Below are 49,809 nucleotides of genomic sequence, written 5' to 3' on the forward strand. Positions count from 1 at the left end.
GCCAAGAAACTGCAGGAAGGTACACTGCAAGGAAAAGATATTCCCGAGGAAGACCGCGACTACTACCTGGAACGCCGTTATCCGGCATTCGGTAACCTCGTTCCGCGTGACGTTGCCAGCCGCGCTGCCAAAGAACGCTGCGACAAGGGCTTCGGCGTGAACAACACCGGTCTTGCCGTATTCCTTGACTTCTCCGAAGCTATCAACCGTCTGGGTAAAGATGTCGTTGCACAACGTTACGGCAACCTCTTCGATATGTATGAAGAAATCACTGATGTCAGCCCATACGAAAACCCGATGATGATTTATCCGGCTATCCACTATACCATGGGTGGTATCTGGGTTGACTACGAACTGATGACCTCCATCAAGGGACTGTTCGCCATCGGTGAATGTAACTTCTCCGACCACGGTGCAAACCGCCTCGGTGCTTCCGCCCTGATGCAAGGTCTGGCCGATGGTTACTTCGTATTGCCTTACACTATCCAGAACTATCTGGCCGACCAGATTACAGTTCCCCGTTTCTCTACCGACCTGCCCGAATTTGCAGCTGCAGAAAAGGCCGTTCAGGAGAAGATTGACTGGATGATGAACATCAAGGGTAAGAAGTCTGTAGACTCTATCCACAAGGAACTGGGCCACATTATGTGGGAATATGTAGGTATGGGACGTACGGCCGAAGGCTTGAAGGAAGGTCTGAAGAAGCTGAAAGAAGTCCGCAAGGAGTTCGAGAAAGAACTGTTCATCCCGGGCGACAAGGAAGGTATGAATGTAGAACTCGACAAGGCTATCCGTCTGTACGACTTCATCACTATGGGCGAGCTGGTTGCTTACGATGCACTGAACCGTAACGAAAGCTGCGGCGGTCACTTCCGTGAAGAATATCAGACTGAAGAAGGCGAAGCCAAGCGTGACGATGAAAACTACTTCTACGTGGCTTGCTGGGAATATCAGGGTTCTGACGAAAAGGAACCGGTATTGCTGAAAGAGCCGCTGGTTTACGAAGCAATCAAGGTACAGACTCGTAACTACAAGAGCTAATCGGGAAGTTGAACATTTAAAGAATTAAAGAAAATGGATAAAAATATATCATTTACGCTCAAGGTATGGCGCCAGAAGGGTCCGAAAGCAAAAGGCGCTTTTGAAACATACCAAATGAAAGATATCCCGGGCGATACTTCATTCCTCGAAATGCTGGATATCTTGAACGAACAGCTGATTTCTGAAGGTAAAGAACCGGTTGTATTCGACCACGACTGCCGCGAAGGTATCTGCGGTATGTGTTCGCTCTACATCAACGGACATCCCCACGGTCCTGCAACCGGCGCTACGACTTGCCAGATTTATATGCGTCGTTTCAACGACGGCGATACCATCACTGTTGAACCGTGGCGCTCTGCCGGTTTCCCGGTTATCAAGGACTTGATGGTCGACCGTACGGCCTACGACAAGATTATGCAGGCAGGCGGCTACGTCAGCGTACGTACCGGTGCTCCCCAGGATGCCAACGCTATCCTGATTCCGAAGCCCATCGCTGACGAGGCTATGGATGCTGCCAGCTGTATCGGTTGTGGTGCTTGTGTGGCTGCTTGTAAGAACGGTTCTGCTATGCTGTTCGTTTCTGCCAAGGTGAGCCAGCTGAACCTGTTGCCCCAAGGCAAACCGGAAGCATTGCGCCGTGCCAAGGCTATGTTGAGCAAGATGGACGAACTCGGTTTCGGTAACTGTACAAACACTCGTGCGTGCGAAGCTGAATGCCCGAAGAATGTTTCCATCAGCAACATTGCTCGCCTGAACCGCGACTTTATCATTGCGAAACTGAAAGACTAATCCGGTCTTTCTGCAAATAATATAGGATGCGCTTCGGATAAACCTTTTGAGCAAGCTCAGATTTATCACTCAGCTTTCACTATATTTGATTAATATCACAAGAGACTCCTCTGCCGGGAAACCGCCGGAGGAGTTTTTTTATGACATGCCGTTTACTTCAGATAAATTGCCGGCACGCAAGCTACGGGGAGAAGCCCCGAAATTCTTTTTGCAGAAATTGGAAAAATGAGGCAGCGATTCAAAGCCATATTTATAGCAAATCTCTGATATAGAAGCATCCGTATAACGAAGTTCATAAACCACGCTTTCCTTCCTCCGTTCCATCATCCACTCGTACACCGGTTGATGAAAAACAGAATTGAATATACGCCGGAAAGTAGCTACTGTATATCCTCCCAACTGGGCAAGTTCCTCTACCGTCTTGACTTTGGCATGATTCTGCAAGACAAAGTAGTGGAAGGAATTAGTATACTGGGCAAGAGGATGTATCAGCATGGAAAGCTCATAGTCGGAGTAGTAATTTCCAAGAATGAAAGCAAGTTCTTTCCGTTTGAAACAAAGCATTTCCCGGCAAATCTTCTCCTCGGACAAATAGGCCTTGGAACTTTCCAGAAAGAGCTGCAACTCGGGAGTAATGGTCAAAGGATAGAATATCAATGGAGGGGTAACCTCTTTCATAATATGGTTATACCGGTCCTCACAGAAGAATTCAGGCTTACTGAACCGGTAACAAACGCATTCCACATCCGTCATGGCAAGTATTTCGTACTTGGAACCAATAGCTTGAAGGATGAACTCACCTGCATGCAACACAGTTCCCGCATACTCCTTACTGTTGACAAGCACTTCTCCTTTCAGCAGGAAAATTATAATATTTTCCTCACACTTTCGCGCCGGCAGATGGAATCCTCTGGGGTGGGAAGCATATATTATTGCATTGTCCACAGCCTTGGGACATTGAGCGCATTGTTTTTTACCTCTGCAAGCAGAAGAGTTGGGCATCGGCAAGTAGATTTGTTTGTTTGTTGCAGTGACAAAAATAGATAAATAATACTCATAAAAGAAACATTCCCCGAAAACTTTCATAAAGAAGTTTCGGGGAATGAATAAAATAGAAGTAATTCAGTTTTTTATTGCGGACAGTGCCGTTTTATTTTTCCACGTTCGTATCATCAGCCGTACTCCATGGACCAACTTCAGGTACAAAGGTTACTTTTGCCGCCTTATTGGCCAGCGTCAGCGTATAACGTATCTTTTTGCCTTCACCCCAGGCTTGTGTATCATTCAAGTCAATGGCGGAAGTTACAGTATCAAGAAGAACGTCTTTCTCATAGATGTCATAGACAACATTGATTTTGGCATTCGTATCCAACGTCTGGGGCATCAACATCCAGGCTGCATTCATTTCCACACCCGTTGTATTCACTTCCAATGCACTGCCGGCAATCGTATGCGCATAAGTGGCTGTTCCTTCTTGTGACTTCCATGTTGAATCATCAAAACCATAAGTTCCCTTATTGTGCACGCCGGATATTGTAAGTGTTTTCAGTTTATAAGTCAAAGCGTCGGCTGCCTTGACAGTGAAATTTATTTGGGTCAGTATATGGCCGAATTTCAAAGATACCCCACTGGCATTTGATGCCTTGGTTGCATCCGTCGCTTTCGCGGCTACCAAGTCCGTTTGGGCAGCTACATCTGCTACCGTATAAGTAATGGAAGGATATATAGCACCAGCAGCCGGTTGATTGTACGTCAAGGCTCCGGTACCCGGATTCCCGTAAGCAAAGAACTGCAAGTTATCCGTCATTGGCCAATAATATGTTCCCCCAGTCAAACTCCAGTTGGGAGCACTATAGGTTACTTTAACATCTGTCATGAATTCCTTCATCGCATCAAAAGTCGCAACGGAGGCCATTGCTGTCGCTCCCGTATTATAAGCATACACAGTGAACCCTACCTTCTGCAATTCCGGCAAATCAGTCACTGTGGCTCTCGTAGTGTTACCCACTACTGTTCCCAATTTAATCTCCGCCTTTTGTCCGGCATTCTCTATCTCCTCACTTTCCGAGCAACTCATTACTGCTGCTGCAGCCAAAGCCAAAAATAAAACCTTCTTCATAATTGTCTGTTATTAAAGTTAATATATTTATTTGTCTGTTTGCTATCAATTCACCGGTAGCTCCACATCCGTCTCATCATCCCAATCGTCCACATCGCCACCAATCCCTCCATCTCCTTCATCGGTTCCCGGTTCCAAATCATCCACCACAACCTTGTCCTCCGGTACGGGAACCTCGATATGGATTTCCGACCCAGGAACGCCCACATCAGGTTCTTCTTCGCCTCCTCCCGAGGGAGGAGCTGTTTCAATCACTTCCGTGATATCCACCTTCACCTCTTGAACCGTTTTATCTCGTTTCACAATCTTCAGTGTCAGCAACATAGGACTATCCGCACGGGTCTTGGTATCTTTCAGTAATACAAAACTGGAGAAATGCCCCCATAAAAGCCCGTTTTCACGCTTTGTATTCACACATATAGGTACCTCGCTCAAATGGCAAGCACGGTTGCCTATAAAGTAACTTCCGTTCAAGCCGTCCACATGGCAGATGATGCTCGATATTCTATCCCATCCTTCCACCTTTATATCAAAGGAATAATGGTCCACTACCGCTTCCGGCTTCCAGTCCAACGGAAGCGCCACATCACTCTGCCTTATTTCCACCTCGTCCAAAGCCACCACATACAAAGGGTCGGGCGACCAAACCATATCTTCGTGTACATCCAGCCCCGTACAGTGTCCCGTAAAAGCCTCAATCGTCTCATAACTCTCGTCGCCCCGTATCTGTATACTCTCCGTATTGAAGTTATAGGCCACCACCGCATACTTCCCCGGCGGTACCTTCACCTCACCCCCTCCGGCAGGCAGATAACTTTCAACCTTTCTCCCCTGAGTATCTTTCGGATAGAAGATAATCCGCATGGTCTGCGGCAGCTTATCCGTCACCCCTTTCCAATCCAGTTTAATCTGTACTCCGCTAACGGGATAATCATCCAGCATATCGCGGAAGTCACAGCTTCCCAGCATTGGCAACAGCCCGAAGAACAGCCAGAGAATCATATGCCGTGCATCTTTCATACCACTCATCTCCCCGACGTTAGAAGCCATACCAAAGAAATTTTTGCTTTTGTCGGCCCGATAAAGTGATACTTTCCACTGCTGACCCAAACCAAGTCATTTCCATAAGAAGTATATTTCCTGTACTCCGTATCCAAGTATCCAATGCCCACACTGAATTCAATCGCCAGATGCCGAGCCAGTGGACGCACGTATCCATAAGTTATTCCTGCAGCTGCGTAATACTTCCCCCGGTATCCCTTCTCCTTTTTCAACTGAAAATCATAGGTACCTCCTTCGGCATATGCTCCCAGGAAGTGTCCGGACAATCTTCCGCGCGTATGGCGGTTTCCCAACCAGTAACGCGCCTCTGTCCCTCCCGAAAGGAGCTGATAGCAGAAATTACATCCGCTGTCAGACCACCAAGGGCATTTGTACTCAACATTCAAAGACCACCTCTTTCCCAATGGCAGCTCCACTTCTATGTTCGGAGCCAAGGCCAGGTCGTAAAGCAAATTATTTTTTAACGCCAGCACCGTTTTACAAGTATGGCTATGGGATTCTACCGACTTATTCTGCCCTATTACCTGCCCCGACATCATGCAAAAAAGGAGTAGCCAAAAGACATATATAAAAATGCGTTTTCCCATAATTTCGCGTTGTATACAAACAAAAGTAGAAGATAATTACCGAATAAAAATCACTTTCCATCACTCTTTTCAAAGGCTGAAAGGTTCTGTGAAACGATTGAAACAGATTTGCAACTTCTGCCTTATCCGGGACGCTGTGAATAGATTCTTCTCTCTCAAAAAGTCAATCCGTGTGCGAAAACAGTAAAATTCAGTGAAAGAAATACAAAAGAAGTAGCAGGAACATTCTGAAATTTGGAAGATAACAACGGGAACCTTACATTTGTAATGTGATTTTTTTCATAGTATTAGATTTAAGGTTAACAAAGGTTGGAGTACAGCGGTACTCCTTTTTTTATGCCCATACGTTTCTCCGAATGACAAAAAATAGCTATCTTCGATGGCTTTTATAACTGTTAAAGAAGAAAACATCACCACTTGAGCCCATTATGAAAAAACCGGTACTCGCATTGCTTTCCATAATCCTACTTACCGCAGGATGTTCCCAACGGCCTGCCGCCACCACCAAGATACCCCTAACCAGCGCACACCGTGGTGCCGCCACCATCGCTCCCGAAAACACAATGGCATCCGTAGATTCGTGCATCAAATACGGTGTAGGCAATATAGAATGCGATGTCTGCATCAGTAAGGACAGTGTCTTCTACGTACTGCACGATTCCACCCTCGACCGTACCACCAACGGTACCGGCGCCATCTCCCAATGGCTGTCCGCCGACATCGACACACTGGATGCCGGCTCTTGGTTTGCGCCCCGATTTGCCGGACAACGGGTACTACGTCTTACCGACCTGCTACGCAAGGCCAAAGAGCACGGTTTAAGAATCACCATCGACTACCGCAACGGCGGTCTGCACCAATTACTGGATCTGATAAAGGACGAAGGCATGCTGGAAAACTGCAACTTCACCTTCAGCAAGGAGTATCATGCCAAATGCTTCAGAAAGATGGCACCCGAGGTAAGAACCCTGCAAGCCTACATCAAAAGTGAAAAGGACATAGAGCATGTCGTAAAGGAACTGCATCCCGACATCGCTGTCGTCTGGATTGACTCCCTTACCCCACAATTCGTAAAGAAATGCCGTGAGCACAACCTGCAGGTACTGGCACTCGTCCTGGGGCTGGACGACAAGACGGAAGAGAACCAGAAGGCAGTCGACCTGGGGGTAGACATCATAGCGACGGACCACCCGGAAAAGTTCATCATGAAATACGGGAAACCGTCCATATAAGGCAAGAGACCTGCCGCGCTCAAGTCAGCAAGTGATAGACACCACCCACCATTGCCTTGACCACTCCCTTCATCTCCAATTCAAAAAGCAAGGCACTCATCCGGTTGACGGGTATGTCCGCTTCCACCACCATCGCATTGATATGGAGGTCTCCCTGCCGCATAAGGATGCGCATAACAAGCTCCTCCTCTTCTGTCAGTTCCGGAAAGAGATTACGCTGAATACCTTCTGTCCGGGCAGGCTGCTCCGCTACGGCCCAGCCCATAATCTGCACAAACTCTTCCGCACTCTGGATAAGGGCGGCCTTGTTGTCGCGTATCAACCGGTTACAACCGATGGAAGATTCGTCCGTAACACGCCCCGGAACGGCAAAGCAGTCACGATGGTATCCCTCCGCCAACTCTGCAGTGATAAGGGAACCTCCCTTTGCGGCAGACTCCACCACAATGGTAGCATCACTCATACCCGCCACAATACGGTTGCGGCTGACGAAATTATGCTTGTCCGGATTCGTCCCGGTAAGGAATTCGGTCAGCAGTCCGCCTTGTGCCAGCATGTCGATGGCTGTTTTCCGGTGGACATACGGATAGATGCGGTCCAGTCCGTGAGCAAGGACAGCAACGGTAGGGAGATGATTTGCCAAAGCGGCCCGATGGGCATGGATATCTATCCCGTAAGCCAGTCCGCTTACTACCAGCACATCGGGACAAAGAACGGCCAAATCGCGCAGGAAGTCGGCACAGAATTGCTTGCCGTAATCGGTGGCACGGCGTGTACCTACCATATCGATGACATGCAGGCGGTTGAAATCGGTGTTTCCTTTAAAGAAAAGTACAATCGGCGCATCCTCACATTCGCGCAAGCGGGAAGGGTAAGCCTCATCCTTCAACGTCAGGCAGGAAAGACGATTCTTCTCTACAAACTCCATCTCCTGCTCGGCACGCAGAAAGGCAGCGGGACAATCAAGAGCCGTCACTACCCCCGGATTCACACCGGGCATGATTTCGGGGAGCTCCTTCCGCCGACTGAATACTTCGGCAGCACTGCCCATACCCTCTATTAAACGCTTTGCCCCGATATGTCCTATACCGGGGCAAAGTGTGAGAGCTATGCTGCAAATCCGTTCGTCACTGTTCATTCCACCACAGATTACACAGATTCACACGGATTGAGATAAGGGGCAAAGAGACGGTCGAACAGTTCGCTATCGCTTAACCGTCCGTTCACCACACATACGGTTTCAACTATGCCTTTGAGACAGACTTTGCCGTCGGAAGCACGGAAGATATCTTGGTAAAAGACGTACTTGATACCCTCCTTCTTCATGTAGAGTTTGGAGACAAACTCGTCACCACTCCTCAGGGGAGTCTTGAAAGCCATATTGATACGTGCCACTACCGGGTCTACCCCCTGCTCGTGCAGTCCGGCAAAGCTGACGCCGGCACTCAACAGAAACTCATGGCGCGTATGCTCCAGATAATGCTGATAATTGGCATTATTGACGATGCCTTGCAGGTCGCATTCATAGTCGCGCACCTTCATGGGAAGTTCATAGATATAATTCATATTTACTATTGGACTATTTGATACTTAGCCACGTTGTTTCTCCACATCCAAGCCTTTGAACTTCTTCAGTTCCTCTACGCTGACCAGCTTGTAGAGTTTGTCACTGGGACGTATTTTCACCGATTTCATCGAGAAATGCTGGCCTTTCTTTACAGTCTGCACGGGTTTCAAATCGACGCGTGCCTCGTCCAAAGTGACGAATTCGGCACCCGTTGTGGGACCCGTAATCAGCAACTTGTCGCCTACGCTCACTTCGGCTGCTTCTACCAGGAACTCTGCCACACCGATGTTTGAGAAGTAGCGGATGCCCTTACCCACATAGATTTTACGTTCCGTAGCGGCAGAGCCGTAGTTCTTGGTCCATTCGCCCAAGCGTTGTCCCAGGTAGTAGCCGTCCCAGAAACCACGATTGAAGACCGTCTTCAAACGTTCGTCCCACCGGGCAATCTTCTCATCGGTGAATGTATCGTCCAGATAGGAACGGATGGCTTCTTTGTAACACTCCACTACCGTGCGCACGTACTCGGGTCCGCGGGCACGTCCTTCTATTTTGAAAACACGAACACCTGCATCCAGCATCTTGTTCATGAAGTGGATAGTTTTTAAGTCTTTGGGGGACATGATGTATTGGTTGTCCACCTCCAATTCCACATTCGTCTCCTTGTCGCGCACCGTATAACTACGGCGGCATACCTGCATGCAGGCACCGCGGTTGGCGGAGTGGTTCATTTCATGCAATGAGAGATAACACTTTCCGCTGACTGCCATGCAAAGCGCACCGTGACAGAACATCTCTATACGTATCTGCTCTCCACTGGGACCGCAGATATTCTCCTCACGGATATGTCGGTAGATTTCTGCCACCTGCTCCAAATTCAGCTCACGCGCCAGCACCACCACATCGGCAAACTGTGCATAGAAGCGCAGGGCTTCCACGTTGCTGATGTTGAGCTGTGTGCTGAGGTGTACCTCCTGCCCTATCTGCCGGGCATAGCTCATCACTGCCACATCAGCGGCAATGACTGCCGAGATGCCTGCCGCCTTTGCCGCATCTACAATGGTACGCATCAGCGGAATGTCATGGTCGTATATAATGGTATTGACGGTGAGGTAGCTCTTCATGCCATGTTCGTCGCACGTCCGGGCTATTTCCCGCAAATCGTCGATAGTGAAGGTATTTGCCGAACGGGCACGCATGTTCAGGTTCTCGATACCGAAATAGATGGAGTCGGCACCTGCTTGTATGGCTGCTGCGAGAGATTCGCGCGAGCCTACCGGTGCCATGATTTCGAAGTCACTGATTGAGTGTTTCATCATTTCTTTTTGAATTAGAGTATGCAAAGGTAGGCTTTTTTCTGTACTTTTGCGGACAAATCCGCTTAGATTATGAAGATTAAAGATATAGACCTGGGCCCACGCCCCGTATTCCTCGCCCCGATGGAGGACGTCACCGACCCTGCTTTCCGCCTGATGTGCAAGCACTTCGGAGCAGACATGGTATATACCGAGTTCGTTTCTGCCGATGCCTTGATACGCTCCGTAGGCAAGACCCAGCAGAAACTGAACATCAGCGATGAAGAGCGGCCCGTAGCCATACAGATATACGGACGGGACACCGCCACCATGGTAGAAGCCGCCCGCATTGTGGAGCAGGCACATCCGGACACGCTGGACATCAACTTCGGCTGCCCCGTGAAGCGCGTTGCCGGCAAGGGTGCCGGTGCCGGTATGCTACAGAACATTCCGCTGATGCTGGAAATCACCCGTGCCGTGGTAGATACCGTGAAGATTCCCGTCACCGTGAAGACCCGCCTGGGCTGGGATGCCAACAGTAAAATCATCGTAGACCTTGCCGAGCAGTTGCAGGACTGCGGCATTGCCGCCCTCACCATCCACGGCCGTACCCGCGCCCAGATGTATACCGGCGAGGCGGACTGGACACTTATCGGCGAGGTGAAAAAGAACCCACGCATGCACATTCCCATCATCGGCAACGGTGATATCACCACTCCCCAACGGGCCAAAGAATGCTTCGACCTCTACGGTGTGGACGCCATCATGATAGGCCGTGCCAGCTTCGGCCGCCCGTGGTTCTTTAAGGAAGTGAAGCATTATTTGGAGACGGGCGAAGAACTCCCTCCGCTGAGTTCCGAATGGCGGCTGAACGTACTCCGCCAGGAAGTGGAAGACAGCGTCAACCTGCTGGATGAACGACGGGGCATACTGCACGTGCGCCGCCACCTGGCAGCAAGCCCGCTCTTCAAAGGGATTCCCAATTTCCGCGACACCCGGATAGCCATGCTGCGGGCAGAGACGAAGGAGGAACTGTACCGCATCTTCGAAGAGATAGAGCCGTTGCTGCCATAGGAGAAAACCGCATACGATTTTTACCATCGAGTCCGATACTTGAGCAATCATCCTCACGCCCCTTCTTGAATAGCTTCTGAGAGGGGGGCTATTCAGACGCAGATGACACGCTTTGTTGCCATCCGCATAACTCACTGTCTGTCAGCAAGAAATTTTGCCAACCACTTGCCTTGCCCTTGGCAAACTTTTGCCATGCCTATGGCAAAGTTTTGCCAACGCGGTGGCAAAGCCTTGCCAATGGGAAGGCAAAACCTTACCAACAAGGAGGCAAGAAAAAAAACATTGTTTCTTTGGCAGAAAGAAACAAGTCCCTATATTCGTCTTCCCAAGAAAGAAAGAATCCCATAAATATGTCTTTATGAAAAAGAAAAAACTGCTCAAACAGCTCATCGTAAACTTCCAGCATTCACTTCCGGCAGAAGTTTATCCGCGTACATTGGTATTGCCCACAGACAGTGGAAAGATAATCACCGTGCCCGACTAGCGGAACATCGGCTGCGCAAACCATCGCTTGAACATCCACGTGGCCAGGATATAAATGCCGAAAGCCGATACGAAACCCACGATAGAGTCTATCAGGTAATGTGCCTGGATATAGACCGTAGCCCCGCACAACAGCAGATAGAAAGGAAACAAGCAGGCAAACAGACGCTTGCTGCCACGCCATGCCATAATCATCAGTACCGTAGACATTCCGACGTGCGAACTGGGAAAAGCAGCCGTGGGGCGCTCACCCACCTGCTGGGAACTCTCCACCAGGTTGTAGAAGAAGCCGTGCTCATAGCCCGGACCGGGAAGAAGTTCCTGATGGTGATGGAAATAGTCACCGATGGACGGAAAGATACCTTGCGCCACATGGTCGCTTCCAATGGCGGGGAAGTAGAACTGCGGCCCGGCAACGGGGACGAAGATATAAATAAGGTAATAGATGAAGAAAGCGGTGACGATGACGAACGAAACCTTCTCGAAAAGGTCGAAACGATAAAGGAAATACCACACCACCACCAGCAGAATCATCGGATAATAGAAGAAGTACCCCATATTGAACGGCTCGCTCACCCACATCTGCGGAAACCTTTCACAGAACCACACAGCAGGCTGTCCGCCAAACATCCACTGCTCCACCGACGCGAACACGTGGTCGAGATTGGGGAATATCCGGTTGAACTCAAAGGTGTCGGGATACCAATAGGAAAGCAGTGACATCTGGATGGCTATGCGCACAAAGGCAGAGAACTTGCAGGGTGCCAGCCGGTAAAGATACATCAGCAGGAACGTCATACCCGCAATGACAACACGGTCTGCAAGCATCTGCACCGGATGATCCATTTCCTGAAAAAGAAACAGAATGAGAATGGAAGTCAGCAAATTGTATATCAGCGTAATCTTCTCTACCGCAAAAAGCCCCTTACGGGTTTCTACCCTTTTAAATAAATCTAAAGCCATCCCTTATCCTTATACCAGGCAATGGTTTCCTTTACACCCCGTTCCAGGTCGTACTCAGGACTGAAGCCCAGTTCCTCGACGGCCGGTGTGATGTCACACTGCCAGTTGCGTTGTTTCATTATTCTATACTTGTCCGAATTGAGCGTACTGGTCTTGTTCTGCCGCTTCGCCCAAAATTCAGCGAGCAAAGATACGACTTTCAATACAATTAACGGACATCTCAAGCGAATAACAAACGGATTGCCCAATTCTTTCCTTATCAAATCGGAAAAAGCACGGCTGCTATACACCTTCCCGTCAGCCAGGAAATAGGCGCGGCGGGACACCTGCTTCTCTATCCCGAGGAAGACGGCTTGCACGATATCCTTTACATATACAAACGTCAAGTCCTGGCGGCAGAAGCCTACAGAAAAGTCCGTATGCTGCCGGATGGACTTTGCCATAAGATAATAATCCTTCTCACGCGGCCCGTATACACCCGTCGGCCGGTAGATGACGTAGGGGAAACCCGGAATACTCTGCAAATAAAGTTCTGTTTTCAGTTTACTGAGTCCGTAGGCGGTATTGGGTGAAGGGGGGTCACTCTCCATAATCGGGTCGTAGGTCCTCTCGCGTACCGGGCCGAACACACTCAGCGTACTGATGAAGATAAACTGCTTGGGAATCATGTTCAGCTCCCTCAGCGTATCGATGAAGTATTTGGTCTGCAGATAATTCACCAAATCGAATTCGTTCTTGTCCACACACTTCGTCACACCGGCACAATGGACAATATAATCAAACTTATTGTAGGTCCCTTTATGTCCCGAGAGTTGTGCCCTCAGTTCATTGGGGTGCGCAAAGTCCAGTTCGAGGAAATGTATCTTGCGGTCACGCAGATACTCGCGGCTGCTGGACGAACGTACACCCGCCCACACACCGAACTTGCGCTTCAACGCCTCCTCCACGATGAAACTTCCGATAAATCCGCTTGCTCCTGTAATTAAAATCGATTCCACTTCTTCAGTTACAAATTACTAATTACTTTTCATCCGGTCCGTCACCTTGACGCTCCTTGTGTTACTCTGTCGCCTCGTTACTCTTCTTCACCGGCTCCACATGGATGCTGACCAGTGTTCCTTTGCCGAACTGCCTTTTCAACTTGTTCTCCACCGCCGTTGCCGTCTCGTGGGCTTCCTCCAGCGAGATGCTGCCATCCATACGCACATGCACCTCGATGGCACAATAACTGCCGATGCGACGCGTACGAAGGTGATGCGGCGAGCTGATACCGGGAAAAGAGAGAATTGTCTTTATTATCTCATCCTCTACCTCGGCAGGCAATGATTTCTCCAACAGTTCGTCCACACACGGTATCAACAATTGCACAGCCACCTTCATAATGAAGAAGCTGACAATAACCGCCGCCACCGGGTCCAGCACCCGCCAATGGTCACCCAAAAGAATGGCTCCACCTATCCCCACTGCCGTGCCTATGGATGAAAGCGCATCACTCCGGTGATGCCAGGCATTGGCAACAACCGCCTGCGAATTCAACTTCCTGCCCTTGAATACGGTATATTGATAAAGCACTTCCTTGAAAACGATGGATACCAATGCAGCCACCAGTGCCAGTATACCGGGTTCCTGCAGAGAGCCGCCTTGCAGGAAGCGGTAAATGGAGGAAGCCCCGTTCCAGAAAATGCCGAATCCCACAAACAACAGAAAAATACCGATAATGGCAGTTGCCAGCGTCTCGTACTTGCCATGACCGTAATCGTGTCCTTCATCTTCGGGCTTTGCCGAAATGCGCACAAAAACAATGACAATAATATCTGTAATGAAATCCGACAAAGAATGTACCGCATCCGCCAGCATGGCGGCACTGTGACCTACAATACCTGCAAAGAATTTGAAGACAAGCAAGAGAAAGTTTACCACACTTCCCACAACCGTCACCCGGTAAATGTCTTTTTCCCGTGTGGCATCTGCTTTTTTGTTCAGAGTTTGCATTTCCATCTGCTTTTCGTCTAAGGTACAGCCTATCTTCACTTTGTGTGCAAATATAGTACATAAATCCATTACAATCTGTCGTTCCTTCATTATTTTCAATAGAATGATAATATTTTGAAGTCTGAGTGAACGAAGGAACGTATTTATTTGTTTACTTTGCAAGAGGTAATCACCACAGATTACACAGATTGACACAGAATCTCTATTTATACATAAAATACATCATAACATTATGGCCAAAAAGAAAGAAAAGAAAGCCGGCAAACGCATGAAGAAGAAAGAGCTCGTCAAAGTACTGCTGGAATTCTTCCACACAAAGCAAGACGAAGTATTATCCCTGAAATACATCTTTGAACAACTCCACCTCACCACACATCCGCTGAAGATGCTGTGCATGGACATCTTGTCCGAACTGTCGATGGACGACTACATCACAGAAGTGGACAAGCACAAATACAAGCTGAACAACCACGGCGTGGAAATGACCGGAACCTTCCAGCGCAAGAGCAACGGCAAGAATTCCTTTATACCGGAAGGTGGAGGCGAACCGATATTCGTGGCCGAACGCAACTCGGCACACGCCATGAACAATGATAAAGTGCGTATCGCCTTCTATGCCAAGCGTCGCGGACGCGAAGCCGAAGGAGAAGTCATCGAGATACTGGAACGTGCCAACGACACCTTCGTGGGTACCCTGGAAGTTGCCAAGTCATACGCTTTCCTTGTAACGGAAAACCGTACGCTTGCCAACGACATCTTCATCCCCAAAGAAAAGTTGAAAGGCGGCAAGACGGGCGACAAAGCCATCGTAAAGGTGGTGGAATGGCCCGACAAAGCCAAGAACCCCATCGGCCAGGTAATCGATATCCTGGGGCGCGCAGGAGACAATACCACCGAGATGCACGCCATCCTGGCGGAATTCGGCCTGCCCTATGTCTACCCCGCTGCCGTAGAGAAAGCTGCCGACAAGATACCCGCCGAAATCTCCGCCGAGGAAATAGCCCGACGTGAGGACTTCCGGGGTGTGACCACCTTCACCATCGACCCCAAGGATGCCAAGGACTTCGACGACGCCCTCTCCATCCGCAAACTGAAAGGGGGACTTTGGGAAGTAGGCGTACACATTGCCGACGTGACCCACTACGTGAAAGAGGGCGGCATCATAGACAAGGAAGCCGAGAAGCGTGCCACATCCGTCTACCTCGTAGACCGCACCATCCCAATGCTCCCCGAACGGTTGTGTAATTTCATCTGTTCACTCCGCCCCGACGAAGAGAAGCTTGCCTACTCCGTCATCTTTGAAATGACGGAAAAAGGCGAAGTGAAGAACTCACGCGTGGTACATACCGTCATCAAGAGCGACCGCCGCTTCACCTACGAAGAAGCCCAGGAGATTATAGAAACCGGCAAAGGAGACTTCCAGGAAGAGGTGCTCCAACTGGATAAGCTTGCCAAAATACTGCGTGAGAACCGCTTTAAGGCAGGAGCCATCAACTTCGACCGCTACGAAGTGAAGTTCGAAATTGACGAGAAGGGCAAACCCGTCAGCGTCTACTTCAAGGAGTCGAAAGATGCCAACAAGCTGATAGAGGAGTTCATGCTGCTTGCCAACCGCACCGTAGCCGAAAAGATAGGCCGCGTGCCCAAAGGCAAGAAAGCCAAAGTGTTGCCATACCGTATTCACGACCTCCCCGACCCGGAGAAGCTGGACAACCTGGCACAGTTCATCGCCCGTTTCGGCTACAAGCTGCGTACCAGCGGTACAAAGACCGACATCTCCAAGTCCATCAACCACCTGCTGGACGACATCCAGGGCAAGAAGGAGGAGAACTTGATTGAAACCGTCTCCATCCGCGCCATGCAGAAGGCACGCTACTCCGTGCATAACGTGGGGCACTATGGTTTGGCTTTCGATTACTATACCCATTTCACCTCGCCCATCCGCCGCTATCCGGATATGATGGTACACCGTCTGCTCACCAAGTACTTGGACCAGGGAGGCCGCACCGTGTCCGAACAGAAATACGAAGCCCTCTGCGAACACAGCAGCAGCATGGAGCAGATAGCCTCCAACGCGGAACGCGCCTCCATCAAGTACAAGCAAGTAGAATTCATGACCGAACGCCTGGGACAGACCTTCGACGGTGTCATCTCCGGCGTAACGGAATGGGGACTCTACGTGGAGCTGAATGAGAACAAGTGCGAAGGCATGATTCCCATCCGCGACCTCGACGATGACTATTACGAATTCGATGAAAAGAACTACTGCCTGCGCGGACGCCGCAAAAATAAAATTTATAGTCTGGGAGATGCCATTACCATTAAGGTGGCACGCGCTAACTTGGAAAAGAAGCAGCTGGACTTTGCACTGGTGTAACCTCACCCCCGACCCCTCTCCGAAAGAGAGGGGAGAGGAGAGCAATGAATTGAAAACTTGCGAAACTTGAGTGAAGTGAAATAAAGAATAACCCTACAATATTAAATATCCCCACTTCCCCACTCCCCTCTCTTTCGGAGAGGGGCCGGGGGTGAGGCTTTGCACATGAAGACAATTACTATTACAGACCCTACACAGATTGAGGAAATTATCCGTAAATGCCCATACTGCATAGTGGGCATCACAGACCTTGAAGGAAACCCATATGCGGTTCCCATGGACTTTGCCTATCAAGACGGGGTAATATACTTGCATTCCGGCCCGGAAGGCAGTAAAGTGGAGATGGTAACAAAGCACCCGCAAGTTTGCATCACCTTCTGCGAAGGACACGAGCTGGTTTATATGCACCGGCAAGTGGCATGCAGCTACAGCATGAAGTCGCGCAGTGTTATCTGTCGTGGGAAAGTACACTTCGTGGAAGACATGGAAGAGAAGCGACGCGTACTCGACATGCTGATGAAGCAATATACGGAAAATGAATGCAAATATGCCGAACCCGCCGTACGCAATGTCAAGATATGGGAAGTGAAAGTAGAGAAAATAAGCTGCCGGTCATTCGGGTTAAGACCAAGCGAACTATAAATACCATCTGCCGGTCACCTGCTCCACATTGATGGAGCGGATAACCGGCAGAAATATTTACTTTTACAACGGATATTCCTCAAATGCATACAACAGCGTCGAAAGATACCGTTCTCCCGTATCGGGCAGCAGCGCTACAATCGTCTTTCCTTCATTCTCGGGCAACCGTGCCAAGCGGGTAGCTGCAGCAACGGCAGCTCCCGAAGAGATGCCGACCAACAATCCCTCATACTTCGCCAGTTCGCGGCCCGTACGTATGGCGTCATCATTGGATACCTGCAGAACTTCGTCTATTACGGCACTGTTATAGTTCTTCGGCACAAATCCGGCACCGATACCTTGTATTTTATGGGGACCGGGCTTCCCACCGGAAAGTACGGGAGAATCTTCGGGCTCCACAGCCACAATCTTTACCTTCGGGTTATTGGCTTTCAAGGCTGCACCCACACCACTCACTGTGCCTCCCGTCCCTACACCGGCCACGAAAATATCCACCCGGCCGTCTGTATCACGCCAGATTTCTTGTCCGGTAGTACGCTCGTGCATTGCCGGATTGGCAGGATTGTCAAATTGCTGTAGAATCAGCGAGCCGGGGTTGGCGGCTTTCAGTTCTTCGGCACGGGCTATTGCGCCTTTCATACCGTCGGCACCCGAAGTCAGCACCAGTTCCGCACCAAGGGCTTTCAAGAGGTTGCGGCGTTCCAAACTCATCGTGTCGGGCATCGTCAGTATCAGCTTGTAACCTTTGGCGGCGGCCACAAAAGCCAGCCCTACGCCCGTATTCCCACTGGTAGGTTCGATGATGGTGGCACCAGGCTTCAACAGCCCTTTTGCCTCGGCATCTTCTATCATGGCAAGCGCCACGCGGTCCTTCACACTGCCGGCAGGGTTAAAATATTCCAATTTGGCAATAACACGGGCTTTCAGACCCTTATTCTTGTTATAATTATTCAACTCCAGCAAGGGAGTGTTGCCTACCAGGTCGGTAAGGCGTTCTGCTATCTTCTTCATAATCCAACTGTTTTTAAATTCCTCATTCCCCTAAGGGAAAAGACTAACAATCCGGAGTGGAACGAGGTATGTTATTTCTTACAAGACAAAAGTAGCGCAAAATTGGTTCGTAGAAAATACCACAAATATGGTAAATACGTACTATAAATGAGGGATATGTAGGATATTTGACGAGTATTTCCTATCTTTGTTGCCACTTTTAAACTTAAGGATATCATAATGAGTCCACTCAACTTTACCCACATTTTGACACAAGCAGTCGATGAGCTATCGGAAAGCGAATCATACAAAGGACTGTTTCACCAGCATACGGACGGCAACCCGCTGCCTTCGGCAAAAGTGCTGCGCGACATCATCGAACTGGCGCGAGCCATCATCTTCCCCGGATATTTCGGAAATTCTACGGTCAACAGCCGTACGGTGACTTACCATATCGGTGTCAATGTCGAACGCTTGTTCGACCTGCTGACCGAGCAAATCCTTGCCGGCCTCTGCTTTGCAGGCGACGGCGAATGCAACTGTTGTACCGAGCTCCAACGGGAAGAAGCCGCCTTATTGGCTGCCAAGTTCATCAGCAACCTGCCGGCAATGAGACGTACACTCGCCACAGATGTGGAAGCCGCCTACAACGGTGACCCCGCCGCACAGTCGTTCGGCGAAGTCATCAGCTGCTATCCGGCCATCCGCGCCATCAGCAACTACCGCATCGCACACGAGTTGCTCAAGTTGGGTGTTCCCCTCATTCCCCGCATCATCACCGAGATGGCGCACAGTGAAACGGGAATCGATATCCATCCAGGAGCGGAAATAGGTGGTTATTTTACCATCGACCACGGTACGGGTGTGGTAATCGGCGAGACCTGCATCATCGGCAACAACGTGAAGCTGTACCAGGGTGTGACCCTCGGTGCCAAGAGCTTCCCGCTAGACGAAGACGGCAAGCCCATCAAGGGTATTCCCCGCCATCCCATTCTGGAAGACAATGTGATAGTCTATTCCAACGCCACCATATTGGGACGCATCACCATCGGACAAGGAGCCACCGTAGGCGGCAATATCTGGGTGACAGAAGATGTTCCCGCAGGAGCAAGGATTGTACAGACAAAGGCCAAGAAGTAAGTCACAAACAACCAATAAACAATTAAAATCGTAAATAACTCAAATCAGCAGTTCAAGTAGTTAAATGGTTATCAGCCACTAATGAGAGAAACGAGTGACAACTACCCAGATTGCCGATTCACATAAAGTAAATGCATAGATGAGCGAACAATCTTTTGAAATGATTGCCAAAACCTTCCAAGGACTGGAAGAGGTACTGGCACAAGAGCTGACTGCACTGGGCGCCAACGAAATAGAAATAGGCCGCCGCATGGTATCTTTCAGTGGTGATAAGGAAATGATGTACAAGGCAAACTTCTGCCTGCGTACAGCCATCCGGATACTGAAACCCATCAAACACTTCACAGCCAAGGATGCCGACGAGGTTTACGAACAGATTAAAGCCATCCGATGGGAAGACTATCTGGATACGGACAAGACCTTTGCCGTGGACGCGGTTGTATTCAGTGAAGAGTTCCGTCATTCCAAGTTCGTTTCCTACAAGGTGAAGGATGCCATCGTGGACTATTTCCGCGAGAAGACCGGCGAACGTCCCGGCGTGCGTGTCAACAAACCGGACGTGCTGCTGAACATACACATTGCCGAAACCAAATGTACGCTGTCTCTCGACTCCAGCGGCGAATCGCTGCACCGCCGCGGTTATCGCCAGGAAGCAGTAGAGGCCCCGCTGAATGAGGTGCTGGCCGCCGGCATGATATTGATGACCGGCTGGCGTGGCGAATGTGACCTGATAGACCCGATGTGTGGTTCGGGACCCATTCCCATCGAAGCGGCGCTGATTGCACGCAACATCGCTCCGGGCGTATTCCGCAAGGAGTTCGCTTTCGAGAAGTGGGTGGATTTTGACCAGGAGCTGTTCGACACGATATACAATGACGACAGCCAGGAACGTGAATTTACGCATAAGATATACGGTTACGACAACAGCCCGAAGGCAAACGAAATTGCCACACACAATATAAAGGCTGCCGGCGTAAGCAAGGACGTGGTATTGAAGCTGCAACCTTTCCAGCAATTCGAGCAACCTGCGGAGAAATCCATCATCATCACCAATCCTCCCTACGGTGAGCGTATCTCTACCAACGACCTGCTGGGCCTTTACTCCATGATTGGCGAGCGTCTGAAACATGCCTTTACGGGCAACACCGCATGGATTCTTTCTTACCGGGAAGAGTGCTTCGACCAAATCGGGCTAAAAGCCACCTCCAAGATACCTTTATTCAATGGTGCGCTGGAATGCGAATTCCGCCAGTACGAAATCTTCGATGGAAAGTACAAGGAATTCCGTGCCGAAGGCGAGGAATTGAGCAAGGAGCGTAAAGAATTTCGTCCGGCTTCTGGGGAACGGAAAGAGTTCAAACCCGGAGAAAGACGCGAATTCCGTCCCCGATTCAGTGGAGAGAGACGTGAATTCGGTAGCGAAAGACGCGAGTTCAACGGCGAACGCAGACCAAGAGAATTCAAGGACGGCGAAAAGCGCGAATTCCGTCCGCGTGAAAGAAGAGAGTTCAAAGACGGGGAAAGACGGGAGTTCAGACCGAGGGAAAGACGTGAATTCGGTGGAGAACGCAGAACAAGGTCGGGTGAGTCTTACCCGGAAAGAAAAAGAAGAGAGGCGGGAAAGAAGGAAGAAGAATAACACGAACAATGACAAGGAGAATGAATGCAAAGAAAATAAGTAAGAGCATTCTTGCACTGCTGATAACAGTACCTGCTCTGCTTGCAACAAACGCTATGGCACAAGAACTGAAAAAGCCGACCCTGGAAGATCTGATTCCCGGAGGTGAGACCTACCACAAACCGGAAAACAAATCGTACCAGTGGTGGGGCGATGCCGCTTGTCTGGAACTTGGCATCGACAATATAGAAGGTACATGGGCTGTCAAAGGATTAGGTGCCAAGCCTGGAGAGAAATTCACTGCCATCACATTGGAAGAAGCCAACGCGCTGCTGGAAGAAAAAGGACTTGGAAAACTGCGTCACTTTCATGCTGCAAAGGCTGTCAACGTACCCCGAGGCGTCAATCTGGGTATTCAAGTCCAAATAGACCCACTCCTGCTGCTGAACACCGGCAAGTACCGTGCCCTCGTCGACTGGAAGAAGAAAAAAGTCATCTGGAGCCAGCCTTGCCCCACCCAAGCCGCAAATGAGGATTGGAACGAGGTAAGCCGCCATTTGGCTTATACTATCGGCAATAATCTCTATGTGATGACCGGTGACGGGCAAACCCTGAAAGTCACCAACGAACCGGAAGGTATCGTCTGCGGACAAAGTGTGCACCGCAATGAATTCGGCATTTCAAAAGGCACTTTCTGGAATCCTGCCGGGGACCTGCTGGCCTTTTATCGAATGAACGAAAGCATGGTCACCCCCTATCCATTGGTTGACATCACGACAAGAATAGCACTGGTGGATAAAATACGCTACCCCATGGCCGGCATGCTCAGCCATCAGGTAAAGGTAGGTATCTACAATCCGGCTACTCAAAAGACCATCTACCTGGACATGGGCGACCCAAAAGACCGCTACTTCACCAACATCACCTGGGCACCGGATGGCAAAAGCCTCTATCTGATAGAGCTAAACCGAGACCAAAACCACTCCAAACTGTGCCGGTACGATGCTGAAAGCGGAAAGCTGCAACAAGTGCTCATCGAAGAGAGACATCCCAAATATGTGGAGCCGCAATCTCCCATTCTATTCCTGCCATGGGACAGCCACAAGTTCATCTATCAAAGCCAGCGTGACGGCTTCAACCATCTGTACCTATACAATACGGAAGGGGAACTGCTGAAGCAACTCACCTCCGGCCCCTGGCTTGTACAAGACATCGTAGGTTTTAACCGGAACACGAAAGAGCTCATCATCAAGAGTACGGAAATCTCTCCTTTGCAGAGCAACCTTTACGCTGTCAACCTGAAGAATGGCAAACGCAGCTTGATAGGAGACCCAACCGGCATGCACTCGGCACAAATCTCCGGTTTCATGGGAACTTACCTCATCGACAATGCCTCTTCGCCCACTTGCCCCCGTATCATAAAACTGATGTCCACCAACCCGAAAAAACAACGGGAACACACACTGCTGACAGCCAAGAACCCCTACGAAGGCTTTGAAATGCCCAGCATAGAAGTAGGCACCATCAAAGCCGCCGACGGCAAGACAGACTTGTACTACCGCCTGATAAAGCCTGCCGACTTCGACCCGGCAAAGAAGTATCCCGCCATCGTCTACGTATACGGCGGCCCGCACGCCCAGATGATAACGAACGGCTGGATGAACGATGCCCGCGGCTGGGACATCTACATGGCAAACAAAGGCTACATCATGTTCAGCCTCGACAACCGTGGCAGCAGCAACCGTGGACTGGAGTTTGAAAACGCCACCTTCCGCCAGCTGGGCATCGAAGAGGGCAAAGACCAGGTGAAGGGCGTAGAATTCCTGAAAAGCCAGCCTTATGTGGACGGAGAGCGTATCGGCGTGCACGGCTGGAGCTTCGGAGGACACATGACTACGGCGCTGATGCTGCGCTATCCCGAAATTTTCAAGGTAGGCGTTGCCGGCGGACCGGTTATCGACTGGGGATACTACGAGATAATGTACGGTGAGCGCTATATGGACACTCCGCAAGCGAACCCGGAAGGCTATAAGCAGACAAATCTGAAAAACCTTGCCGGTAACTTGAAAGGACATCTGCTCATCATACACGACGACCACGACGACACCTGCGTGCCGCAGCACACCCTTTCATTCATGAAGGCGTGCGTGGATGCCCGTACCTATCCCGATTTGTTTATCTATCCCACGCACAAGCACAACGTCCTGGGACGCGACCGTGTGCATCTGCACGAGAAGATAACAAGATATTTTGAAGAATATCTTTAATGTACAATGTACCATATACAATGTACAATTTGCTATGCAGTGCGGGCGTGCAAATAGGGAGTAGATGGTAGAAGAAAGAAGAGAATAAAAGAGAGAATAAATCATTAAGTATAACAATCTGTACAACTTACCTGATGCCCCACAGCACAGACAAATTGTAAATTGTACATTGTAAATTGTAAATGAACCCATGAAAGTATTATTATTAGGCTCCGGTGGCCGTGAACACGCTCTGGCATGGAAGATTGCCCAAAGCCCGAAAGTAGAGAAACTATATATTGCTCCCGGCAATGCAGGTACAAGCGAAGCAGGCGAGAATGTGAACCTGAAGGCGACAGACTTTCCCGCACTCAAGGCCTTTGCCCTTGAGAAAGAAATCGACATGATTGTTGTGGGTCCCGAAGACCCGTTGGTACAAGGCATCTTCGACAGCTTCAAGGAAGACCCTGCCACCTGCCATATCGACATCATCGGCCCCACCGCCAAAGGTGCCACACTGGAAGGTAGCAAGGAATTTGCCAAAGGCTTCATGATGCGCCACAACATCCCCACTGCCCGCTACAAGAGCATCACCGCCGACAACTTGCAGGAGGGACTCGACTTCCTCGCTTCCCTCGAAGCGCCTTACGTACTGAAGGCCGACGGACTGTGTGCAGGCAAGGGCGTGCTGATTCTCCCCACACTGGAAGAAGCTCAGAAAGAGCTGAAGGAAATGCTGGACGGCATGTTCGGCGATGCCAGCGCCACGGTAGTCATTGAAGAGTTCCTCAGCGGCATCGAATGTTCCGTATTCGTGATGACAGACGGCCGCCACTATAAGGTATTGCCCGTAGCCAAAGATTACAAGCGTATCGGCGAAGGCGACAAAGGCCTCAACACCGGCGGTATGGGCAGCGTTACTCCCGTACCTTTTGCCGACGAAACATTTATGGAAAAAGTACGCACCCGCATCATCGAACCTACCGTAAACGGTCTGCAGGAAGAAGAAATCGGCTACCAAGGCTTCATCTTCCTGGGACTTATCAACGTGAAGGGCGAACCGATGGTGATTGAATACAACGTCCGCATGGGCGACCCCGAAACCGAAAGTGTGATGCTACGCATCAAGAGCGACCTGGTAGACCTGCTCGAAGGCGTTGCCCAGGGCGACCTCGACCAGCGTACACTGGAATTCGACCCACGCACAGCCGCTTGCGTCATGCTGGTGAGCGGAGGATATCCGGAAGCCTACGAAAAGGGCAAGGTGATGACCGGATTCGAGAAGGCTGCCGAAACAGACAGCATCCTCTTCCATGCCGGAACAGCCACCAAAGACGGACAGACCGTAACTGCCGGTGGCCGTGTCATCGCCGTCTGCTCCTATGGTGAAACAAAGGAAGAAGCCTTGCAGAAGAGCTACCGCGTGGCCGACATGATAAACTTCGAGAAGAAATATTTCCGTCGCGACATCGGATTTGACTTATAAATGAGAACGAAGAGATTCCAGAACCGGATAACGGCAGGGCGGTTCACACTACCCACCGCTATCCTGATTTCAGTATCCTGCTGGATACTGACCGCTGTTCTGTTGCCCGAGACGGAGACACAGCAAAGCGGATATTCCCTTTGGGAAACATTCTGCGACTTCTGCATCCCCACCTGGGCAAACCGTCTCTTCAGCTTTATTCTGTATGCCGTCATCGGGTACTTCCTAATACAGCTCAACAATACGTTCGCCATCATCCGGATGCGGGCATCGGTACAGACTTCTGTCTACTTCCTGCTGATATCCGTCTGCCCCAGCCTACACATGCTGTATGCGGGAGACTTGGCAGCTGCCTCCTTCCTGGTGGCACTGTTTTTCCTCTTCAAGAGCTACCAGCAGGCACGGCCCACAGGCAGTCTCTTCCACGCCTTTGTCTTCATCGGACTGGGCAGCCTGCTTTTTCCGCAGCTCATGCTGTTTGTCCCCATCTTCTGGATAGGTGCCTACAACTTCCAGTCTCTCCAACCCAAAAGTTTCTTCGCTTCCTTGGTAGGATGGAGCGTACCCTACTGGCTGTTGCTGGGACACGCCCTCTACTACGGGCAAATGGAACTCTTCTGCCAGCCCTTCCGCGAGCTGGTGACCTTCGCTCCCACCCGGTTCGACTATCAGCCGTGGGAACTCGCCACCCTCGGGTATCTCCTTGTTCTGTTCATCGTCAGCGCGGCACACTGTCTCATTGCCGGCTATGAAGACAAGATACGCACCCGGAGCTATCTGCACTTCCTCATCCTGCTGAATTTCTGCATCTTTGTCTATATCGGACTGCAACCGGTATTGAGTGTCCACCTGATGTCCTTCCTGCTCATCGGTGTCAGCATCCTGGCGGGACACTTGTTTGTACTGACAAATAGCCGCAGTTCCAATATATTCTTCATTTGTGCATTTATCGGATTATTCATTCTATTAGGATTCAACATATGGACGCTTTTGTAGATACACTCGTACAGCTGCTAATTGACTGGGGATATGTCGGTCTGTTCATCTCTGCCCTATTGGCAGGAAGCATCATTCCGTTCAGTTCCGAGATAGTGATGGTAGCACTGGTCAAGGTCGGTCTGAGCCCGGCACTGTGCGTACTCTCCGCCACCTTGGGAAATACGCTGGGAGGCATGACGTGCTACTACATGGGACGTCTGGGACGTATAGACTGGATTGAGAAATATTTCAAGGTAAAAAGGGAAAAGATAGAACGGATGCAGCATTTCCTCCAAGGGAAAGGGGCACTGATGGCTTTCTTCGCCTTTCTGCCTTTTGTGGGAGAGGCCATAGCCATTGCACTGGGCTTCATGCGCAGTAATCTGATGCTGACCACCACGTCCATGTTTGCAGGGAAACTGGTGCGCTACATAGCTATGCTGTGGGCACTGCAAGGAGCCATTTCGATGATGAATTATTGACATGTAGTGAGTTTGAGCAATAGATGTATAGATACAACGCGTTGGATGTATAGATGCAACGTGCTGGATGTATAGATGCAGCACGCTGGATATATAGGCGCAACAACACGCTGAATCACAGAGAATTAAACTAAATAAAAACATTCAACAAAAGCAGAAGTGATGCAACGAATCATAGAGAAGACGGAAGACGGAAGTGCGACACTGTTTGTACCGGAACTGAATGAACATTATCATTCGGTAAAGGGGGCACGTACAGAGTCACAGCACATCTTCATCGACATGGGACTGAAAGCATCCGCTACTGCCCGCCCGCATATCCTTGAAATCGGTTTCGGCACCGGGCTGAATGCCCTGCTTACACTGGAAACTGCCGAAAAGGAAAAGAGACCTGTGCACTATACCGGTATCGAACTCTATCCGCTTGCATGGCCGGAGGTGGATGCGCTAAAATATAGCGACAATCCTCTGTTCGAGGAACTGCATCGGGCTGCGTGGGAAGAAGAAGTTGCCATAACTCCTTATTTCACACTGAGAAAAGTGCGGGCAGATGTCGAAACAATAAGCATTGACAGTTTGTTAATGATTAATAAATCTCCGTTCGATGTTGTCTACTTCGATGCCTTTGCACCCGAAAAGCAACCGGGAATGTGGGAGGAAAAAGTCTTCCGGAATATCCATGCCGCCATGAGCACCGATGGCATGCTGACCACCTACTGCGCCAAAGGAGTAGTACGCCGCATGCTGCAAGCCGTAGGATTCAAGGTAGAGCGTCTCCCAGGTCCCCCCGGAGGGAAACGGGAGATACTGAGGGGAAGGAAAGAGGAAGTGATAAATGGATAAGGAATAGTTGATAATGAATAGTTGATGCCCCCTGCCACAGCGCAGCCAAATTGTAAATTGTAAATAGTAAATTGTAAATGAAAAAGTTTTGTTTTTTACTCCTCATAGCCACCTTGCTCTTCTCGTGCAAGCAAGGAGGCCAACAGAACAAGAAGAATGACGATAAACCCGTGATTACCGTCACCATCGAGCCGCTGCGGTATTTCACCGAAGCCATTGCCGGCGATGAATTCACCGTCGTCAGCATGGTGCCCAAAGGTTCAAGTCCGGAAACCTACGACCCCACGCCCCAGCAGCTTGTCGACCTTGCCCAAAGCAAGGCCTATTTCCGCATCGGCTACATCGGTTTCGAGCAGACATGGACGGAAAAACTGACGGACAATGCTCCCCACCTGCAATTCTTCGATATGTCCGAGAATGTGGAACTCATTCTGGACGATACCCATGCACATCATCATAAAGACGGGCATGTACACGAAGGCCATACGCACGCCGGTGGTGTGGAACCCCACATCTGGAATTCCACCATCAACGCCCAAATCATTGCCGGAAACATTCTGAATGCACTCTGCGCCATAGACAAAGCCAATGAAAGCGTCTACATGGAACGTTACAACGTACTCATCCGGCAGATAGAGCATACAGACAGCCTCATCTGCCAGATGCTTTCCAGCCCGAATGCCGACCGTGCCTTCATGATTTATCATCCGGCACTTTCCTACTTTGCCCGCGACTACAACCTGAACCAGATTCCTATCGAGGCAGGTGGAAAGGAGCCCTCCCCCGCCCATCTGAAGAGCCTGATAAACTCCTGCAAGAAGGAGAAGGTACGCATCATCTTTGTACAGCCGGAATTCGACCGCCGCAATGCCGACCTTATCGCCCAGCAGACCGGAACCCGGGTAGTGGCTATCAATCCCCTCTCATACGACTGGGAGGAGGAGATGATGAATACGGCCAGAGCGCTTGTAAAAGAGTAAACGATGATTCTGTCCATTTAACGAAGAAGAAGCTATGCCTGCATCCCCCATTATAGAGATAAAGAACCTCAGCGCCGGATACGATAACCGGACCGTACTGCATGATATAAACCTGACTATCTACGAACGTGATTTTCTGGGTATCATCGGTCCCAACGGTGGTGGAAAGACTACCCTTATCAAATGTATACTGGGACTGCTGAAACCCACTACCGGGGAGATTCTATATCACTCCTGCCCTCCATCCCCCTCCGAAATTGCCAATTGTCAATTATCAACTGTCAATTGTCAATTATCCATGGGTTACTTGCCCCAGTACAGCAGCATCGACCGGAAATTTCCCATCACCGTAGAGGAGGTCATCCTTTCAGGACTCAGCAGCAAGAAGCCGCTGGCTTCACGCTTCACCGCCCGACACCGCGAGAAAGCCTCTGCCGTGATAGCCCGCATGGGGCTGGAAGGCATGGAGCAGCGTGCCATCGGCGCTTTGAGCGGCGGACAGTTGCAACGTGCCCTCCTGGGCCGTGCCATCATCTCCGACCCGCAGGTGGTGATTCTCGACGAACCCAGCACATACATCGACAAGCGTTTCGAAGCCCGCCTCTACGAACTGCTGGCAGAGATAAACAAGGATTGCGCCATTATTCTCGTCAGCCACGACATCGGCACGGTGTTGCAGCAAGTCAAGTCCATTGCCTGCGTCAACGAAACCCTGGACTACCATCCCGATACCGGCGTTACGGAAGAATGGCTGGAACGCAACTTCAACTGCCCGATAGAGTTGCTGGGGCACGGGACACTGCCGCACAGGATATTGAAAGAACACAAGCATTCTCACGGATGACTGGAAGCAAAGGAGGCCGACCCATTGTAGAACCGACCTCCCGTTACCCTTCCGAATAACTATCCGACAATCTTCTTACCCGTCATTTATATTGGAAAGCCTTATACGAATGGGGTAGTAATGACAAACGGAAAGAGTTCTTTGGTGTCACCGGACGCCTGCTCTGTACGGGTTCGGCAGGAAGGGGAGCCAGAATATCTCCATTCTCCAGATTTTCCAACCTCGTCACCTCATCATCGGTAACAATACGCACTTCCACCGGTTCATCATTGAAGTTCTCCACCACCAGTGTTTTATTGTCATACACAAACAATCCGACTTTGGAGGGAGCCTCCAGATAGATATCCATATCCCTACTCATAATGCGGCGAATCTCATTCAAGGCTTTTGCCGGAAAATCATATAAATTTCCCATATCATCGGGAATGGTCAATACATATAGATTGCCGGCGGCATAGGGAGCTCTCAACAAAATAGGATACCCCGATACTCCTCCCGTCAACGGACGGCCCGCACTGACTACTTCCCAAGCATCATTCGTATAATACTGAACCTGCGGTATCAATAAATCGCGTCCGGCTTGTCCATATCGGCCAAAATCATTGACAAGAGCTTTCAAATCGGTACAACGCAACTCTACTATTTCGGCAATTTTTTCAGGAATGGCTTTCAGCAAGCCGCTTGTAATCACCACATCCCGTCCGCTTTGCAATTGCTTCCTAATGTCGGTCATGAGCTCCGGAGCTTGAGCCGCCTGGGCAGTCAGCAGCACCACTTGTTGGTCTTTCGGAAAAACGGGACGTATATCCATCGGCAAACCTATCATGCCCAGATAATTCTGCAAGAAATCATCACCCGCCACATGAAAAGGCTTGTAGGACTTGATGCCAATGGGGTTACCCAACTTACCTACCAGTTTATCAGTCTGTTTCAATACAACATCCGCAATGCGTGCCATGGTGGTAGGCTCTATGGAAGTTCCGTTCTTCTGCCGGATAGGGGCAGTCATCTCATCATAATTAAAGCTGGTGCCCATGCCCTGCCAAGGGGTACGGAACCTGGGAGACAACTTCACGCCCAGAAGCTGGTTATAGGCAAAGAGAATGATTTCGGGAGCCTTGGCAAGCATGGTCAGATGCAGCTGCTCAGCATAGCGGTCCATACCCAGATTCAGTCCACCGGAGTCCACCCATCCTCCACCATTGTAGCCCGGACGCAGATTATCAAAATAACGGATAATATTATAGCTTAGATAATTCTGCAGATGCTGGTTGCCGGCAGGGTCCCTTGTTTCGGTACCCGTCCAGACACCGTCAAAGAGTTGGGGACCTTCCTCCAGATTAAAGCCCAAACCTTGGAAATGGTCGTACCAGTTGGGATACTTGATGATTACCTTTACACGAGGATTCACCTTCTTGGCAGGTTTCAGCACAAGGTCGCGCCCGGCTTCAGTCATCAGCTTCAAACGGTATTCCGTCCAGCTCTGCGTACCTTTGGCTTTTATCTCTATGTCCGACTTGCAACTGGTGAAGAAAAAGTCATCCAGAATAAACTCGTCAAAGTGCTTTGCCGTATGTTCTGCAATCTTTCGCACCATCTCACGATGCTCGGGATTGGAATAGCAGAACGTCTCGAAACTGTTCGCCTCGTTGATGGTGTAGGTAATTCCTCCGGCAGTCTCTATTCCCCGGTCATGGAAAAATTTCTTAGCTTGCTCCAGGGTGGCGTCATCCACAATCAGTAAATCACGATGTGTTTCCAAATAAATCTTGTCCACTTCCAACTGTTGTGAAATCACATTCCAAGTCGAATCCAGCCAATGGATGTCCTTCATCTTGTCTACCTCGTAGGCACGTACATAGACCGATACCTTAAAATTGTCATAAGCTTTTGCCTGCATGGCCATAGTGCAGACCATGCAGAGCAGAAAAGCTACAATTACAAACTTATCTACCTTTATTTTACTGTTCATTACCATTCAATATTTTCTGAGATGCCAATACCATATACATAAACCACGTAGCATGTCCGCCCAAACAGTACTCACCTTCCTGCCATAAGAACGGGAAATGAAGTAATTCGGGCAAGTCGGGACGAATCAGATTTGTACCCGGAGACACTCCACCCGGAATATAAGACCAGTCGGCACGGTTGACACCATAGGCGGCTTTCATCGTTTCGGCACCGACTCCCGTTACAAACGCTGCCTGATTACGTCCCGGATGCATACCGAGCAGGTATTGGACAGCATTGAAAATATAGTCCGGTGCAAACAAGTCAGGATAGGCAGCATGCAGGTAACAGTAATTGTAGCCCAGATGCTGGGGTTCCCATGAACCGGAAGAACGGTTACCTCTGTCATGCGGCACTCCATACGGAGTTTTACTGCTATACTCCTGATACATAGCCTGCAACTCCGGCAGTGCTTTGCGAACAGCCTTGCTGAAACGTGCATTTCCCACAGCCTTGTCGAAACGTCCGATGAACCAACCCGTCTGACGGATATTCTTGCAGATGAAATCCTGCTGCTGCAAAACGAAATCACGGTACTCCACTTCCTTTGTCGCCAGATAAAGTTCTACGGCAGCATGTACCTTGGCTGTCAGCACCCGGTTGTTGTCGCAGCGGGTAATCCTGAACAATTCACGGGCTATCTCCAGACAATCCGCTCCCAATGCATCGTTATGTCCCTTCAAGACACGTGAAATACCTGCCAGCCAGGCAGCCACCTGAAGTTCCCTACCAGGGTTGTCCTCCGTAAACACCCAGCGGTCGTCGGCAGTCCCACTGACATGGTCTGTATGGGCCGACGCATCACCCAAGTGTGCATACTGGCGTACGGTAGGACACAGAATCCCTCTGTAGAGACGCCCCAGAGCCTTCCAACCCGCCACTATCGTCAAAGCACCGTTTTCCACCTGCTGCAACAAGTCATTCTTTCCATCCGGCTGGTGAATCTCGACTATCTTCTTTTCAAAATCTATGGAAGTCTCGTCCCAATAGGCACCAAAGTTCTCACAAGCCATGGCAAGTATATAGGCCTCGCCTGCCTGGGATTCCACACGCAGGTCATAGTCCCCCGCATCGTGCCATCCACCCACATTCAGCCCTGGAACCAAATCACCCGGCTGGTACTTACAAAGAGTAGAGGTTCCCTGAGTATATCCGTCTATATGGTTGATATCGGTTTTGGCCATACGTGCATCGTCATGATGACAGAAGTCATGCCATACACGGTATTTTTCGTTCACACGCATGTGGCACATCTGTACCGGCAAGAAGTATTCCACCTCTGCCTGCCAGATACCCTTGTCCCACACATCTTTGGCAATGCGGAACACCGGAGAAGCAGCATCGCCGTACATTACCTGATAGAGCCCTTCTTCCGTCACTTCCGTGAAATCGAACTGCAGATAGTGGTAGCGTTGGAAATCTCCCCAATCCTTGGCAGCCTGCTGCTTTACCAGTTTCCTGCCATCGGCAGCAATGCGATAAAGGGCAGGTTGCTTGAAGTCTGTATCCCGTTTATCCAACTCTATGACAGCCACTTTCTTCTGTCCAGGATGGTAACCTACTTGAGAGGCTTGCACCACCGGTGCATAACGCCAGTCTTTAGTGACTGTCGGACGGATTATCCATTTCACCGCACCTTCCTTTGTCCCTGCCGGGAACTCCGAACGGAGCACAAACCAACCGTTGTTATGATTTATCCTTCCATCATACAGCAACAAGTCTCCTTTCTCACTTTCAATCGTAATCTTTGCCAAATCATCCTGAGGATTGAGTACAAACTTTTTCCCTGCGGCCAAAGGAGCAGAGACGATATCATCGGCAATCATCGGGTTATAAGTCTTTCTATCCAACAGCAACTGGTCCAAATCAGCTTTCCCGTCAGGATTGAAATCTCCGATATGCTCCATATTGGAAGACTGTTTCATGGTGGGCCCCATCGCCTGGTGGGGAAAGACTCCCGTCCGGTTGTCCATAATCCACGGCTTGCCCAGCAAAGTGGAAGGTACCAATTCCAGATTAAAGCCCAACTTGCCGGCAAACCGCTCGGGCACTGGTTGGTCCAAATCAACGGTCAATACCAGATAATCCTTCTCGCCTTTGACCTTAATGGTATAGCCAAAAACAAAATCCGGATAAAGCATCGGATTAAAGCCTGCCATGTGTTTGGCCGAATCCGGATAACTCAATGTGACACGGATTTCATTGTCAGCCTCATCCACCACCCGGCTTCTCATCTTGGGCAATCCCTGCCACTGCCCTTGCGAGATTTCAAAGCGCACATCTCCATTGGCAGCCCTGCGGTCTCCATTCAAAACAAGGGTCAGTCCTCCCTGGTGTCCTTCAGGGTAGACGTCACTGAACACCATCACATTGGCCCCGCCATTCTCAAAATATCCCGATGGATTGATTCTGAAATCCTGGGCGTGCAGCCCCATACAAAGCATCAGTGATGCTGCACCTGCTATAAATTTCTTCATAAATACTATTTTAAACGATTATGTATTTCTACTCCCAAGCGTACCGTATGATATGGGCAACGCCACATACTCACTTTGGGAGTATCCTTCTTGGGTTCTCCATCAAAACAATCACTGTACCATTCACCGTATTCCCGGTCTATCATACAGTCCTTTACGAAAGTCCAAACCGTATCGGCCGATTGCAGATAAACGTCATTCCCGCTGATTTGCCAGGCATTGACACAAGCTATCATCGTTTCAATCTGGCCCCACCATGAGGCATGCCCGGTTGTTCTTCCGCCCTTCTTTTCATACATCATATACCCTTTGTCACTCAGTCCTTCCGCCAAGCAAGCATCCGTCACATCCAGCGCAAGCCGATTCGCCCTATCCATCAGTTGCCGGTCTTCTAACACACGGGCAGCCTCACAAAGCAGCCATCCCGCCTCTACATCATGTCCATAAGAGTCCATCTCAACCAGACTGTTCCATGCATTATCAAAGAACAAATTAAAATGTCTCTTTGAAGAGTCATAAATGCGGTCCATAAACAACTCGGTGCAGAATTCGAGTCTTTTCCTCAGTCCGTCGTCTTTCCAGCACTGATATAAAAGGGTATAAGCCTCCAGCACGTGCAAATGCGCATTCATAGTCTTGGGTGCATTGTTATCATAATTATCCAGTTGTTTCCAATCTTCAGTAAAAGATTCCACATAACCGTCATATTGCGGTTCGCGGCCTTTCTCCTCCAAGGTATGATATAAACCGACAGCCATATCCAGACTCTCGCTGTTACCTGTTGCCAGATAGTGTTCAGCCAGCCCATAGATGGCGTAGGTCATGGCATACGTATATTTGGAAGCATTCAGCACCTCACCGTCAGGATTGACCAGCCAATATACCCCACCATGTTCCTTGTCTATAAATGTATCAATGAAGTAGCGTTGCGATTTATCCGCAAGCTTCAGATAAGCCTCATCCTTAAACGTACGGTATGCGGCAGAAAAACTCCACAGAATCCGGGCATTCAGAACCCCTCCTCTCGGAGCATCCACTACCGGAGTACCATTCCGCAATACAGTTCCATAAAAACCGCCGTCGGGAGCCACTGCATAATCCATCCAAAACGGCAACACGCTGTCTCTGACATTCGTGACAATCTCTGTACGCATGCGTGTCTGCATATCTGTCTCCCCTGAATGCGACCGGCAGCCTGCCAGACAAGACGCAACCAGCAGTGCTATCCAATAAAACATCTTCCTTTCCATAATTATTCTCTAAAACCATCAAACTTTTCCTTGTATAATTCCCCGTTTATCAGAAACTGGTGTTCGTCGTCTCAAGTACTGGTGTTTGTCATGTCAGACACCGGCTTTCATCACGACAGACCCTGACGTCTATCACAACAACTACTGGTGCCTGACATTTCACTCACAAATATTTTATTATTAAGTGTTTATTTATAATTTATCAATATCCCGGATTCTGGTCAGCCTGATTGATGAGCGGGTTGGTCAGAATCTCATTCGTCGGAATCGGGAAGATTTCCTGATAAGCCTCGTGCTCAAAGAAACGGAATGAGTCACCAGTCTGCAGACAAGCCTCTTGTGAAGAGTTGGCTACTGTTTTCGGATATTCGGCGGCAAACCATTCTTTGCACATACCCATACGGCACAAATCATGGTAAAGCGAGAACTCGGCATTGAATTCATGGCGACGCTCTATAATCAGCGCCACCTTCCATACCGGAGAAGTATAGCCTTTGGCTGCTTTATAGCTTGTATAATAGGTCTCTGCATCCGGCACTTCCACCGTCTGGGTATTCAACATGTCGGCGGGTAGGTCAATCATCGTCGCTCCCATCTCCAAATTACCCCAAGCACGGTTACGTATCTGACGTATCATGTTCCATCCGGTAGCGTTGTCACCTGTCTCGAAACAACATTCTGCATAGTCGAGCATGATGCCTGCATAACGCTTCAAAGTCAACGAAATAGGATTGAATACTTTGTTGTTCTCACCTGGCTTGCATCTCCAGTATTTCAAGGAATAAACAGTAGGCATATTTTCGGAACCTTGGAAAAGACCGTCAAAACCACTTGTCACCCCTACAGTCTGCCCGGTAATGGGATGCGTATCCCCTTTGGCAACAGCAGAGTATTGGCGGCGTTTGTCACCCGGTTCAAAGGAACGTACAAACTCCCAAGAAAGACAGAGAGACCCCCAGCCTCCCCATTCGGGTGCCGCACACATATATCCGTACCACATCATGGCATCTGAAGACGAATCGGCTCCCCAGCCCATATATCCTTGTTCATGATACATCACCTCAAATACAGATTCTTTGGTCCAATGTGTATCCCAGGCATGCAGGTTACCGAAGCAGGGCTCCAATGAATAGGTTCCACTGTCCACTATATCCTTTAGTTCCGTCTTGGCTTTCGTAAAGTCTTTCTTCAACATATACAGCTCGGCCAAATAAGCTTTGCAGAACCCCTTGGTTATACGTCCGTATTCACCATTCATGGGTAACCAGTCCAGATGGTCGCGTCCAAAAGACAAATCTTCCTCGATAGCCGCATAAGTCTCATCCACGGATTCCGGACGTGCCTTTCCTACCGAAGTAGTATAGGTTTCACCGGTAAGCAACATCGGTACCCTTCCGAAAAGTTTCGTCAGGTAAAGGTAGTTATAACCGCGGATGGCACGTGCTTGCGCTTCATAAACGGTCTTGGAATTGCTGTCCGCAAATATAGAGGCATCCGCCGTCTCCAGGCCAGCCAGGAAACGGTTTGCACGGTCCACTGCACGATAACTCATCCGCCATGCAGTCTCCAGGGAACCCTTATCGGGTTTCCAGGCATGACGCTGCCATTCCGCATCCCAACCGGAAGCCTGACAGTCCATCGTAGAATGGTTGGCAGCAAATACCTGAGGCTTGAATCCCCATGTTTCGTCATCACCGGAACCGTGCTGGTCCGTATAAAAGGTATCATAAAGTCCGTTCAATCCGGAAAGGACATTCTCCTCCGTTTTAAACATGAAATCCGCCGGAAGAATATCGTAATGATCCACTTCCAAATAATCGTCACAAGACGTTACGGTGCTTAAGGCCAGCACACCGATCAACAGTTTATATAAGTTTTTCATAATCATATTTTTTATCCGTTAGTATTAGAACTGTACACTCAGACCGAAAGTAACCGACATCGGGAACGGATAACGTCCTCCGTCAAATCCCGAATACAATACATTGGAGTCACCAACTTCCGGATCGCCGAACTTATTGTACGAAGAGATGGTACATACATTGTCGACACTGGCAAATACGCGTGCATTTTCCATTTTCACCGGTTTCAGCACATTCTTCGGGAATGTATATCCTATCTGAATATTTGAAATCTTCAGATAATCCCCCTTCTGGATGTAGGCGTCGGACACACGCATGTTCTTATTATAGTCTGTCTTGGTGATACGCGGATATTTGGCGCCGGTATTCGAAGATGACCATGCATTATTGATATATTCCTTCAGTACATTCTGATAACCGCCGTCGGGTGCATAGACTGAGGTCAAGCGGGCCGAAGAATAAGAAAGGATATCCATCCGGCTACACCGTACAAGTTCATCGAGAAATCAAAGTTTTTCCAGGAAGCGGTAAGGTTCATTCCGTAAGTGAACTTGGGATATCCATTGCCTATAACAGTACGGTCGGCATCGGTAATCTGCCCGTCACCATTCAAATCAACAAACTTATAGTCGCCGGGCTGGGTAGTCTTGTCCTGATATACACCACTTTCAACTCCCTTTTCAACCGCCAGCCTATTCATTTCATCAATTTCGGCCTGGGTTCTGAAAATGCCTTCTACCTTCCAGCCATAGTAGGAACCTACAGGATAGCCGTTCTGTGTAATGGAGTGGTTGTCCCAGTTGTCGCCATCTTGTGCTGACCCTGACTTGCTGAATATCGGATCGCCGACTTCAATAGCCTCGTTCTTCAGGGTAGACCCATTCAGCCTTATGCCGATATTCCAATCGCTGAAGCTCTTGTTCCACGCAGCAGTAAACTCGAAACCTGAGTTACGGATATGTCCCGCGTTAGTATAGACATTGGAGAAACCGGTAGAAGGACGAATCTGGCGATACAGAAGCAGATCCTTTGCGTCACGGATAAAGTAATCGGCAGAGAAAGAAAGCTCATTGTTCATAAAGGCAAAATCAATACCGATATTTGTCTGCTCATTGGTTTCCCATTTCAGGTTGGTATCAATTTCTTTCTGCTGGGCAATACCGGCACCGTTAATCACACTCGAACCATTAAAGAACCAGTACATTGCATTTGCCGAAGACAACTGTGCTATGGACAAGTTGGTACCATTGCCCGCATTACCGGTCTGTCCCCATCCGGCACGCAACTTCAAGTTACTGAACAGTTCTAAATCCTTAATGAACTTTTCCTCGGAAAGACGCCAAGCTACAGAAGCGGAAGGGAATGTACCATAACGATTGCCGGCACCAAAGTTCGAAGAACCGTCGCGGCGTACCGTTGCAGTCACAATATAGCGGTCGTTCAAAGTATAAGTCAGACGGCCGAAGTAAGAAAGGAATCTTGTCTTCAAATCCAGCCCACCATCCGTTTGCTTAGACGATGGGTCATTGGTCAATGAAATTTTGCGGATGTTGTCTGCCGGGAAATCGTTGGCACTGGAATTCAGCCAGGCACCGTTCGTATCGCTGGTAGAGAAACCGGCCATTGCACTTACGCGGTGATGCTCATTGGACCAGTCATAGTTCAAGAACGCTTCCAGACCGAGTGAAGTGGACTGGCTCTGGTTCAGCGAGAACGAGTCCTTACGGTCTTGAGTTCCAAAGGTTCTATCATTATAGGCTGTATAGCCATTATAACCTTTTGTATAATAATTATAACTGGCAATAGTTTTGAAGGTCAACCCTTTGTACAAATCGAGTTGTAGGAAAGCACTGGCGAGCAGACGGTCCCATTTATTGATGCTGTCGGCAGTCTTGGCAGCAGCAACCAGATTGTCAGCTCCCTTGTTCACATCCCCATTACCTTCTTTCTTGTAATGTCCCCAAGTACCGTCGGGCAACACAATAGGCATGGAATAGAAAACACCGTCCTCTACATAATCCATGGTTGGAATGGCTTGTGCATAGTTTCTCAGGTTGCCTCCTCCCATCTTTTCCGAATGTGCATAGTTCAAGTTCAAGCCTACATGCAGAAAGTCTTTCACTTTGTGAGTGATATTAGCGCGTGCCGTCAAGCGTTTAAAATTCGACTCAATCACGATACCCTGGTTGTTCAAATAACCCAGAGATAAGTTGGCTTGGGTATTTTCGCTGCCTCCCGAAGCAGAAAGGTTATAGTTCTGCTGTAATGCCGTGCGTGACATTTCATCCTGCCAGTCAATGCTGTTCAGTCTGCCTATGTAATCCTCGCCATATGCCAGATTGGTCATGGCAATACCGTCATTCTTGACGGCGGAACGTACAGCACTTGCAAACAAGCCCGCATCAGCCACATCAATCTTATTCGAATTGAACTGGAGGGCATAGTTGGCCGAAAAGTTCACCTTTGCCTTCCCCTTACCACCGTTCTTGGTAGTAATCATAATGACGCCATTGGCACCGCGAGTACCATAGATTGCCGTAGCCGAAGCATCCTTCAGAATTTCGATGGACTCTACATCATTAGGATTCAAGAAATCGATGGAAGTTCCTACCTGCACACCGTCCACTACATAGAGTGGGTCGGCAGAACCATTCACGGTTGCCACACCGCGGATACGGATGGAGAAACCTCCTTCCGGGTCACCGGAAGAACGGATGACAGATACACCTGCCGCAGCTCCCTGCAAACCTTGTCCCAAGTTCACCGGATTCCGCTTCATCATTTCCTCCGCATTCACGGAAGCCACAGAACCGGTGAGGTCGGATTTCTTCATCGTACCGTAGCCCACAACAACTACCTCATCCAAGGTTTCGGTATCCTCCTTTAAAGTAATTTTCAGAGCATTCATATTCCCGGTTACTTTGACCGTTCGCGCCAGATAACCGATGTAACTGGTCTTCAGCGTAGAACCTACGGGACACTGCAAGGAGAAGTTACCGTCCAAATCGGTAATCATACCGTTTGTCGTACCTTCCACAATGACATTGGCACCGATGATGGGCTCGCCTTTCTCATCCACCACTTGGCCCTTCACAGTAACTACACTCTGCTGTACGACAGTGACACCTGCAAACGGCTGTACGCTTGTTGCAAAGAGAGGTCCGGCACATGCCAGCGATACTGACATGATACCCAAATACTTCATCACATTTCTCATAAATACTAAATACTTAGGTTTAACAAATACCCCGGTCATAAGCACATCGGGAAAAAGATATGCGACACAATTTTGTGCCACTATAGAGGCACTGCCGTGCCATTGGGAAGGCACATCTGTGCCACCATAGTGGCACAGATTTCGGTAACTATATCCCTTTCTCTTCCATACCGACAGGGGTGAATTCAATATAGATTTTCAAAGATTAAGTTCAGAAACTCAGGGAAGTGCCTTCAACCTGGTTCAACAGTTGCGGTTTGGCCTTTCCACAATCCACTTTCACAACCTGAATACGGTTGTCGGCAGGTAGACAAACCAATCCTTCTGCCTGCTTCTTGTCAGCACTGTATACCTTCAGGCTCATTTTACTCCAATCCATCTCAGCAGTGGACTGCGCCAACTTCAGATGAGGAAGTACCGAACCGTCACGTACCAGCATGATTATCGGCAGACTGCCTGCTTCAATCCGGTGCCATCCGCCTTCGTAGACTTTCTCTGTCTGGTAGTCTATCCATTTTCCTTCGGGAAGGTAAACTGTGCGGCCCGTCATACCGGATTCAAGCAAGGGGGCAACCAGAATCTGCGAACCGAAGAGATACTCGTCATCCACTTTCCATGCTCCCGGATCATCGGGGAATTCTACAAACAAGGCTCTTAGCATCGGTAAGCCCTTTTCTGTACATTCCTTAGCCTGAGCATACACATAAGGCATCAGACGGTACTTCATCTCCGCACTCTTGCGGAAGACATCCTGCACACGCTTGCTGTCGTACAACCACGGCTCTGTCGGAGGTGCCCCATGCGCGCGGGTATGGGAAGTAAGAAAACCGAACGGTATCCAGCGGCAATACAAGTCCTCCGGAGTGGATTTTACAAAGCCGCCCATATCATGGCTCCAGAAGGAGAAACCGGACAAGCCGAAGGACAAGCCTGCACGAAGCGTACCCAGCAGACCCGTGTTCGTAGTTGCAGCATCACCGCCCCAATGCAATGGATAACGCTGGGAACCAGCCCATGCGGCACGTGCCCACATTATATTCTCGTTGTGCAACTTCTTGGTTATCTCGGACACTGCCATATCATAACGCACCGGATAGAGGTTATGCTCATACCATCCGCTCTTGCCGGAAGCGTAAATACCATTCAGTGGAGCAGCCTCGCCAAAGTCTACTTTAATGGCACTGACACCGATATTCAGCAATCCCGCCAGTTTGTCCTGATACCACTTTACTGTTTCCGGATTGGAAAAATCAAGCACCACATCTTCGTAGGGAAGTTCACCATTTCCATTTTTCACATACATGTCTTTCTCTATCAGTTCAGAGAAATAACGGTTTTTAGGAGTGAAATAAGGCAACTGCCACAAACATACATGGAAACCTTGTGACCTCAAATCCTTCAACATCTGCTGTGGATTCTGGAAACGGTTCTCGGAGAATTTATAGTCACACTGCCAGTCCACATCAAACCAGCCGGTATCGAAATGGATAACATCGCACGGATACTTGTTCTTACGGATATTGGCCGCTACATCATAACCTTCCTTTTCACTGAAATAGGTAATACGGCTCATCCACGTACCGAAAGACCACAAGGGGGGCATGCCCGGCTTTCCTACCAAATCGGTGTACTCGTCCAGAATATCTTTCGGCTCGCCGAAGAAAACGAACAAATCCAGGTTCTCGTCACCCATGAACATTTTGTTCAGCCCAATATAGGTAGCACCAAAATCACAAGTCACGGGAGCGGATGTATGCATAAACATACCATATCCCCGGTTACTCATAAAGAAAGGAATCGGTTTGTACATTTGGTCCGTCTCAGGCCCTTGTGGGTCTGTAACGAACAAGTTCACCTTCTGTCCGGCCTTGTTCAGCCCAGTGGCAGACTCTCCGCAACCAAAAATCATTTCATCTGCAGTCAAGGTAAATACCGGATTGATGCGGCGAGCATTGTCGCTTCCCCGCTTCACAAAACAGAACGGCGTATATTTTACCTGCGTAGAGTCCGCGTCGCTCAAAGCGGCAGTCTGGCTCAAGATACGTCCGGCTTTATCCTTCAAGACGATTCTCCAAGGATTCTTGTTAATCTGAATGGTTCCATAGTCGCTGGAATAGATAATCTTGTCATTCGTCTCGATAACTTTCCAGCTTCCATCCCTGCCCGGTTCCTTTGCCAACATGATGGAAGCGGCAGGTTTGGGTTCCACCGGGGTCGTTAGCATACGGATACGTACCGTACGCGGAGTTACAAAGTCAATCTTGAATTTGAGGTTAGGGTCATTTTCATAGGCAGTGAAGGGGAAATCGAGCATTCTCATTTTACGGGGCTGTGCACCGTTGGTATTGAAGGCTTGGCGGGGCATCAGATGCCCGCGTTTCCAATTCACCAGCCCTTCACCCGACTTGGCATCGAATGACTCCAGGTGATCTGCAAAAAACAAGGTATTACTCAAGTCACGGAAATCGGTACTCATGTCCAGAGGTTGGTTCATCAAATACGAAGTACCGTCATTGACATGTGGCTGTGCCAACAGATTGCCACCGGCAAACAACAGCATCGCCACTGCTAAAAGTTCTTTCTTCATACTATTAGGATTTAAATGATCTCGCCTGCAAATGTATTTTTCTTAAAGGAAACACAGATGCCTTAAAAATGTCTTTTAATATCCGGTTTTGTTTCATAGAACCCATATAGGGCCATTGGAAACAAAATGCATACTATTTTTCACCAAACGGAGGATATCATCCCACACGAATACGCAAATCTTTCCTTGCTCGTTCGAAGGATTATATTTAAGTTTGCAGTTACAATATTGTTAATCCTTCTAATAAAGAAAATACATGAAACAACTGCTCCTATTCCTTATATGCAACCTGGCCTTCCTCCTTACTGTTCAAGGTAACTCAGCGGAAATCCCGCCGGCTGTCATGTTCAAGCAGCTCTCTACAACAGAAGGACTCTCCAACAACAGTGTCCGAAGCATCTACAGAGACAATAGGGGATTCCTCTGGGTGGGGACAGAATCAGGACTCAACAAATACGACGGCTACTCCTTCCAGCAGTATTACCAGAACAACTCCGACCTGCCGGACGATGCCATCAGCGAAATTTTCGAAGGACCGGACGACAATGTATGGATAAGGACTTCCAGCGGCTACAGTATCTATAATTATAAGACCGGTAAATTCGACAATGACTATAAACCCATACTCGATGGGCTGCAAATCCCCAGTAAAAACATTCTGAGGATGGGAAAAACATCCAAGAATGAGTTTTGGGCCTACGACTATTCCAAACTTTACATACGAAGCATGGACAACAGCTCCATCAAAGCCTATCCACTGGCAGTTGAAAAGATTTCAAACCTCTATATAGGTGTCCAGTTCATTTATATAATGTACTCCAACGGTACCCTATACAGTATCAGCAAGCAGACTTCCGAAGTCAAGGAAATAGCCATTCCCACCATCTATAGACCTTTGCTGGAGAATCATGAGCCACACATTTACATAGACCAAAACGAAAGCCTATGGGTATACACCTTCCAAAACAGCCTACTTTTGCACAAGAACAGTTTTACACAGCAATGGGAGGACATCAGCCTGAACAATAACACTCACATACAGTACAATCGCGTGCAACGCATCCTCGACCTGGGAGACGGCAACGTATGGATACTTACCAGCCATATGGGGCTGTTCGTTTACAACACCCTGACCAAATCGCTTACCAACTTGGTGCACAATCCATTGAAACCGCACACCATTGCCAGCAACAATCTGAATACCATTTACCGGGACAAAGACGGAACCATATACATAGGGAATTTCAAACACGGTATTTCCTATTATAGCCCCATGTCCCAAATCATACTATGCAACAAATCCCTGGAATATGATGATATCCTGACCTTCTGCGAAGACACCAGCCAGGAATACATTTACTACGGAACAGACGGTACGGGACTAATCCGACGTTCACTAGTGACCGATTCATACGAAAAGATAGCAACTCCCGCCAATATTGTAGTCGACTTATCCATCGACTCCAAAAACCGCCTATGGATAGGCACCTTCCAGAAAGGACTGCTATGCTACTCGAAAGGGCAAATCAAACAATACACAGTAAGTAACAGCCAGCTTCTCGAGAACAATGTGTATACAGTAAAGGTAGACAAACACGGATACATCTGGATAGGTACCATGAAAGGATACATACAGAGGTTAAATCCGGAAACCGGGCAGTTTGACACCATCTTGTACCGTCCGGGAGAATTCTTTGTCCGAGATATGTACTATGATAAAGACAGTACCCTTTACGTAGCGACCAAAGGAGGACTCATTATCATCGATACGGAAACCCAAGCCTATAATATCTACGCCGAAGCCGGCCGCTTCAAGGAGAACAATATGCTCACTGTCTATAAGGACAGCCGGGACCTTCTTTGGATAGGACATCCACACGGACTGAGTATATGGAACCAGAAGAACGACTCCATCTACTTCCTTGACCAGAAAAACGGACTTGCCGCCAACCTCGTCAGAGCCGTCACGGAAGACAACAACAACCAGATGTGGATTGGTACCGGCAACGGCATCTCACGAATCAAAATAACAAACGGTACATACGCCATCGTGAACTACTCCGTAAGCGACGGACTGATATGCAACGATACTAATGTCCACGCCATCCTCAAGCTACAGAACGGCAATATACTGATAGGCACGCCACAAGGTTACCAGACTATCATTCCACAAGACATCCTGACCACAAGTTATGATGCCAATATTTACCTTACCGGTATTGAGCTCAAATCCGGAATGACCCATCCGGACATCCTGAACGGCAGCTCACTTGAATGTGCACAACATCTTTCCTTCACTGAAAAGGAAAATTCATTCACTCTGTCCTTCTCTGCCCTCGACCTGGTGGAAACGGATAAGATAAAATATGCCTATAAGATTCATTCCAACTGGATTTATGCTGAAAACAACAAAGTAAACCTATCCATGCTGACTGCCGGAAACTATACTTTATCCGTCAAGGCATGCAACTCACAAGGCATATGGAGCCCCAACGTCAAGGAACTGAAAATAAAGATACTCCCTCCTTGGTGGCGCACTTGGTGGGCTTATACCATATATAGCGGTATCGTTTTGTGCATCCTTCTGTCCATTATCCGCAATCTGCGCTTACGCCAAAAGCAGAAACAAATCATGCAGGCCATCGAGGTGGAAAATGAAAGGCAGCAGAAAATCAACAATATGAAACTGCAGTTCTTTGCCAACATAAGTCACGAACTGCGGACCCCCTTGTCACTTATCATCAATCCGCTTGAAGAGTTTTTCGTAGACCATCCCGAATATCGTAAAGGCATTCTGGATATGGTCAAACAAAATGCCGACTATCTGCTGGAACTGATTAACCAACTGCTGGATTTCAGAAAGCTGGATGCCAAGGCTGAAACCCTGAAATGCAAACATGACAACATCCTTATCATTCTGAGTGAAATATTCCACTCTTTCGATCCGATAGCACAGAAACGGAACATCAGCTATAGCCTTACCGCTCCACAACATTCTGTATTCATGGATTTTGACTATGACAAGATACGCAAGATATGCACAAATATCCTGTCAAATGCATTCAAGTTCACTCCCAATAAAGGAAGCATCTCACTGGATATTGCCGTAAGAGGCACAAATCTGGAACTGACCTTTACCGACACCGGTTGCGGCATAGAGGATGAAGCCAAGGAGAAAATATTCCAAAGATTCTATCAGTCGGGCAAAAACCAGTCGAACAACGGAGGCAGCGGCATTGGACTGCACATTGTTTCCGAATACGTAAAGATGCATCAGGGTACTGTCTGTGTCAGGGATAACCAGCCTTGTGGTTCTGTATTCCTGATTGCCCTACCCCTACACCAGAACAGTAATGAAACCAAAAACGGAGAACCGGTCGAAGGACCGGAAATAAAAGAAGAATCCCATCCATTCACCATACTACTCGTAGATGACAACTACGACTTCTTGAAATTTCTCTCTGAAAGTCTTGCCAGGCAGTATCATGTATTAAAAGCCACAAACGGAAAACATGCACTGAATGTACTGGAAAAGGAAGATATTGATTTAGTGGTCAGTGACATCATGATGCCCGAGATGGATGGTCTGGAACTATGTTCAACCATCAAGAATGACATACGCTACTCCCATATCCCCATTATCCTCCTGACAGCTAAGGCAAGTGAAGAACACCAATTGGAAGGGCTTAGCGTTGGCGCAGACGACTATATCACCAAGCCTTTCAATATGGAAGTCCTCAAGCTGCGCATCAACAAGATTATCGAGATGAACGTCAAACGTCAGGAAATATTCAATCAGGACATTAAAATCGAGCCAAGCCGTATCACCATCACTCCCCTTGACCAGCAGCTGGTGGAAAAAGCTATCCAGATTGTAGAGGACAATATCAGCGAAACCGAGTTTTCCGTCGAGGAGCTTGCCAGCAGCCTGAATATATCACGCAGCTATTTCTACAAGAAAATGATTAAGATAACGGGAAAGAAACCCATCGAATTCATCAGGACCATCCGTATGAAACGTGCACAACAACTCTTGACAGAAAGCCAGATGCAAGTTTCGGAAATTGCATATACCTTGGGGTATAACTCCCCCAAGATATTCTCCAAACATTTTAAAGAAGAGTTCAACATCAGCCCATCCGAATTTATAAGGCAGCAGGCTGAATAGAAACATTATTTTGACATCAAAGCATCCAACGAAGACACCAACGCCACCAAAGCAGCACTCCAATTAATGGCTATTTCATTGGAAGCATACGAACCTTCCACATCTGCATAAGACTCATCCGGCAGATTGGAAGGATAGGGTACACCGTCTTGTTGGCCAGGATTGGGACCGCCAACAAGGAAACCGGGAAGAGGTGCCTCTATATCATCCGATGCAGAAAGACGATGGTGCGGATACAGAGGACTTTTCATCCCGAAACCGGTGACATAACAATATCCCGTGGCATTCTTTCCTAAAATGTAGTCCATATTGCGGTAGGCGTTCGTCAGGTACGACTTCTCACCCGTAAGCAAATAGGCGCAAACCAGTGAAGTGGCTTGGTTAGCACACCCTTCGGCAAGGCATCCCCAAAAGAAATCTTTGGCATCGTTGCCGTAAGGAGCGTGGAAAGGAGAGCGGTCAGCACCCCGCACAGCCTCGGCAGCATAGTCCAGTAGCAGGTCTTTCATGGCATTTGCCAACTCCACGTCTTCACCCTGATATTCCCTGCCCGGTTGCAGCCAGGCAAACACGCCCAACGCAGTGGTATTGCCCCAAGAAGGAGTCTTATATGCAGTGGGCAGATGCTTCTTCACTTGTTCCCGGTAAACGAGCTTTCCCGTAGCAAGATAGAGCTCGGAAGCCGCCCAGAAGAATTCGTCATCGGCACTACGATCACCGTAAGCTCCCGTAACCACGGCAGGTTGATATTGCTTGTTGAGGAGGTCCTGATGATAGAGCGCTTGCGGATGCGCTTCTGCCCAGGCGTAAGCACGTTCGGCAGCCTGCAAAGCCACTTCCGAAAAGCCAGGATAATCCTCTTCGTAAGGAGCAAACAACACGGAAGCTTGCGCTAAAGCCGCAGCATAGTCCAATGCCGCCGTTACTGATTTCTGAACTACATAACGGGGCTGCTTACACTCCGTAGGCTTGATAAATCCCTCGAACGAAGGGGTAGTCAGCTTGTGGTAGACTCCTCCGTCGGCAGGGTCTTGCATGGTCAGCATCCATTTCAGGTTATAGTACATCTCGTCCAGCAAATCGGGCGTGTGGTTTCCGCTTTCCGGGATGTTCACCCGTTGACGGATAAAATAGTCAGGAAAGCGGGCATAAATCGCCTGCATCAATCCGATGGAATAAGCGGAGTTCACAATGTACTTGTTATAATCTCCGGCATCATACCATCCTCCCGGAGAAGAAATCACCGCTCCCGCCTTACGTTCCGGCCCGGCAGCATTGGGATGTACCAGCACCTTGTCATCTGGATGGCCTGCCGGACGGCTCCACCGACCCGCATAAGTCGCTTCGATGGGCATACCCGTACGTTGGTAATAGAAAGATTTCAAAGCGGCATCGGCCAAAGGGGACAGCACCTTTTCCTTTACTTCGAATGCCACTGAATCGCCGTTAACCAACAGAAGATATCTTCCCGGTACCGTGATGTCACTGAAATCCAATATTGTCCTGCTCCTATCCGACCAAGCGGATGAAGCGGTATATCCGGGTTTGCCGGAAAGTAGCCGATTGCCCGTGGCTGCATCTACTATGGTAAATTCACGTACCTCACCGGCATTCACCACAGCTACTTTTTCCTGCTGGGGATAATACCCTAACTGATTCAAACGTACAGTTTCTGAAGGATGCCCTAAAGTGGCCATTCCTCCCAGAACTGTAAACAGACATGTAGTTATATTCATATCACTATTCTTTATATATTAATATTATTCCATTTCAAAATTATTTATCCGACAATAAGGTAATGAAACTGATAGCCGGCAAGTGTACCCGTACCAGTCCATTCTCCACCTTCACTGCAGTTTCCTTCATGCAGTCTTTTGTATTGGTCACATAGACTTTCAGTTCCTTCACTTCTGCAGGGATACCGGAGATGACAGCCTCGCAATCCGCCCCATTATTGACCATATGGACGGCATATTCCCCACGCACCATATTTCCGAAAGCCGCACAGTTTAGTTTTTTCTTGCTGCTACTGACCGGAATGGCCAAGGCATCGGCCGGAGTGGAGGCCAGCTGCTTAATGTTCCAGAAACGTTGTGTAGGACGCAAAGGACCTTTGGAGCCATAAATGCCGTCTCCCCACAACAACGAATAGTCTGAAGTGAGCTGCCACTGCAAGATGGACAGTGGTTGGCAAATAGCACAAATACGCGTATACAGATTGATTTCATAAAGTGCAAACGTCGACTCATTGAATATCTCGGCATAACCATGAGCAGCGGCATCCGTACTACCCTCACCAACCAAGAGTGGTACATTAATCGCTTTGGCAGCATCCGCCCACTTCCTTAACGTAACATCATCACAACCACGCCATGAATGGAAAGAAACTGCACCAATATACTTATGAGTCTCAGGATTGTTCAAAGCAGGAAGGATGAAATCAAAAGTCGTAGCATCCGAATTGTCGCCAAGCAGCATACGGGTAGGAAGATTCAACCCTGCCAGATAAGCACCGAATTCCTGAATGAAATCTGCATGCTCCTGCGGCGTGTGAAGGACATCAATACCCAAATCCGATTCGTTGAACGAGAACATGGAGAACTCAATACCATAATGCTGTTTAGCATACAACAGATAATCTGCCATGGATTTATAAATCTTCTCCTTTTTCCGGCTATCCAGACGATAAGCAATGACACCACCTTGACGGGCATAACTTGCAGGACCTCCGTCAATGGCCCATGCAGGCGGAAACCAACAGCTTAGTATTACCGGCATTCCCATCGCCTTCAAGCGCTTTGCCATGAGGAGACTTTCCTCCACCCGCTTGTTCAGTCCCCCATTCTGTGCCACGGCAATAGGATCGGATTCTTCTTCGGGTTGCCACAATCTCCACGGAAATTCCACACGGCCATAAGCTACGCGCAAATTTTCCAGACAGTAATCTATCACTTTAGGGTCGGCAGCAGGATTCTGCAGGCGGAAATTCCCTCCAAAGCCTGCAAACAAACTTCCCGGATTCTGCATATCCAATGTAATTTCCGCGTCACTGTGATCTATCACTCCGGAAGCATGCAGTTCCATAGACAATGCTGTTCTCCCAGCCTTTTTCAGAATCGACATCAGCGAGATATACACAACAGTACCGGTAGACTCTTTTTCAACCGTGGCCTTTACAGACTTATTGAACTTGAATTCCAACTTCCTATTGGCCGAAGTAACGGTCAGCTTCCTGCCACTTGTCCTTACTTTGGCATCAACGTAGTTTTCCGGACTTAAAGCAATACAGTAATAGGCTGTCTGGTTCAAAGTAGTGTCCGACAGCGCATCAATAGAAATCTCCACCAAGCCTTTTCCCTTATCAGTCACTTTCTGATGGAACTTTACACCTCGTAGAGTAGTCGTCAC

37 protein-coding genes and 1 pseudogene are annotated in these 49,809 nt (G+C 49.0%); 18 read left to right on the top strand and 20 right to left on the bottom strand.

Annotated features, from left to right (window positions below; translation table 11 throughout):
• Window positions 1–1,041, top strand: a 1,041-nt coding sequence (locus ABUA47_RS02180) for an FAD-binding protein (RefSeq protein ID WP_349831408.1), incomplete at its 5' end; no start/stop codon positions are given.
• Between the two features lie 33 nt (window positions 1,042–1,074).
• The gene (locus ABUA47_RS02185) at window positions 1,075–1,830 is read left to right on the top strand and encodes a succinate dehydrogenase/fumarate reductase iron-sulfur subunit (RefSeq protein ID WP_005830925.1); all 756 of its coding nucleotides are present in this window, start codon (window positions 1,075–1,077) and stop codon (window positions 1,828–1,830) included.
• 138 nt (window positions 1,831–1,968) lie between these two features.
• Here the strand turns inward: ABUA47_RS02185 and ABUA47_RS02190 are convergent, their stop codons facing one another.
• From ABUA47_RS02190 to ABUA47_RS02205, 4 genes and pseudogenes are all read right to left on the bottom strand, one after another.
• Window positions 1,969–2,832, bottom strand: coding sequence for a helix-turn-helix transcriptional regulator (locus ABUA47_RS02190; RefSeq protein ID WP_035447330.1), 864 nt, complete (start codon window positions 2,830–2,832; stop codon window positions 1,969–1,971).
• Window positions 2,833–2,980: 148 nt separating this feature from the next.
• On the bottom strand, window positions 2,981–3,949 hold the full coding sequence (locus ABUA47_RS02195) for a fimbrillin family protein (RefSeq protein WP_035447333.1): 969 nt from the start codon (window positions 3,947–3,949) through the stop codon (window positions 2,981–2,983).
• Between the two features lie 45 nt (window positions 3,950–3,994).
• Window positions 3,995–4,999 (bottom strand): DUF5119 domain-containing protein, encoded by a 1,005-nt coding sequence (locus tag ABUA47_RS02200; protein WP_349824386.1) that lies wholly within the window; start codon window positions 4,997–4,999, stop codon window positions 3,995–3,997.
• Window positions 4,975–5,490, bottom strand: a pseudogene (locus ABUA47_RS02205) (DUF3575 domain-containing protein); the annotation flags it as partial. The gene ABUA47_RS02200 and the pseudogene ABUA47_RS02205, both read right to left, overlap by 25 nt.
• A gap of 536 nt (window positions 5,491–6,026) precedes the next feature.
• Here ABUA47_RS02205 and ABUA47_RS02210 point away from each other — a divergent pair.
• Complete coding sequence (locus tag ABUA47_RS02210; protein ID WP_009037576.1) at window positions 6,027–6,830, top strand: glycerophosphodiester phosphodiesterase; 804 nt, start codon at window positions 6,027–6,029, stop codon at window positions 6,828–6,830.
• A 19-nt stretch (window positions 6,831–6,849) separates the two neighbouring features.
• Here ABUA47_RS02210 and dprA read toward each other — a convergent pair whose 3' ends face one another.
• The 3 genes from dprA to ABUA47_RS02225 are packed head-to-tail and all read right to left on the bottom strand — an operon-like array spanning window position 6,850 to window position 9,713.
• Complete coding sequence (gene dprA / locus ABUA47_RS02215; RefSeq protein WP_022400958.1) at window positions 6,850–7,968, bottom strand: DNA-processing protein DprA; 1,119 nt, start codon at window positions 7,966–7,968, stop codon at window positions 6,850–6,852.
• A gap of 11 nt (window positions 7,969–7,979) precedes the next feature.
• Entirely contained in the window at window positions 7,980–8,396 is a 417-nt protein-coding gene (locus ABUA47_RS02220; protein ID WP_005834284.1) for an acyl-CoA thioesterase, read from the bottom strand.
• Window positions 8,397–8,420: 24 nt separating this feature from the next.
• Window positions 8,421–9,713, bottom strand: a complete 1,293-nt coding sequence (locus ABUA47_RS02225) for a peptidase U32 family protein (protein WP_016272282.1) — start codon at window positions 9,711–9,713, stop codon at window positions 8,421–8,423.
• 69 nt (window positions 9,714–9,782) lie between these two features.
• Here ABUA47_RS02225 and dusB point away from each other — a divergent pair, with 69 nt between their 5' ends.
• The 3 genes from dusB (at window position 9,783) to ABUA47_RS02240 (ending at window position 11,247) form a co-directional block, all read left to right on the top strand.
• Window positions 9,783–10,763 carry a tRNA dihydrouridine synthase DusB gene (gene dusB, locus ABUA47_RS02230; RefSeq protein WP_035447337.1) on the top strand — a complete coding sequence of 327 codons (981 nt, stop codon included), beginning with the start codon at window positions 9,783–9,785 and terminating at the stop codon, window positions 10,761–10,763.
• Between the two features lie 102 nt (window positions 10,764–10,865).
• Window positions 10,866–11,111 (top strand): hypothetical protein, encoded by a 246-nt coding sequence (locus ABUA47_RS02235; protein ID WP_153880885.1) that lies wholly within the window; start codon window positions 10,866–10,868, stop codon window positions 11,109–11,111.
• Window positions 11,112–11,121: 10 nt separating this feature from the next.
• Window positions 11,122–11,247: a hypothetical protein gene (locus ABUA47_RS02240; RefSeq protein ID WP_005834280.1), complete on the top strand. Its 126-nt coding sequence runs from the start codon at window positions 11,122–11,124 to the stop codon at window positions 11,245–11,247.
• Here the strand turns inward: ABUA47_RS02240 and ABUA47_RS02245 are convergent.
• The 3 genes from ABUA47_RS02245 to ABUA47_RS02255 all read right to left on the bottom strand — a co-directional run bounded on the left by ABUA47_RS02245 (window position 11,244) and on the right by ABUA47_RS02255 (window position 14,207).
• A complete protein-coding gene (locus ABUA47_RS02245; protein WP_005830954.1) occupies window positions 11,244–12,209 on the bottom strand; it encodes a phosphatase PAP2 family protein in 966 nt (321 codons plus the stop codon). The genes ABUA47_RS02240 and ABUA47_RS02245 overlap by 4 nt on opposite strands.
• Window positions 12,200–13,207 (bottom strand): NAD-dependent epimerase/dehydratase family protein, encoded by a 1,008-nt coding sequence (locus tag ABUA47_RS02250; protein WP_005830955.1) that lies wholly within the window; start codon window positions 13,205–13,207, stop codon window positions 12,200–12,202. The genes ABUA47_RS02245 and ABUA47_RS02250 overlap by 10 nt, the downstream gene beginning before the upstream one ends.
• 61 nt (window positions 13,208–13,268) lie before the next feature.
• Window positions 13,269–14,207, bottom strand: a complete 939-nt coding sequence (locus tag ABUA47_RS02255) for a cation diffusion facilitator family transporter (protein WP_035447807.1) — start codon at window positions 14,205–14,207, stop codon at window positions 13,269–13,271.
• A gap of 226 nt (window positions 14,208–14,433) precedes the next feature.
• Between ABUA47_RS02255 and rnr the strand changes: the two genes are divergently transcribed.
• A complete protein-coding gene (rnr, locus tag ABUA47_RS02260; RefSeq protein WP_005830959.1) occupies window positions 14,434–16,578 on the top strand; it encodes a ribonuclease R in 2,145 nt (714 codons plus the stop codon).
• 165 nt (window positions 16,579–16,743) lie between these two features.
• Window positions 16,744–17,220, top strand: a complete 477-nt coding sequence (locus ABUA47_RS02265) for a pyridoxamine 5'-phosphate oxidase family protein (RefSeq protein WP_035447342.1) — start codon at window positions 16,744–16,746, stop codon at window positions 17,218–17,220.
• Between the two features lie 63 nt (window positions 17,221–17,283).
• On the opposite strand, the gene cysK is transcribed toward ABUA47_RS02265, so the two are convergent.
• Window positions 17,284–18,231, bottom strand: coding sequence for a cysteine synthase A (cysK, locus tag ABUA47_RS02270; protein WP_005830963.1), 948 nt, complete (start codon window positions 18,229–18,231; stop codon window positions 17,284–17,286).
• A 219-nt stretch (window positions 18,232–18,450) separates the two neighbouring features.
• Between cysK and epsC the strand changes: the two genes are divergently transcribed.
• From epsC to ABUA47_RS02315, 9 genes are all read left to right on the top strand, one after another.
• Window positions 18,451–19,350: a serine O-acetyltransferase EpsC gene (gene epsC / locus ABUA47_RS02275; RefSeq protein WP_005830965.1), complete on the top strand. Its 900-nt coding sequence runs from the start codon at window positions 18,451–18,453 to the stop codon at window positions 19,348–19,350.
• A gap of 139 nt (window positions 19,351–19,489) precedes the next feature.
• A complete protein-coding gene (locus tag ABUA47_RS02280) occupies window positions 19,490–20,989 on the top strand; it encodes a class I SAM-dependent RNA methyltransferase (RefSeq protein ID WP_349831409.1) in 1,500 nt (499 codons plus the stop codon).
• Between the two features lie 20 nt (window positions 20,990–21,009).
• Complete coding sequence (locus ABUA47_RS02285) at window positions 21,010–23,235, top strand: S9 family peptidase (protein WP_035447348.1); 2,226 nt, start codon at window positions 21,010–21,012, stop codon at window positions 23,233–23,235.
• A 190-nt stretch (window positions 23,236–23,425) separates the two neighbouring features.
• On the top strand, window positions 23,426–24,700 hold the full coding sequence (gene purD, locus ABUA47_RS02290; RefSeq protein WP_035447351.1) for a phosphoribosylamine--glycine ligase: 1,275 nt from the start codon (window positions 23,426–23,428) through the stop codon (window positions 24,698–24,700).
• On the top strand, window positions 24,701–25,696 hold the full coding sequence (locus ABUA47_RS02295) for a hypothetical protein (protein WP_005834261.1): 996 nt from the start codon (window positions 24,701–24,703) through the stop codon (window positions 25,694–25,696).
• Complete coding sequence (locus tag ABUA47_RS02300) at window positions 25,681–26,160, top strand: YqaA family protein (protein ID WP_005830979.1); 480 nt, start codon at window positions 25,681–25,683, stop codon at window positions 26,158–26,160. The genes ABUA47_RS02295 and ABUA47_RS02300 overlap by 16 nt, the downstream gene beginning before the upstream one ends.
• Window positions 26,161–26,322: 162 nt before the next feature.
• Window positions 26,323–27,003, top strand: a complete 681-nt coding sequence (gene mnmD, locus ABUA47_RS02305; protein ID WP_005834257.1) for a tRNA (5-methylaminomethyl-2-thiouridine)(34)-methyltransferase MnmD — start codon at window positions 26,323–26,325, stop codon at window positions 27,001–27,003.
• 77 nt (window positions 27,004–27,080) lie between these two features.
• Complete coding sequence (locus ABUA47_RS02310) at window positions 27,081–27,983, top strand: metal ABC transporter solute-binding protein, Zn/Mn family (RefSeq protein ID WP_005830983.1); 903 nt, start codon at window positions 27,081–27,083, stop codon at window positions 27,981–27,983.
• Window positions 27,984–28,017: 34 nt separating this feature from the next.
• The gene (locus tag ABUA47_RS02315) at window positions 28,018–28,827 is read left to right on the top strand and encodes a metal ABC transporter ATP-binding protein (RefSeq protein ID WP_005830985.1); all 810 of its coding nucleotides are present in this window, start codon (window positions 28,018–28,020) and stop codon (window positions 28,825–28,827) included.
• Between the two features lie 82 nt (window positions 28,828–28,909).
• On the opposite strand, the gene ABUA47_RS02320 is transcribed toward ABUA47_RS02315, so the two are convergent.
• From ABUA47_RS02320 to ABUA47_RS02350, 7 genes are all read right to left on the bottom strand, one after another.
• Entirely contained in the window at window positions 28,910–30,799 is a 1,890-nt protein-coding gene (locus tag ABUA47_RS02320; protein WP_172679951.1) for a hypothetical protein, read from the bottom strand.
• Window positions 30,789–33,317 carry a glycoside hydrolase family 9 protein gene (locus tag ABUA47_RS02325; protein WP_035447354.1) on the bottom strand — a complete coding sequence of 843 codons (2,529 nt, stop codon included), beginning with the start codon at window positions 33,315–33,317 and terminating at the stop codon, window positions 30,789–30,791. The genes ABUA47_RS02320 and ABUA47_RS02325 overlap by 11 nt, the downstream gene beginning before the upstream one ends.
• Window positions 33,318–33,322: 5 nt before the next feature.
• Window positions 33,323–34,567, bottom strand: a complete 1,245-nt coding sequence (locus ABUA47_RS02330; RefSeq protein ID WP_035447357.1) for an AGE family epimerase/isomerase — start codon at window positions 34,565–34,567, stop codon at window positions 33,323–33,325.
• 202 nt (window positions 34,568–34,769) lie between these two features.
• The gene (locus ABUA47_RS02335; RefSeq protein WP_057253926.1) at window positions 34,770–36,449 is read right to left on the bottom strand and encodes a RagB/SusD family nutrient uptake outer membrane protein; all 1,680 of its coding nucleotides are present in this window, start codon (window positions 36,447–36,449) and stop codon (window positions 34,770–34,772) included.
• Window positions 36,450–36,473: 24 nt separating this feature from the next.
• Entirely contained in the window at window positions 36,474–36,905 is a 432-nt protein-coding gene (locus ABUA47_RS02340) for a hypothetical protein (RefSeq protein WP_349824385.1), read from the bottom strand.
• Entirely contained in the window at window positions 36,872–39,646 is a 2,775-nt protein-coding gene (locus tag ABUA47_RS02345) for a TonB-dependent receptor (RefSeq protein ID WP_349824384.1), read from the bottom strand. The genes ABUA47_RS02340 and ABUA47_RS02345 overlap by 34 nt, the downstream gene beginning before the upstream one ends.
• A 211-nt stretch (window positions 39,647–39,857) precedes the next feature.
• Window positions 39,858–42,233, bottom strand: a complete 2,376-nt coding sequence (locus tag ABUA47_RS02350; RefSeq protein ID WP_057253911.1) for a TIM-barrel domain-containing protein — start codon at window positions 42,231–42,233, stop codon at window positions 39,858–39,860.
• 256 nt (window positions 42,234–42,489) lie between these two features.
• Between ABUA47_RS02350 and ABUA47_RS02355 the strand changes: the two genes are divergently transcribed.
• Window positions 42,490–46,401, top strand: coding sequence for a two-component regulator propeller domain-containing protein (locus ABUA47_RS02355; protein ID WP_005830998.1), 3,912 nt, complete (start codon window positions 42,490–42,492; stop codon window positions 46,399–46,401).
• Between the two features lie 5 nt (window positions 46,402–46,406).
• On the opposite strand, the gene ABUA47_RS02360 is transcribed toward ABUA47_RS02355, so the two are convergent.
• Both ABUA47_RS02360 and ABUA47_RS02365 read right to left on the bottom strand, forming a co-directional pair.
• Window positions 46,407–48,137: a glycoside hydrolase family 9 protein gene (locus ABUA47_RS02360; protein ID WP_117681239.1), complete on the bottom strand. Its 1,731-nt coding sequence runs from the start codon at window positions 48,135–48,137 to the stop codon at window positions 46,407–46,409.
• A gap of 40 nt (window positions 48,138–48,177) precedes the next feature.
• Window positions 48,178–49,809, bottom strand: a 1,632-nt coding sequence (locus ABUA47_RS02365; RefSeq protein WP_349831411.1) for a hypothetical protein, incomplete at its 5' end; no start/stop codon positions are given.

It is taken from the genome of Bacteroides sp. RTP31139st1_H2_RTP31139_211217, assembly GCF_040227615.1.
Classification (GTDB): Bacteria; Bacteroidota; Bacteroidia; order Bacteroidales; family Bacteroidaceae; genus Bacteroides; species Bacteroides uniformis.

Coding starts and splice junctions, on each gene's coding strand:
- ABUA47_RS02185 (WP_005830925.1), top strand. CDS start 1,075: ATGGATAAAAATATATCATTTACGCTCAAGGTATGGCGCCAGAAGGGT.
- ABUA47_RS02190 (WP_035447330.1), bottom strand. CDS start 2,832: ATGCCCAACTCTTCTGCTTGCAGAGGTAAAAAACAATGCGCTCAATGT.
- ABUA47_RS02195 (WP_035447333.1), bottom strand. CDS start 3,949: ATGAAGAAGGTTTTATTTTTGGCTTTGGCTGCAGCAGCAGTAATGAGT.
- ABUA47_RS02200 (WP_349824386.1), bottom strand. CDS start 4,999: ATGGCTTCTAACGTCGGGGAGATGAGTGGTATGAAAGATGCACGGCAT.
- ABUA47_RS02210 (WP_009037576.1), top strand. CDS start 6,027: ATGAAAAAACCGGTACTCGCATTGCTTTCCATAATCCTACTTACCGCA.
- dprA (WP_022400958.1), bottom strand. CDS start 7,968: ATGAACAGTGACGAACGGATTTGCAGCATAGCTCTCACACTTTGCCCC.
- ABUA47_RS02220 (WP_005834284.1), bottom strand. CDS start 8,396: ATGAATTATATCTATGAACTTCCCATGAAGGTGCGCGACTATGAATGC.
- ABUA47_RS02225 (WP_016272282.1), bottom strand. CDS start 9,713: ATGATGAAACACTCAATCAGTGACTTCGAAATCATGGCACCGGTAGGC.
- dusB (WP_035447337.1), top strand. CDS start 9,783: ATGAAGATTAAAGATATAGACCTGGGCCCACGCCCCGTATTCCTCGCC.
- ABUA47_RS02235 (WP_153880885.1), top strand. CDS start 10,866: ATGACACGCTTTGTTGCCATCCGCATAACTCACTGTCTGTCAGCAAGA.
- ABUA47_RS02240 (WP_005834280.1), top strand. CDS start 11,122: ATGAAAAAGAAAAAACTGCTCAAACAGCTCATCGTAAACTTCCAGCAT.
- ABUA47_RS02245 (WP_005830954.1), bottom strand. CDS start 12,209: ATGGCTTTAGATTTATTTAAAAGGGTAGAAACCCGTAAGGGGCTTTTT.
- ABUA47_RS02255 (WP_035447807.1), bottom strand. CDS start 14,207: ATGGAAATGCAAACTCTGAACAAAAAAGCAGATGCCACACGGGAAAAA.
- rnr (WP_005830959.1), top strand. CDS start 14,434: ATGGCCAAAAAGAAAGAAAAGAAAGCCGGCAAACGCATGAAGAAGAAA.
- ABUA47_RS02265 (WP_035447342.1), top strand. CDS start 16,744: ATGAAGACAATTACTATTACAGACCCTACACAGATTGAGGAAATTATC.
- cysK (WP_005830963.1), bottom strand. CDS start 18,231: ATGAAGAAGATAGCAGAACGCCTTACCGACCTGGTAGGCAACACTCCC.
- epsC (WP_005830965.1), top strand. CDS start 18,451: ATGAGTCCACTCAACTTTACCCACATTTTGACACAAGCAGTCGATGAG.
- ABUA47_RS02280 (WP_349831409.1), top strand. CDS start 19,490: ATGAGCGAACAATCTTTTGAAATGATTGCCAAAACCTTCCAAGGACTG.
- ABUA47_RS02285 (WP_035447348.1), top strand. CDS start 21,010: ATGAATGCAAAGAAAATAAGTAAGAGCATTCTTGCACTGCTGATAACA.
- purD (WP_035447351.1), top strand. CDS start 23,426: ATGAAAGTATTATTATTAGGCTCCGGTGGCCGTGAACACGCTCTGGCA.
- ABUA47_RS02295 (WP_005834261.1), top strand. CDS start 24,701: ATGAGAACGAAGAGATTCCAGAACCGGATAACGGCAGGGCGGTTCACA.
- ABUA47_RS02300 (WP_005830979.1), top strand. CDS start 25,681: ATGGACGCTTTTGTAGATACACTCGTACAGCTGCTAATTGACTGGGGA.
- mnmD (WP_005834257.1), top strand. CDS start 26,323: ATGCAACGAATCATAGAGAAGACGGAAGACGGAAGTGCGACACTGTTT.
- ABUA47_RS02310 (WP_005830983.1), top strand. CDS start 27,081: ATGAAAAAGTTTTGTTTTTTACTCCTCATAGCCACCTTGCTCTTCTCG.
- ABUA47_RS02315 (WP_005830985.1), top strand. CDS start 28,018: ATGCCTGCATCCCCCATTATAGAGATAAAGAACCTCAGCGCCGGATAC.
- ABUA47_RS02320 (WP_172679951.1), bottom strand. CDS start 30,799: ATGAACAGTAAAATAAAGGTAGATAAGTTTGTAATTGTAGCTTTTCTG.
- ABUA47_RS02325 (WP_035447354.1), bottom strand. CDS start 33,317: ATGAAGAAATTTATAGCAGGTGCAGCATCACTGATGCTTTGTATGGGG.
- ABUA47_RS02330 (WP_035447357.1), bottom strand. CDS start 34,567: ATGGAAAGGAAGATGTTTTATTGGATAGCACTGCTGGTTGCGTCTTGT.
- ABUA47_RS02335 (WP_057253926.1), bottom strand. CDS start 36,449: ATGAAAAACTTATATAAACTGTTGATCGGTGTGCTGGCCTTAAGCACC.
- ABUA47_RS02340 (WP_349824385.1), bottom strand. CDS start 36,905: ATGGATATCCTTTCTTATTCTTCGGCCCGCTTGACCTCAGTCTATGCA.
- ABUA47_RS02345 (WP_349824384.1), bottom strand. CDS start 39,646: ATGAGAAATGTGATGAAGTATTTGGGTATCATGTCAGTATCGCTGGCA.
- ABUA47_RS02350 (WP_057253911.1), bottom strand. CDS start 42,233: ATGAAGAAAGAACTTTTAGCAGTGGCGATGCTGTTGTTTGCCGGTGGC.
- ABUA47_RS02355 (WP_005830998.1), top strand. CDS start 42,490: ATGAAACAACTGCTCCTATTCCTTATATGCAACCTGGCCTTCCTCCTT.
- ABUA47_RS02360 (WP_117681239.1), bottom strand. CDS start 48,137: ATGAATATAACTACATGTCTGTTTACAGTTCTGGGAGGAATGGCCACT.